This is a genomic window from Crenobacter intestini, from assembly GCF_004919095.1.
Classification (GTDB): Bacteria; Pseudomonadota; Gammaproteobacteria; order Burkholderiales; family Chromobacteriaceae; genus Craterilacuibacter; species Craterilacuibacter intestini.
In genome coordinates, this window is the sequence record NZ_STGJ01000007.1 from 1 (window position 1) to 55,831 (window position 55,831).

A 55,831-nucleotide genomic window follows, 5' to 3' on the forward strand; every position below is an offset into this window, starting at 1 on the left:
CGCCAGACGCCCCATCCGCAGACCCCCGACTCCATGAGTCGGGGGTTTTGCTTTGTGCGCGCAGCCAATACATCTGCCGCGCGCATTCTTCCGCATCGCCCCGCATGCCTGGGGTTTGGTTTCCGGGCCAACAGCGCCGGCGTCGGCACCTTTGCCGTGTGCCTTCCCGCATTCCCCACGCAGATAAACAAAAAGGGCGTGTCCATCAGGACACGCCCTTTTGGCGTTGTTGCGGCGTTCGGCTCAGGCCAACCGCGCTGCGGTCTAGTTAGGCCTTGTGCAATGGCCAGCCCGCCTCGGTTAGCTGTTACCCGTTCCCGCTCGTCTGGCAGTCGGCCAGCCGCCGGATGCTGGAGGGGGTGTGGCGCGCACCGGGTGCGCGCCTGCCATTCAAGGCTGGGCCGTCCCGATGGCCGAGCCGGTCATCCCCCAGATGCCCAGCGCAGCGAGCGCTTTCGCGTCTTCGGTGTCGCTGATGCCCTTGGCGATCAGCCGTACGCCGAGCAGGTTCGCCATCTGCAGCAGGCCGCGCACGACGGCCTGGCGGCCGCTGTCGCGGTGGATGTCGCGGGTGAGCAGGGGTTCGAGCACCAGATAGTCGAGGCCGACTTCGCCCAGCCGTGCGACCAGCCCCAGGTCGTTGCCGCTGATCTCGACCGCGACGCCGTGCTGCAGTGGCTTCATGTGGCGGCAGAGCGCGCAGAAGGCTTCCCAGTGTTCGCCCAGCATCAGTTCGTTGACTTCCAGGTTCAGCCGGCCGGCCGGGACGTCGCTGACGGCCTGCGCGAGCGCTTCGGCAAAGCCCGGCGCCGCCAGCGAGGCGGCAGTCAGGTTGACCGCGGTACGCGTCTGGCGTGCCTTGACGGCGGCGAGGCGGACGGCGGCGAGGTCGATCCGGTCGGTGATGCGCAACTGCAGCGCCTGCGACACCAGTTGCAGCGCGTTGACGCGCGGCGTCTTCCCGTCTGCCGGCAAGTACAGCATCCCCTCCAACCACAACGTCTGGCCGTCGGCCTGGCACACCGGGTAGTACTGCAGCGCGAGCCTGTCCCCAGTGCAGGCGGCGTCGATCAGCGTGCGCCAGTCCTGCTGGCTGGCGGCGACAGCATGCTGCTCGTGGCGGGCTCGCTGGCGGTGGCCGGCTGCCGCCTCGGACAGCGCGAGGTCGGCGCGGGCGAGCATGTCGGCCAGCCTGTCCTGCGGGGAGAACGAAGTGGCGCCGACATGGGCGACGTCGGCCTGGTCGGTCAGCCCCATTTGCGGGTAGGCGGACAACTGCTCCAGCAACTGTGCGGCCAGGGCGTCGGCGGCTGCGGTATCGAGCGCCGGCCCGTACAGCGCGAAGTCGGCACCGCGCAGGCGGACGGCCAGTGCACCCTTCAGCGGGCGGGCGAGCGTGGCGAGGTCATCCGCCAGCCGGCCGAGCAGACGGTCGACCGCCGGTGCGCCCAAGCGGCCGTTCAGTGCGGCAAGGTCGGTGACGCGCACCAGCAGCAACTGGCCGGCGCTGCCTTGCGCATCTGCCTGCGCCTGGGCGTGGTGGGCGCGCTCGAGCAGGGTGCGGTTGACGAGGCCGGTGGCCGGGTCGCGGTCCTGGTCGCGCTTGAGGGCAGACAATTCTTCCGCCTGTTGCACGAGGAAGGCCTGCAGCCGCTCGACCATCTGGTTCATGCTGGCGGTGACGCGAGCCAGTTCGGGGATGGCGGGGACGGGCAGGCGGACAAAGCGGCGTTCGCCCAGTGCACGCGCTTGGCCGACCACGCTGTCTAGCTGGCGGCGGATGCGGCGGATGTCGAGCGAACCCAGCAGTCCGGCTACGGCCACCACGCCGAACAGCGCGAACAGCGTCTGCCAGGCGCTCTGCCACAAGGACAGGTAGGCGTAACCGGCGTCCGAAGTGACCTGTAGCACGCCCGCCTGCTGCCAGCCTCGGGTCAGGCTGGCCTCGCCGCTACGCGGGCGGATCGGCAGCAACTGGCGGAACCAGGCCGGCACGCTCTGGGCGATGTCCCTGTTTTCCCGCTGCACCAGCACCCGACCCTGGTTGTCGCGCCAGACGATGCGGCTGAAATGGCCGAGGTCGAAGCTTGCGTTGATCAGTGTCTCGGCCGCGGCCTGGTCGGCCTCGGCCTGGGTGATCATCAGCGCGAGCGCGTTGGCGGTTTCCGTGCCCTGCGCTTCCAGTTGCTGTTCGAGGTAGGCGCGGGCGCCGAGCAGGTTGGTCGCCAGCGCGGCGCCGGTGGCCAGCACCACGATCATCACCAGCAGCAGCCACAGCCGCTGGATCAGCGACAGGGTGCGGCGGGCAGGACCGGCTGCCGCTTGCGGTAGAGGGGTGCCGGATGCGGCAGTAGCGGAATCGATCATGGGTTCAATCCATCCTTTTTCATGCGGTCGAGCAACTGCCGCCAGCGGGTGAGGCGGTCGACATTGCTGCTCTGGTTGCCGACCCATAGCGCGCCGGCGTTAAAGCTGAACACGGGGGTCAGGTCGTCCCGTTGCGAGGCGGGCAGCAGGGATCCGACCAGGTTGTCTAGAATCAGCGGCTCCGCGTTGGGCTGCGGGTAGTAGGCCAGCACCATATGCGCCTGGCTGACCCGGCTGTTGGCGTCGCCGATGCGCGCGCGTACATAGGTCAGCCGCAGCTTGTCCGGCGAGACGCCGACCAAGCGCAAGGACATGTATTTGCCGATCGTGAAGTCCTCGCAGTCGCCCGCGCCCTTGCCGAACAGCTCGAACGGCGTGGCCCAGTAGTCGCTTTCTCCCCACACGTCGCGGTCCTCGGCAAAGCGGATCTTGCGGTTGAAGAACTGGTTGACGGCCAGCAGTTGCGCGCGCTCGTCCTGCCCGGCCAGCGAGACCAGTAGCGAGCGCCATTCCCGATACAGCGAGACGGCTTGCGGGCCGTAGCGCTGCACCGCCCGTTCGCCCGGCACCTCGACGGCCACGACCAGTGCCGCTAGCACGCAGGCTGCGAGCAGGGCGGACAGTCGGGCTAGGTGTTGGGAAAAAGCCATGGCAGGCGTTGTAAATAAACAATTGATACTATGCTATACAAATCCGCCGTGCTTATGTGTACAATTTCGTCATTAAGTGACGTTGCATTTTCTTTCAAATGTCGGGTTCAAGCTGCATTGCTGCGCGGAGGAAATCATGAAGAAGTTGACGCTGGCTGTTCTGGGGGCGCTCGGGGTTGGTCTCACCCATTTCGCGGGCGCGGTGACGCTCGGTGAGGCGGTCGAGAAGACCGTGCTGAACAACCCGGAAGTGCGCTTTAGCTGGCATGAGTTCCGAGCGGCGAGCGAGGAGCAGGGCATCGGCCGCGCCGGCTACCTGCCGACGCTGGACCTCGGCTATGACTGGGGCAAGAGCAAGACCACCGAGGACGCGACACAGTCGGGCGGCCCGGAAAAGACCGTCAGCCTGACCAGCAAGGGCTGGAGCCTGAACCTGACTCAGAACCTGTTCCAGGGCCTGCAGACGCAGAACCTGGTGCGCCAGCTCGACTACGCGCAGCGTGCCAAGTACTTCCGCTTCCTCGCCGCGACCGAGGTTCAGGCGCTGGAAGCCGCCCGCGCCTATGTCGACGTGCAGCGCTACCGCCAGCTGGTCGCCTACGCGCAGGACAATTACGCGACCCACCAGGCGATCTACAACCAGCTGCAGGACAAGGTGCAGGCCGGCGTCGGCCGCCGGGTCGACCTCGAGCAGGCGGCCGGCCGCCTGGCGCTCGCCAAGTCCAACCTGGTGACCGAGCTGTCCAACCTCGGCGACGTCTCGGCGCGCTACGCGCGGCTGACCGGTGAGGAGCCTGGCTTGCAGATGAGCGAGCCGGCCTCGCTGAAGGCGCAACTGCCCAAGGATGGCGAGCTGATCTCCGCCGCGCTGAAGACCAGCCCGGGCTACCTCGCCGCGCTGGAAGAAGTGCGCGCGTCGCGTGCCGACGTCAACGTGCGCAAGGGCGCCTTCTCGCCGACACTGGATTTGCGCGCGAGCACCGCGCACGGCGACAACCTCGACGGCTCCGACGGCCGCAACAAGCGTAACGCGGTCGACCTGATCCTGAACGTCAACCTGTTCCGTGGCGGTGCCGACCGCGCGCGGCTCGGCGTGGCGGCCGAGCGCCTGAACGCTGCGCTCGACCTGCGCGACAAGGCGTGCGTGGACCTGCGCCAGACCCTGCGCATCGCGCACAACGACACCCGCAAGCTCGAAGAGCAGATGGCCTACCTGCGCCAGCACCGCCTGTCGACCGAAAAGGCACGCGACGCCTACCGTGCGCAGTTCGACATCGGCCAGCGCACCCTGCTCGACCTGCTAGACAGCGAGAACGAACTCTACGACGCCAAGCGTGCGCAGCTGAACGCCGAGCAGGACATCCTGCTCGCGCAGGCGCGGGTGCTTGCGTCGTCCGGGCGACTGCTGGAAACGCTCAAGATCAAGCCGATCGAACGCTACGACTTCGCCGACCCGGCGCGTGACGAAGAAGCGGGCGCGTGCGCGACCCAGTACGCGGCTGCGCCGGGTTACGACTTCTCGTCCATCGAGGTCAAGCCCTACCGTGCGGTCAGCGCCCAGCCGGCACCGGCTGCCGCGCCGGCCGCAGCCGTACCTGCCAAGAAAGTGAAGCCTGCCAAGCAGGCGGCACCGGCCAAGGCTGCGCCGGCCAAGCCTGCCCAGCCTGCCAAGGCCGGCTAAACCGGTTTGCCTAAGTCGACGGGTGCTGCGGCGGAGAGCCGCAGCACCCGTTTTGCATTCTGTGAGGTGATCTCGGCAATGGTGTCCAGCGGGACGCCGCGCAGGCTTGCGAGCAGCGTGGCGTAGTGCGCGACGTTGGCCGGCTCGTTCGGCACGCCCTGTGCCCACTCCGGGCGCATGTCCGGCGCGTCGGTCTCCAGCACCAGTGCATCCAGCGGCAGCGTCGCGGCGAGCTGGCGGATGCGCGTCGAGCCGCTATAGCTCATCGCGCCGCCGAACCCCAGGCAGAAACCCAGCGCGATGAACGCCTCGGCCTGCTGCACGCTGCCGTTGAAGGCGTGGGCGATACCGCCCGGCACCGGGTACTGGCGCAGGTATTTGAGCACGCGGTCCTGCGCGCGGCGCACGTGCAGCAGCACCGGCAGGTCGTGGCGGCGGGCGAGCTTCAACTGGGCGGCCAGCAGCGCCTCCTGCTGCGCCGGGTCCAGTCCCTCTTGCCAGAAGTCGAGGCCGATCTCGCCGACGGCGACCGGCCGTTCGGCCTCGAGCAAGTTGTCGAGCAGCGCCAGGTGCGCAGCGGTGTGCTGGTTGAGGTAGATCGGATGCAGGCCAAGCGCGACCGGGCAGCCGTAACGGCTGCGTAGCGCCAGCACCGCGTCGAAGTTGTCGGCGGCAACCGCCGGCACCACGATCTGCGCGACGCCCGCCGCGCGCGCGCGGCCGACGACGGCACCCTGCGTGCCATCAAATTCGGCGGCGTCCAGATGGCAGTGGGTGTCGATCAGCTCGGGCATGCTGCACAGCATAGCGCAAGCGGTCGGTCGGGTCAGGCGGCGAGCCGTGCGGGCACGCCGAGCGCGTCAAGGGTGTCGAGCACGCCGATGGCCGTATCCAGGCCGGAGCTAGAGCCGTGCGCGAGCAGCGCGGTCAGCGCGTGCCGCGCCTGTGTGGCGTCGTCGTCGGCGAGTGCGTCAAGCAAGGTGGCCAGCAGCGGGCTGAAGAGTGCCTGGCAGGCGAGGTGCAGGTAGTCGCGGCTGACCCGCGAGGTGGCGGACAACTGTGGCCGGATGACCGAAGCGGCCCGGGCAAACAGCGCGGGTGCGCGCCAGGCGAGCACGGCGAGGCTGCCGCACAGCAGGTCGTCGCCGGCCGGCGTCAGTCCGCAGCCCAGCCCGACCAGTGCGGCGGTCGTTTGTGGCAAGCGGTCCGGGTTTGTCAGCGCGCCTTGATACGCTGCGCGCGGGGCGGCCAGCCAGGGGTGGGCGGCGTGCCATTCGTGTGCGGGGCGCGAGCGGGCGGCGCGTTCGATGGCGAGGGCCAGCTGCGGCAGCAGGATGGCTAGCTGGCCGGGCGTGGCGTGGCGGGCGGGGGCCCGGAAGGTCTGCTCCGTCAGGCGGGTGGCGGGGCAGGGCAGGTGCAGGGGGCCGACGGCAAGGCCGCTGCCGTCCAGCGTGACGGGCGTGTCGGGGCTGAACCAGTCGCGGCAGTCGCTGCCGGCGGGCAGACGCAGCGTCCACGCATGCGGTTGCGGGGTGAGCCGGGCGTCGAGTAGCGGCAACAGCAGCGCATGCCCGGCAAGCTCGATATTGCAGCAACGGGCAAACACGCTGTGCACCCGGCCCGCGCCGCCGCAAGGCGGCGCGAGCGGGCCGGCCGCCTCGGCTTGCGGCCGCTCAGTCGGCGAGCGCTTCGATGACATGGTCCGCATCGCTGACCCAGCCGAAGATGCCGCCTTGCGCCTTGATCATCTCCAGCGCGACCCGGTAGAACTCCGGGAAGTAGCTGGCGACGCAGTCGGACGGAACCACGCACTCGTAGCCGCGGTCGTTCGCCTCGCGCACGGTGGTGTGCACGCAGACTTCGGCGGTCACGCCGCACACGATCAGCGTCTGGATCTCGCGGTTGCGCAGCAACAGATCGAGGTCGGTCGCGAAGAACGCGCCCTTGCCCGGCTTGTCGATCACCGGCTCGCCGTCGACCGGGTAGAGCTCGGGGATGATGTCGTGGCCGTATTCGCCGCGCACCAGGATGCGGCCCATCGGGCCCTTGTCGCCGATGCCGCATTCGAGGCCGCCGCGCAGGCGCTTGGCCGGCGGGCAGTCGCTCAGGTCGGGGCGGTGGCCTTCGCGGGTGTGGACGACGAAGAGGCCGGCCGCGCGTGCGGCGGCGAGCAGGCGCTGGCAGGGTTCGATGGTCGAGCGCAGCAGCGACACGTCGTTGCCGAGCATCTCGCCGAAGCCGCCCGGTTCTACGAAGTCGCGCTGCATGTCGATCATCACCAGCGCGGTGCGGCTGGGGTCGAATTCCAGTTCGTACGGTTCGGCCTTGATCGTCTTCAGGGTCATGCTCATCTCCATTTCTGTATTCGGGCGCCGCCTGCTGGCGGGCAATTCTGGACGGGCAGCCGGGCTCTCCGGTGCAGGACAGGCAATGGCAAAAGTTTAGCCCTGCCGGCGGCGGCGCCTGGCGAAGGAAATTGCAGCACGTCTTACTGACGCAGCAAAATTTTTGAACGCTCGGCAGAGTGTGAGTGATCGCTTATGATTGCGCCCTTAGCAGAACCGTGGGGGACGAGGATGATCATCCAGACCGAAGCGCTGCGGGTGGTGGAAACGGTCGCCCGCTACCGCAGCTTTACCGCGGCCGCCGAACGGCTGCACAAGGTGCCGTCGGCGATCAGCTACACCGTGCGCAAGCTCGAGGAGAATATCGGCACCCAGCTGTTCAACCGCGAGGGCAAGCAGGTCGAGCTGACCGTCGAGGGCCACTACTTTCTCGAGCGAGCACGCGAGATCCTGCGCGACCTGGAGACCCTGCAGTCCGACATCTCGCAGCTGCACGGCGGCGTCGAACAGCAGCTGCGCGTCGGCCTGAACAACCTGCTCAACGACGAGCCGTTGGCCGAACTCGCGGCCGACCTGCAGCAGCGCTTCCCCGCCTGCCAGCAGTCGTACCGGACCGAGGTGTACAACGGCGTGTGGGACGCGCTGCTCGACAGGCGCGTCGACCTGGCGCTGGGCGCGCCGAACGCCTTGCCGCAAGGGGCGGATCTGCGCTGCCTGCCGATGGGCGAGGTGCACTGGGACTTCGTGCTGAGCCCGCGCCATCCGCTGGCCGCGTGCGACGGCGTGCTCGGCAGCCGCGAGCTGGCCGTCTACCCTGCGATCTCGGTGATGGACACCGCGATGAGCCTGTCCAAGAAGGAAACCTGGCTGATCAAGGGGCAGAAGGTGATCTACGTGCCCGACTCGGCGAGCAAGCTGAAGATGCTGGTCGCCGGCGTTGGCGTCAGTTTCATGCCGCGCCACCTGTGTGCAGGCGCCTTGCGCCGCGGCCAGCTGGTGCGCCGCAATGTCTCCTCGCCCAAACCGCCGACGCCGATCATGGCAGCCTGGCACCGCCGGCACCGCGGCAAGGTGCTGGCGGCGCTGGTCGAGCGGCTGTCCGACCCGCAATTTACCGCGTGCTGGCTCTCCGGCAGCGAGGCTTTCTGACGCCCCGTGCAAAATTTTTGATCGAAACGCGGCGGCCGTTGCAAGTTTTTGCAGCGGCCGCCGCACTTTGACCGACATCAAGTTTTTCCGGCTTGACCCGCCGCTAGACTTGCCGCCATCGCATCCGAGCAAGGCCGTTTGAACATGAAAGCGCAGACCCAGCCAAGCCCATGCCCGACCCCGGGCGGTGCCCCCTATTCCCCGCGCTGGTGGGTGGCCGGCGACCTGAACGCGCTGTTCGGGCTCGGCACCAACAACCTGCTCAACCTGCTGGTGCTCACCGGCCTGCTGCTCGGCGTGGTCGAGGTGCCGGCCGAGCTGGTATTCGGCCGCATCCTCCCTGCGGTCGGCGTGATGCTGTGCCTGACCAACGTCTACTACGCCTACCTTGCGCGCGAGCTGGCGCACAGTACCGGCCGCAGCGACGTCACCGCCCTGCCGTCCGGCGCCAGCGTGCCGCATATGTTCATCGTGGTGATGGTGGTGATGCTGCCGGTCAAGATCTCGACCGGTGACCCTATCCTGGCCTGGCACGCTGGCGTGGCCTGGGTCTTCCTCGAAGGCCTGGTCATCCTCGCCGGCTCCTTTGTCGCGCCGGCGATCCGCCGGCTGACCCCGAGCGCCGCGCTGCTGGGCACATTGGCCGGGGTATCGATCGCCTTCATCTCGCTCAAGCCGATGATGGAAATCTTCATGAACCCGTGGATCGGCCTGCCTGCGCTGGTGATCATCCTCGGTGGCTGGTTCGCCGGCGTGCGCTTTCCGCTGGGGCTGCCCGCCGCGCTGGTCGCGGTGGTGGTCGGCGTGCTCATCGCGCTGGTCGACGGCCAGTTGCAGCTCTCCGGCATCGGCCAGGCCTTCGCGCATGTCGGCTTCCACCTGCCGATGCTGCAGCCGCTGGCCATCCTGTCCGGGCTGGAGAACGTCTGGCCGCTGTTGGTGACCGCGATTCCGTTCGGCGTCTACGACTTCATCGAGGCGATGAACAACGTCGAGAGCGCGGAGAAGGGCGGCGACAGCTACCCGCTGCGCAAGGTGCTGGTGGCGCTGGGTTGCACCAGCCTGGTCGGCACCTTGCTGGGCAGCCCGTTCGCCAACGCCGTATACATCGGCCACCCCGGCTGGAAGCAGGCGGGCGGGCGCATCGGTTACTCGCTGGCGACCGGCGTGCTGATCCTCGCCGTCTGCCTGCTGGGCGTGGTGCCGGTGCTGCTCTCGCTGATCCCGCTGCCGGCGGTGCTGCCCATCCTGCTTTATGTGAGCCTGCTGGTCGCCGCGCAGGCGTTCCAGACCAACGCCAGCCGCTACGCGCCGGCCATCGTGTTCGCGATGGTGCCGCACTTCGCCGCCTGGGGACTGACCCTGGTCGACGGCAGCCTCGACGCGGCCGGCGCGAGTGCCGCCACGCTGGGGAGCGAGCTTGCCCAGCGCGGCATCCTGTACGAGGGCATGTTCCGGCTGGGGCAGGGCGCGATCATCAGCGGCCTGCTGTTCGGTGCGGTCACCGTGTTCCTGATCGACCGCCGCTTCATGCACGCGGCCGGCTACGCGCTCTCCGGTGCCGTACTGAGTTTCTTCGGCTTCATCCACGGACCAGCCATCGGCTGGGCGGTCAGCCCGCAGCTGGCCGGCGCCTATGTGCTGGTCGCGCTGCTGTGCTGGCTGTTCCGCTACTGCCCGCAGAGCGGACCGTGCGAGGAGGCCGCGCACTGATTTCATAAACCCCACGGATGCCCGGGTGCGCCGGTGAAGGACAGGCAAAGCTTTTACCCAAATACCCATCAGGAATCCGAACATGAGTGCAACAACCCCGAACGCCGGCCACGCCGGCAACGGGCCGCGGCTGTGGAGCCGCGGCGACCTGGACGGCTTTTTCGGCCTGTTCAGCAACTCGCTGGCCAACACGCTGACCGCCGTGTTCCTGCTGTCGGTGGTGCTGGCGCTGCCGGGCGACATCGTCTGGCAGGGCATCGTACCGGGCTTCGGCGTCACGCTGGCCTTCGGCAACATCTTCCTCGCCTGGCAGGCGTGGAAACTCGGCAAGAAGGAAGGACGCGACAGCGTCACCGCGCTGCCCTACGGCCTGTCGGTGCCGCACTACTTCATCGTGACCTTCGCGATCATGATGCCCATCATCGCCAAGACCGGCGACGCCAAGCTGGCGTGGGGTATCGCGATGGCGTGGACCTTCGTGCACGGCATCGTGGTCGCGGTCGGCGCCTTCGTCGGTGACTGGCTGCGCCGCGTGACCCCGCGCGCCGCGATGCTGGGCACGCTGGCGGGCATGGCCGTGTCGTATATCGCGCTGACCCCGTCGTTCCGCGTGTACGACGCCGCCTGGCTCGGCTTGATCTGCTTCGGCATCCTGCTGTTCGGCTGGCTCGCCAACATCAAGATGCCGTTCAAGCTGCCGGCCGGCCTGCTGGCGATCTTCATCGGCACCATCCTGGGCTGGGTGACCGGCTACATGAAGGTCGAGCCGCTGATCGCCGCCACCCAGACCGTCGGCTTCAACATGCCGCTCTTGCACCTGGACGTGCTGATGCTGGGCTTCGCCAATGTCGGCCCCTACGTGGTGTCGGCGATCCCGCTGGCCGTTTACCTGTTCATGGAAACGCTGATGAACGTCGAGAGCGCGGAAGTGGCCGGCGACAAGTACAGCGCCCGCTCGATCTGCCTCGGTGCCGCAGGCGGCACGCTGGTCGGCGCGCTGTTCGGCTCGGTGGTGCCGACGCTGGTGTATATCGGTCACCCTGGCTGGAAGCAGGCCGGCGGCCGTATCGGCTACTCGTGGGCGACCGGCGTGGCGATGCTGCTGCTGTGCACCTTCGGCATGATCAACATCCTGCTCAACATCATCCCGATCGTCGCTATCCTGCCGATCCTGATGTATATCGCGATGCTGATCCTGTCGCAGGCCTTCCGCGAGACGCCGAAGGCGCACGCGCCGGCGGTTGCCATCGCGCTGATCCCGTGGCTGGCCGACTGGGTGAAGGTCACCATCGACAACACGCTGAACGCCGCCGGGACTTCGGTCGCGCAACTGGGCGCCGATAAGCTGGCCGCCAGCGGCGTGTTCTACGACGGTATGGCCGTGCTCGGCGCCAGCGCGATCCTGGTCGCCATGATGCTCGCCGCGATCGTCGCCCGCGTGATCGACCGCAACTACCTGCACGCCGCGATCTTCGGCTTCATCGCCGCCGTGATGTCCTTCTTCGGCGTGATCCATTCGACCGGCTTCGGCATTGGCATGGCCACCGGTCCTGCCATCGGTTACCTCGCGATCGGCGCCGGCTGCCTGTTGTTCCACTACACGCAAGGCAGCCAGCCCAGCCCGTCCGACGACGCGCCCTGATCTGCCCCCATCCCGGTTACACGCATTCAGGCTGCCCCCGCGCGGGGCAGCCGAGGAGCCTCCCATGTCCTTGCATCTTGCCATCCTGCGCAACCAGTACCGCGATTCGGTCGCGCTGATGCAGCTCTCCGCCGCCCTCGCCAAGCTCGAGGGCATCCGCCAGGCATCCGCTGTGATGGCGACGCCGGCCAACCTCGCCCTGCTCGAGCGCGCCGGCCTGGTCTCCGGTGCGCCCGAGGCCGCGCCCAACGACCTGTTGATCGCGCTCGAAGGTGACGAGGCCGCGTTTGACAGCGCGCTGGACACCGCGCGCCAGGCGCTGGAAGCCAAGGGCGGCGACGGCGACGGCGGCCCGCAACGGTTGCCGGCCAACTCGCTGACCATGGCGCTCGAGCGCCAGGGCGACAGCAACCTCGCGCTGATCTCGGTGCCTGGCCAGTACGCCACCGCCGAGGCCGAGAAGGCGCTGCGCGCCGGCCTCAACGTGATGCTGTTCTCCGACAACGTGTCGGGTGAGGACGAGCGTCGCCTGAAAGAACTGGCGACTTCGCTCGGCCGCATCGTGATGGGGCCGGACTGCGGCACCGCCATCATCCACGGCGTGCCGCTGGCGTTCGCCAACGTATGCCGTCCGGGGCGCATCGGCTGTGTCGGCGCCTCCGGTACCGGCCTGCAGCAGGTGACCGTACTCATCGACCGGCTGGGCGAGGGCGTCAGCCAGGCGATCGGCACCGGCGGCCACGACCTGGCCGAGGCGATCGGCGGGCTGTCGATGCTGGCCGGCATCCGCGCGCTCGGCGAGGACGATGCGACCCGCGTGATCGTGCTGGTGTCCAAGCCGCCGGCAGAAGCCGTCGCCCGCAAGGTGCTCGACGCCGCGCTCGCGACCGGCAAGCCGGTCATCGTCAACTTCCTGGGGGCCGACCCCGCACGCCTGCCGCAGCACCCGCATCTTCACTACGCGTCGACGCTGCAGAGTGCCGCGCAGATGGCGGTCGCGTGTGCCCGTGGCGACGCGGTGGCCGACAGCGCGTCGGCCTTCGACGCCGGCGTCGCGCGGGCCGCGCGCAGTCTGCTCGCGCCCCGCCAATGCATGCTGCGCGGGCTGTATTCGGGTGGCACCTTCTGCTACGAGGCGACGCTGATGCTCGGCGGCGCACTGCCCGGCCTGCGTTCGAACACGCCGGCCAAGGGCGTACCCGCGCCGGACGACGTGTGGCAGGCCAGTGGCCACTGCCTGATCGACCTGGGCGACGACGAATTCACCCGCGGCCGGCCGCACCCGATGATCGACCACCGGCTGCGCAATGAGCGCTTCCTCGCCGCGGCGGGCGACGCTTCGGTCGCGGTGATCCTGTTCGACATCGTGCTGGGTTACGGCGCGCACGAGGACCCGCTCTCGGCGATGCGCGACACCCTGCTCGAGGCACGCGCGATGGCGCGCGAGGCGGGCCGCCCGCTGCATCTGGTCGCGACCGTGTGCGGTACCGACGCCGACCCGCAAGGTTACGCGCGCCAGTGCGCGGGCTTTGCCGAACTGGGGGTGATGCTTGCCGCGAGCAACGCCGAAGCGGTCGCGCTCGCCCGCGCCATCGTCGCCGACCTGTAAAAATACGCGGGGCCGTGCCGCGCACGGCTCCGCCTTCGTGAAGGATTTGCCATGAGCAAGCTTTTCGGCGAGCAACTCGCCATCGTCAACCTGGGCCTTGCCTCGTTCGCGGATGCCGCGCGCACGCAGGGTGCCACCGTGATCCACCCCGAGTGGCAGCCGCCAGCCGCCGGCGACCGCGACACCGGCCTCGCGCTTGCGCGCCTCTTCAAGGACCCGCGCGTCGAGGTGGCCAACCGGCAGGCGTACGCGGCGTATCTCGCCAGCCAGCCGGTGTGGGTCGGCATGGGGCGCGCACAGGAGGTGGTGCCCGGCATGGGCGCGCAGATGATCCTGCATTCGGGCCCGCCGATCGCCTGGGGCGAGATGTGCGGCCCGGTGCAGGGCGCGATCGTCGGTGCCATCCTGTTCGAAGGCTGGGCGGACTGCCCGGAAGCGGCGCGCGAACTCGCCGCCAGTGGCCGGGTGGCTTTCGAGCCTTGCCAGCACCACCACGCGGTCGGCCCGATGGGCGGCATCATCAGCCCGTCGATGCCGGTGTTCGTGGTGCGCGACAGCGAGCACGGCCACCTGACGTTCTCCAACCTGAACGAAGGCCTGGGCAAGGTGCTGCGTTTTGGCGCGTACTCGGACGACGTGCTGGCCCGCCTCGCGTGGATGCGTGACGAACTCGCCCCGGTGCTGGCCGGTGCGATCGCGGCGCTGGGCGGGGTCGAGCTGAAGCCCCTGATGGCGCAGGCGCTGCATATGGGCGACGAGGTGCACAACCGCAACGCTGCGGCGACCGGCCTGCTCTTGAAGAAACTGGTGCCGGCCATCCTGCGCCTGGAGATCGACGCCGAACTGAAGGCGCGCGCGATCGAGTTCGTCTCCGCCAACGACCACTTCTTCCTCAACCTGTCGATGGCCGCGTGCAAGGCGATGCTGATGGCCGCCGAGGGCGTGCCCGGCTCCAGCATGGTCACCGGCATGGGCCGCAACGGCGTGCGTTTCGGCATCCGCCTCTCCGGCACTGGCGACACCTGGTTCACCGCGCCGGCGCCGGTGGTGCACGGCCTGTTCTTCTCCGGCTTCGGCCCGGAGGACGCCGCACCCGACCTGGGCGACAGCGTGATCACCGAGACGGCCGGCGTCGGCGGCTTCGCGATGGCGGCCAGCCCTGCCATTGTGCGCTTTGTCGGCGGTTCGGCCAGCGACGCGCTGGCGCACTCGCTGGCGATGCGCGAGATCACGCTGGGGCAGAACCCTGCGTTCACGCTGCCGTCGCTCGACTTCGCGGGCAGCGCGGCCGGTATCGACGCGCGTAAGGTGGTCGACACCGGCATCATGCCGGTGATCAACACCGGCATCGCGCACAAGGAGGCGGGGGTCGGCCAGGTCGGCGCCGGCATCACCCACGCGCCGGCGGAGTGCTTCCATCAGGCGCTACGCGCGCTGGCGGAGACGCTGGCCGACTAAGCTTGGTGGCACACAGCAGGAGCAACCTGCTGCGTGCCAAGGCCTGGCTGGCGCTCAGGGCACCGGCTGCGGCGCGGGGAAGGCCCACTCCCCCGACTGGATCGTTTCGCGCGGCCGGTACAGGCGCACGGTGTAGTTCCAGCCGTCCATCACGTACAGGAAGTTGTCCTTGCCAGCCGGGTCGGTGCCGAAATTCAGGGTGACCGAGCCGTCCAGGTTGGGCTTGGCGGTCAGGCTGTTGAGGCTGTAAGAATTGAAGGGGTTCTGCTCGAAGTAGCCGTCCTTGTTGTAGATGCTGATCGACCAGAAGGCGTCGACCGGCACATCACGTACGGTGAGCCGGTAGTTGCCGGCCTTTCGGGGCGCGTTGCGGGTGAGGTAGACCGCCTCGTAGGTTGGCAGCCCGCCCCAACCGAATGCGGTGCCCAGCAGGTGGCGGGTCTCGCTTACCTCGCTTTTCTTGCCGAAGGTCCGTTTGGAGTCCGGCAGCCCTTCGCTCAGCTTGAGCAGCGGCTGGTAAGTCGCTTCATAGCTGGCCTTGTCGTAGTTGGGCGGCGGGTAGGGGCGGGCGGATGCCGCCGAGATCTTCAGCTGATCCTGCAGTGCGTTGGCGGCCTGTACGTCGGCCGGGTCGTTCGGGTTGACCAGGGTGCGCACCGCCACGATGACGTAGGGGGAGCCAAACTCGGCCGGCGTCAGAGGGTAGCTGCCGGCCTTGTGCTAGATCCGGTTGATGTAGTGGTCTTCGTTGATCACCATCACCGAGCGGTAGCGCTGGCCGGCTTCGGGCAGGGTTAGCGTCGCCCCCTTGCTGATGTCGACCAGCGCGAAGCTGTACAACGTGTCGCGGTTCATGCGGATGACGTTCTGCTGGTCGATCGGTGTGGGGGTACGGTTGTGGTGCCAGCGGTTGACGCCGCCGGTAATTTTCAGCATCCGGTCGATCTGGAAAGCCGTTTCAGCTCGCGTGAAGTTGTCGATATTGACCGTGACGGGCTGGTTCGGGGAGGGTGGCTGCGGTGCCGCGATGCACAGGCTGCCGGCTGCGGCGAAGCCGCAGGCCAGCAAGGCGGCGGCCAGCCGCCGTGTGAGAACGGGTTGCTGCATGGGATTGTCCTTTTCGGATGCGGGCGTCGGGCCGGGATGAGCAGCCCTTTGGCAGAAGATGCGGCTTCTGCCAAAGGGCTGCTTCCCCGTCTTCGGCTTGGGCCTCTCAGGGCACCGGCTGGGGTTCGGGGAAGGTCCACTCACCTGATTGGATCGTTTCGCGCGGCCGGTACAGGCGAACGACGTAGTTCCAGCCGTCCATCACGTACAGGAAGTTGTCCTTGCCGGTCGGGTCGGTGCCGAAGTTCAGGGTGACCGAACCGTCCGGATTGGGCTTGGCGGTCAGGCTGTTGAGGTTGTACGAATTGAAGGAGTTCTTTTCGAAGAAGCCGTCCTTGTTGTAGATGCTGATCGACCAGAAGGCGTCGACCGGTACGTCGCGCACGGTGAGCCGGTAGTTGCCGGCCTTCTTGTTTTCGCCGCGGTTGATGTAGAACGCTTCGTAGGTCGGCAGCCCGCCCCAGCCGGACGCGGTGCCGAGCAGGTGCCGCGTTTCGCTCACCTCGCTTTTCTTGCCGAAGATCCGCTTGGAGTCCGGCAGCCCTTCGCTCAGCTTGAGCAGCGGCTGGTAAGTCGCTTCATAGCTGGCCTTGTCGTAATTGGGCGTCGGGTAGGGGCGGGCGGACGCCGCCGAGATCTTCAGCCCGTCCTGCAGCGCGTTGGCCGCCTGTACGTCGGCCGCCTCGTTCGGGTTAACCAGGGTACGCACCACCACATAGACGTAGGGCGTGCCGAATTCGGCGGGTGTCAGCCGGTAGCTGCCGGCCTTGTGATAGATCCGGTTGATGTAGTGATCTTCGTTGATCACCATCACCGAGCGGTAACGCTGGCCGGCTTCGGGCAGCGTCAGCGTCGCCCCCTTGCTGATGTCAACGATCGCAAAACTGTACAGCGTGTCGCGGTTCATGCGGATGATGTTCTGCTTGTCGATCGGCGTCGGCTGCCGGTTGTGTTGCCAGCGGTTGACGCCGCCGGCCATCTTCTGCACCCGCTCGAACTGGTACGCCGTTTCTGCCCGCGCGTAGTTGTCGATATTGACTTTGACGGGTGGCGTTGCGGCCTGCAGGGTCGCTGAGGCAGCAAAGCCGCAGGCCAGCAAGGCGGCGGCAAGCAGGTGCCGGGAAGGCAGGTATCGGGGCATGGCGGCATTCCGGTTTCGTGGAAAAACTGGCTGGGTGGCGTGTGCAGTCGAGCGCTCACCCGGCAGGATTGGCGGCGGTGTGTGTCAGAAGGAGAAGGCGGCACCCAGCAGCCAGCCTTGCTGGCGGACGTCGTAATAGAAACCGTCCTTGTCGTACTTCACGTCGAACAGGCGGTAGCCCAGCCCGGTCGAGAATTGCCGGTTCCATTGGTAGCCCAGCAGCGCGGAGGTATCGTAGAAGTGATCCGACCCGCCGCCGGCAAGCCCGCCTGCGGCCAGCGTGCCCGACACGAAGAAGTTGGATGTGCCAAACTGCGTGGTTCCCCGTACGCCGAGCAGGGGGTCGAGCCAGGACTCCCGGTGATGGATATTGCGGCCGGCCAGCACACCACGCCCCCCATCAAAATCGAGCGTGGTGTCGACCTTCCAGTAGCGCACGCCGGCCAGTAGCTCTGCGTTGGCCTGCCCCGTATCGTAAAAACGGTAGCTGTAACCGGCCGAGGTGACCCAGCTCTTCGACGTAGCGTCCAATCCCAGGTTGACCGGCGGGCCGAGCAGGGCCTTGTCCGCGCTTACGTTGACATAGAGGAAGTCGACAAAGCCACCGTGCAGGCCGCGGCGCGCCTCGAACAGCCCCATGAAGGCCGCTTCGGTGGAGTTAAGCGCATCGCTGGGCGACACCTCCATCGGTACGCGCGGCGCGCCAGGGATGGTCGATACATCGCCTTTGAGCCCGGCAAACCAGGCGTAGGGGGTGACCCTGAATTCCCATGGCGTTTCGGCCTGCGCGGCGGCCGGCAGCAGCGCGGCAAGCAGCAGGGCGGAACGGACAGCGTGGCGGGGTGAGCTCATTTGCACGCGCTCCGGCATCGATTAATGATAAATACGTTACCAATATCGACGACGGGTAGCGGGCTTTCAAGTCGGCGTCCTGGCGCTCAGGCTTGCTGCAGGTGCTCGGCACAAAGTTGCCGCACGGTCGGCGCGAACTTGTCGGTCTGGGCAAGGGGCAGCCAGGCGATTTCGCTGATCTCGGCACAGGCCCTGGGTTCACCCGGCCAGTTGCCGGCAAAGCAGACGAGCTCGACCTCGCCCGGCTGGCCGTAGGCCGGCCCGATGACTGTGTAGAGGTAGCGGATCGAATCCGTCTCCAGCCGGATGCCGAGTTCTTCCAGGAGTTCGCGCTGCAGCGCGGCGGCCGGCGTCTCGCCAGGCTCGATCTTGCCGCCGGGCAGGTACCAGTGCGGGTTGTCGCGTACACGGACCAGCAGCAGGGTGTCGTCGCGCCGGTCAACCAGACAGGCGCATTTGAGGGGCGCGGGCAGGGCGGGCATGGAGATGGCGTCTTGTCGAAATGGCCGGCCATGGTATGCCAAAAGGGTTTTCGTGGCGACTGCAAACAGAGCTGACGGGACAGGCCGGCAGGCATTCCATGGACGTGGCTCCCGGGGGTCGTGCAGGGCGGCTGGGCCGTGGCGGGGCGATGGCCAGCGAAGATGCGGGCGTCCTTGCGGCAAGGCAGCATGGACAAACGCTGGCTGGCTGCTAGGCTCAAATTGCGTTTCTCCTAGGTTTGCGCCGTGACGAGCCCCCGCCCGCACGGCGCTTTTCTTTTGGGGCGTCGGCTTGGGTGCTGGCCGGCGTGGGACCGGTTCCGTGCTCTCCAGGCCTTACCAGCCTGGCGAGGCCTGACCCTGCCGCGGCAACGCCGCGAACAGGAGGGAAAAGCCGATTTGATCCCAGTGGATGCGCCGGCTGCAGGCCCGGTAGTTGTCGAACTGCTCGGCCGAGGCGGCGGCCAGGGTGGGCAGCAGGGCCAAGGGGTAGTGAAGTGCGGCAGCATTTTCCAGCGTGATCGTCACCAGCCCGCCGGCCCGCACGACCGAGACGATCTGCGCCATGGTGCTTTCTTCTCTTGTCGGCATGGTTTTTCTTCCTGTCGTTTCAACCCGAAATCGTTGTCCGAAACTATCCGCGCAGACTTACGGCGCTGCCCGGCTGCTGGCCAGCACGCCGCCCATCAACAGCATCATGCCCGGCAGCGCAGCGTGCGCCGGTGCCTCGCCGAATAGTGCGAGCGCCATCAGCGCGGCGAGCAAAGGCGCGAGCGCCCCGGCGGCTGCGACGCGCAGGCTGCCCAGGCGTTCCAGCGCGAAGCCGTAGCACAGCGTGGCGACCAGGCCGACCAGTACGCCCTGTACCAGCAGGGGCGGCAGCAGGGGCGGCAGCAGGGTGGCCGGCGAAAGTTCGGCCAGCTGCCACGGCGGCGAGAGGACGAGCCAGGGCAGCAGCAACAGCAGCGAACCGGCGGCGACCAGCGCCGCGGCGTCGAGCACGGCCAGGCCGCTCGCCCGCAACGCGACGGTGTACAGCGCCCACGCCAGGCTGCACGCGAGCAGGCGCCACAGTGTGGGGGCGGTCAGCGCCGGATTGCCGATGGCGATCCACGCGGTACCGGCGACGATCAGCGCGAGCGCCGGCCACTGGCCGCGGGACGGCCAGCGGCGCAGCCACAACGCGCCCACCAGCGCGACCATCAGCGGCAAGGTGCCCAGGATCAGCACGCTGGCGGTATCGGTGGACGCTTCGCGCAGCGCGATGCTGGCGAGCAGGAAGAAACCCAGCCCGCCACCGGCGACGATCAGCAGTGCCCGCCAGGGGCCGACCCGCGCCAAGTCCCGCCGGTTCAGCCAGAGCCTGGGCAGCAGCAGCAAGCCGGCGGGCGCGAAGCGCAGCGTGGCCAGCGTCGCGGGCTCCAGTGCCAGGCGGCCGCCGCTGCGCAGCGAGACGTAGAAGCCGGCCCAGATGCAGACCAACAGCAGCAGCGCCGCGTGGCCGGCCTTGGGGTGACGGGTGATGTCCATCGCAGGCTCCGGAGTGTGCAGGCGTACAGTGTGCCGGCAAACCCGCGCCGATTTCTGGCAAAATCCGGCGTGAATGATGGCTTATGCGCGCTAAATCAGCGCATATGGGAGTATGGCTAGTGATTTCACGCGGGGGAGAAGATGGACAGGACTGACCTGAAGCTGCTGGCGGCCCTGCAGCGCGACGGACGCGCCAGCGTCGCCGAACTGGCCGAGCAGGTTTCGCTGTCGGCGACGCCTTGCGCGCGGCGGCTGCGGCGGCTGGAAGAGGACGGGGTGATCGACAGCTACGCGGTGCGGCTGAACCGCGCGCGTCTGGGGCTGGCGACCACGGTGTTTGTCAGCGTGCGGCTGATGCACCACCGCAGTGACGCGACGGCGCATTTCGAAGAGGCGGTGCTGCTGCTGGACAAGGTGCTGGCCTGCCACGTGGTGTCGGGCAGCCACGACTACCTGCTCGAAGTCGCCTGCGGCGGCCTGAGCGATTACGAGGCCATCGTGCGCAGCCTGCAGGCGCTCGACATGGTGCAGGACATCACCAGCCACTTCGCGATCCGAACGGTCAAGCGCGACGGCGCGCTGCCACTGGACGCCCTGCTGGCCGGCGCAGGCTAGGGCGGCCGGCTGCGACGCACGCGGCAGGCTGGGGCATGTACGGACAGCGTTGCAAGCTTGGCTGCCGGTCTCGTCAAAAGGGAACTTCCAGAAACCTCCCTAGCTGCGCTCCGGTATAAAACAAGGCTCCAACTTTCAGGGCATTACAAACGTGCTAGCTTCGCGCTGTATGCCTACCATTGTCTTGAAGTTGAAGACGAGGGGCGTTGTGCCTGTACTTGATTGCTGCGCACGAACAGTCATCGGAAGCAAAACAACATCCCCTGGTGGTAATGTGACGTTCGAAGGACCGAGCAGACGGTATTCAGGTTGTTGCTCTAGCAAGATGTCGATGGACTGCGGGTGTGACGTCAGATTTCTTAGCTTAAGCGTATAAGCATTTTCAATCTCCCCATCAGATGTTTCCCTGTACAGTGCTCCTCTGTCACGCAAAACGTCAGCGTGTAGTGGTGGGCGGGAAGTAATTGTCCACAGTCCGAGCAAGAGCAAGCCTGCCAACAATAAGGCATAGATCATAATTCTCGGGCGTTGGCTGAATCGAAGATTAGGTCGAATCCCGGTCAACTCTTGCTCTGACATGAAGCGAATCAATCCGACTGGTGCTTTGATTTTACGCATTACCATATTGCAAGCATCTATACACAAGCCGCAATTTATGCATTCATATTGCAACCCATCTCGAATATCAATGCCGGCAGGGCAAACTTGAACGCAAATTCTGCAGTCGATGCACTGAGTAGCGTCTTTATTCTGCAGGCTAAGGCGTTTCCGTGGTTCACCGCGTTGATTGTCGTAACTGACGTTACGTGTGGTGAGATCGACCATCACGCCTTGGAAGCGGGAGTAGGGGCACATGTGCTGACACACTGCGTTCCGTGCAAGACCCGCTTGCACATACATAAAAACGGCATAGAAAATAAACCAAAACATGCTCCACATACCAAGGGATCCGTTGAGCAAGTTTTGCGGTACATCTCGGATCGGGGTGAAGTAGCCGATAAACGTAATTCCACTCCAGAGCGAGATTATTCCCCATATGATGTGTTTGAATATTTTCCGTTGTAACTTGGCGAAGGATGGTGGACGTTGAGTGTTCTTGCGTCGTGTCCGGTAGTCTCCTTCTATCCGGGACTCGATCCAGCTAAATATGCTTGAGTAAACCGTTTGCGGGCAGACAAAGCCACAAAATACCCTGCCAACCAAGGCAGTGACTAAAAACAGGGATATGGCTGAAAAAATCAGCAGGATAGCTACTAGGAATGCATCTTGTGGCCATAAAACAAGGTCAAAAAAATAAATCTTCTGGTTTGAAATATCGAACAAGACTGCTTGTCTGCTATGACCATCAACTGCTTTCCATTGTATCCAGCAGGCGCCATAAAACACCAATTGTGTCAACCATACGCAAAGCCAGCGCAGAGTATTTAATCTGCCTGACACAGTTCTTGCATGGATGGGAAATGTTGAATGATGGAAGGTGATTTTAGACTGTGGCGTCGGACTGGTGTGGTGCTCCATGGTGCCTCCTTCCAATATGGCTTTGGAATGCGGTTATATCGCAATAGATTTTTTGCAAGTTAACCACGCAGTTATCCACAGGGGCAGATGCAGCTTGCTGTATTATTGATAGATGCAGATTGATATTTTTAATCAATTACTGTTCTTCAAAAGTATTTCTTTATGATCGAGCCTAGTTTTTCTATCGCGGGTAACCACGCAGCTGGGTTGGCGTGTCCAAAATTGATCCGCAGGTGTTGGTTGAATCCTCGTTTGGCTGAGAATATCGGTCCAGGCGCCACGCTAATGCCGTGTTGCAGCGCTTGTTGGTGTATTGCGAGCGCATCAACATTAGGGGGCAGTTCTAGCCACATGAAGTAGCCACCTTGTGGGCGGGTTAGCCGTGTTTGAGCCGGGAAGTACTGCGAGATTGCGTTTGCCATCTCCATCTGCTGTCGTACCAGAGTACGGCGCAACTTGCGTAGATGCTTTTCGAAACCGCCTAGGCGTAGATAATCAGCGAGCGCCACCTGTATCGGTACAGGCGTTGCTAAGCTACACGAGAGCTTCTGGCGCTGAACGCGATGGGTGTAACGTCCAGCAGCAACCCAACCTAATCGGTAGCCTGGTGCTAGGCATTTGGACAGGGACGATACGTGCATCACTAGGTCGCTGCCTTTCAAAGCCTTGCTGCTCAGTGGGGGGCGTTGCCCGAAGTAAAGCTCGCCATAAACATCGTCTTCGATTAGAGGTACATCGTGACGACGGAGCAGCGCAAGCAGGGCTTGTTTTTTATCATCTGACATCAGGCTGCCAGTCGGATTTGCGAAGTTCAACATGAATAGACACGCTTTGACTGGATGGTGAGTCAGCGCGTGTTCCAATGCATTAATGTCGATTCCCTCACGCGGGTGACTAGGAATCTCTATCACTTGCAAACCCAGCCGCTCACTTGCTTGTAGGCCAGCGTAGAAGGTTGGTGATTCGATGGCGATTAGGTCACCGGGGCTGGTAACAGCTTGCAGGCATAAATTGAGGCCTTCCATTGCACCATTGGTGATAACAATTTCTTGCGGTGAGACCATTGCGCCATGGGAAAAGTAGCGTAGGGAGATTTGTCGTCGCAGTTCAAGATTGCCTGGGGGGAGGTCGCTTATTGTTTGCTCCGGTCGAAATGTTCGAGCTGCGTGAGCTAGACAACGGCCTAACCTATCTAGCGGAAACAGGTGCGGGCTGGGAAATCCGGAGCCCAACGGAACTGCCACACCATCGCGCACGCTCTCAAGTATCTGGAAAATAAAGTCGCTGACTTGCAATGGCGATGACTCTTCGCTTGAGCAAATCATATCTGGCTCTAGTAATAGAGGGCGTTGGCGTGCACGGACAAAAAATCCTGAGCGCGGGCGCACATCAATCAGGCCTTGCTGCTCCAGTAAAGCGTAGGCATTGGTGACTGTGACCGGGCTGACTTCATGTTGAAGGCATGCCTGCCTAATCGACGGCAAGCGTGAGCCTGCTCGTAAAACGCCATCGTTGATTTGCTGCTGGATCTGTCCGGCCAACTTTTGGTAAAGAGTCATTAGGCTGGGCTACAAGCAAAAGGTGAAAAACTTGGGCAGATCGTGTGAAAATCAGAGATCCGTCTACGTCGGTTTATTATGAGAAATAATACAATGCAAATGTGTAGTATGCGATCGCATACTACTCGTATTTGCAGATTTTTTTTAGGTACATCTTAATCGACCGAGAAAAGGATTAGCTGGCATTCGCCAGCCAAGGTCTTCCACGGGTGCAGGCCTTGCTCTTACTTTTTGAATCCGCCAACAAATATACCAACAGAAGTCGCGGATTGCTTTGGACTTGATCGGACTCGATAGGCAACAAAAAACCCCGGAAACCTTTGTTTCTCGGGGTTTTTAGGACTTCGTCGGAGGCCTTTGTACTGCTGACTGGTGCCCGGGGTCGGACTCGAACCGACACGCCTTGCGGCGGGGGATTTTGAGTCCCCTGCGTCTACCGATTTCGCCACCCGGGCGGCATCAGACGATGTGGCGGTATTCTACCGGCCGTCCGTGCAAATGTAAATCGAGATTTATCAAGCAGCCTCAGTCGTTGCCGCGGCTTTTCAGGGCCAGCTCGTACAGCTTCTTGCGCGGCAGCCCGGTGTACTCGGCCAGCAGGCCGGCGGCCTGCTTGACGGGCATCGCGGCGGCCATGCCTTCGAGCAGCGAGAGCGTCGCCGCGTCGATCTCCTCGGCGGGGGCGGGCGGCGCGGCGTCGATGATCAGCACGCATTCGCCGCGCTGCTGGTTGCTGTCGGCGCGCACCCGCTCGGCCAGTTCGCCGGCGGGCAGGCGCAGGAAGGTCTCGAAGGTCTTGGTCAGCTCGCGGGCGAGCACCAGCGGACGGTTTTCGCCGTACACGGCGACCATGTCCTCCAGGCAGTCGAGCAGGCGGTGCGGTGCCTCGTAGCAGACCACCGCGTAGTCGGCCTCGCGCCAGGCTTCGAGCTGGGCGCGGCGCTGGCCGCTCTTGGGCGGCAAGAAGCCGGCGAACAGGAAGCGGCCGGTGTCGAGGCCGGCGGCGGACAGCGCGCTGACCACGGCGGACGGGCCCGGCAGCGGGCAGACGCGGTAGCCGGCGGCCCAAACGGTGGCGGCGAGGCGCGCGCCGGGGTCGGAGATGCCGGGGGTGCCGGCGTCGGACACCTGCACGATCTTCTGCCCTTCTCCCAGCCAGCCGACCACGCGTTCGGCCACCGCCGCCTCGTTGTGTTCGCGCAGGCTGACGAGCTTCTTGTGCAGGCCGTACGCGGAGAGCAGCGCGCCGCTAACGCGGGTGTCCTCGGCCAGCACGATGTCGCATGCGGACAGTGCGGCGTACGCGCGCAGGGTCAGGTCGGCCAGATTTCCAATGGGGGTGGCGACCACATATAATGTTCCACTTTGAACAGTCTCGCGGGCGGAATCAATCAAGTGATCAAGCGTCGTATGCAAAATCTTGCTCCGTGGCTGCTGGGTGCAGGGTTGTGGATGGCCGCCAGTGTAGCGTCTGCGACCGGTGCGGACTACATCCTCAGGCAGAATGCGCTTGCCGCGCCGCAGGCGTCCGTCCCCGTCACGGCGCCGCTCGCGCAGGATACGGCCTCGGCGCCGGCTGGCGGCAGCGCCGCGACGCAGGCGTCTCCCTGGCCATCACTCGAGGGGCGCAAGGTGCGCATCGGCCTGTTGCTGCCGCAGGCCTCTCCCTTGCTGGGTGAGGCGGCTTCCGTGGTGCGCGCGGGCTTTGCCGCGGCGCTCGCGAGCGAGGCGCGCGGCGACGTCGGCGTGACCGAATACGCGTTTGCCGACCGCACCGGGCTCGAGCAGGCGTACCGCGCGCTCGTCGCGCATGGGGTCAACGTGGTGGTCGGCCCGATGACGCGCGGCGAGATCGGCCAGCTTGCGCCGCTTACCGGCAGCGTGCCGGTGCTCGCGCTCAATACCACCGAGGGCCTGGCACCGCGTCCCAAATTTTACAGCCTGTCGCTGTCGGTCGAGGCCGAGGCGCGGCAGGTCGCGTCGCTGATGAAGGAAGACGGCGTGCAGCGCCCGCTCTTGGTGTTCGGCGCGGATACCCTGTCGCAGCGCCTGCGCGATGCCTTTCTGGAAACCTGGACGGCGCGTCGCGGGACGGCACCCGCTGTACTGGCGTTCGACACGGCCAGCGGCGCCGCGCTGGACGCGGCGCTGTCCGGCGCCGACGCGGTGTTTTTCGCACTGCCCGCGCGCGAGTCGGCGCAGCTGAAGATGATCCTGCCGTCCGACCGCCCGGCCTACGCGACGTCGCTCGTCAACGTGCGCGAGAGCTTGCCGGCACTTTCCGGCGTGCGCTTTGTCGATATGCCGTGGCTCTTGATGCCCGAGCACCCGTTGGTGCGCCAGTATCCGCGCCCGGCGCAGGCGCTGACGGTGCCGACCGAGCGCCTGTACGCGCTGGGCGTCGACGCCTACCGGCTCGCGCAGAGGCTTGCCGGCACGCCGCCGGCGCCCGGCGCCCGTGTCGACGGGGTGACCGGCGAGCTGCGCCTGCAGCGCGACCTGCAGTTCCAGCGGACGTTGCCCAGATGGGTGAAGATCGACAGCGCGCAGCCTTGAGCGGCGCCGACGCCGAAGACCGCGCGCTTGCGCTGTTGCGCTCGGCCGGCTTGCAGCTGGTGACGCGCAACTGGCGCTGCCCTGGGGGCGAGCTCGACCTGGTGATGCGCGACGGCGCAAGCTGGGTGTTTGTCGAGGTGAGGCTGCGCGCCTCGCGCCGTTTCGGCGGTGCGCTGGAAAGCATAGACGCGCGCAAGCGCACGCGGCTGGTCAGGGCCGCGACCCGTTATCTACAGCAGTACCGCGTCGACGCGCCTTGCCGCTTCGACGCGGTGGTATTCGAGGGCGCCGACGCGCCGCCCTTATGGATCAAGGACATCATCGCGTGAACGCGCGACCACCGAGGAAGGATAGGCCATGGACCTGATTGCCCGCGTCAACGGACACTTTATCGAGAGCATCGCGACCAAACAGTCGGCGATGGAAGCGCTGGCCCCCGGCGTCGCGCTGGCGGCGGAGGTGATGGTTGCCTGCCTGATGAACGAGGGCAAGATCCTCGCCTGCGGCAACGGCGGTTCGGCCGCCGACGCGCAGCACTTTGCCGCCGAGATGGTCGGCCGCTTCGAGAAGGAGCGCCCGGGTCTCGCCGCGATCTCGCTGGCGACCGATACCTCGGCGCTGACCGCGATCGGCAACGACTACGACTTTGACCTGATCTTCTCCAAGCAGGTGCGTGCGCTCGGCCAGCAAGGCGACGTGCTGCTGGCGATCTCCACATCCGGCAACTCGGCCAACGTGATCGAGGCGATCGCCGCCGCGCACGAGCGCGGCATGCGGGTGATCGCGTTCACCGGCAAGGACGGCGGCAAGATAGGCGAGATCCTGTCCGCCGACGACGTGCACCTGAACGTGCCGGCGACGCGCACCGCGCGCATCCAGGAAGTGCACCTGCTGCTGATCCACGCGATGTGCGACGCGATCGACTACATGCTGCTGGGGGGCGAATGATGAAGCTATGGAAGAGCCTGGTGGTGGCAGGGGTGTGCGCGGCGACGCTGTCTGGCTGTGTCGGCCTGGTTGCCGGCGGCGCGGTGGGGGCGACGCTGGTCGCGACTGACCGCCGCACCAGCGGCGCGTACGCCGACGACCGGGTGATCGAGACGCGCTCGGCCGCGAAGATCGCCGAGCGCCTGCCCTCGGCGCATGTGAACGTCACCAGCTTTAACCGTGCGGTACTGCTGACCGGCGAAGTGCCGTCGGCCGAGGCGCGCGCGCAGGCCGAGCAACTGGTGCGCGGCCAGCCGGGCGTGCAGAAGACCTGGAACTATCTGGTGGTCGCGCCGGCGAGCCCGCTGTCCGCGCGCAGCAGCGACACCTGGATCACCAGCAAGGTGCGCGCGCGCATGCTCGACGGCCAGGGCTTCTCGCCGAACGCGGTCAAGGTCGTCACCGAACGCGGCGTGGTCTACCTGCTTGGCCTGGTGACGCCGGCCGAGGGGGACGCCGCCGCCCGCGTCGCCAGCGAGACGGCGGGGGTGGCGCAGGTGATTACGGTGTTCGAGCCGATTAGCGAGATCCGCGCGCAGTAAGCCGCGCCGCATTCGCCGTAGCCAACAGCCCGGAGAACCCGGGCTGTCTTTGTTTTCAGCGGGCGACCAGCACGTCGGCGCACAGCACGTGCAGGTCTTCGTCGATCTCGATCGCCATCGACAGCGTCACGCAGTTGCGGGTGTCGGTCATCGACAGATAGGGCTCGCTCATATAGAGCACGCCGGGCTGGTCGATCGCGTGTTGGAAGTAGCCGCGGCGCGACCACACCGCGCCGGTGGTGTCGGCGAGCGGCGCGAACTTGGGCTGGCCGGTGTCGCTGCTGCCGCGGGCGTTCAGGTTGCGGCCGATCTGGCGGCCGCTGCTGTCGAGCAGGAAGCAGCGGATCACGTCGGGTAGCGCGAGCATCGGCCGCGCGGCGTCGGTGAAGGCGGTGCCCTGCATCAGCGCGATCGCGCTTTGCACGAAGGCCTGGCGCGCGAGCTCGATCTGCCGGCGCGAGAGCTTGCGCTTCATCAGTTCGCGCACCATCAGTTCGTCCCAGCGCGCGTCGACGCGCGGGGTGATCGCCTCGTCCCCATCTGGCACCGGCGCGGGGCGGGCGATGTAGTAACCCTGCACCAGGTCGCAGCCCGACTCGAGCGCGACCAGCACGTCGGTCTCGGTTTCCACCCCTTCGATCACCACCAGTGCACCGATTTCGTGCATAAGGTGCACCAGTTTGGTAAGCAGGTTGCGCGTGCGCGGCTGTTCGGTCGAGCGGCGCAGCAGGTTGCGGTCGAACTTCACGAAGTCGGGTTCGAGCAGGCAGACCCGGTCAAGGTTGGAGTGGCCGACGCCGAAGTCGTCGACCGCGATCAAGAAGCCCTGTTTGCGCAGGCGGCGGGCGTTGTCGATCAGCGCGTCGTCGGCTTCCAGCGCGTGTTCGAGCACTTCGAGTACCACCTTGGACGGCGAGAGGCCGCTCTCCAGCATGCGTGCGGCCAGCGCGTCGGCGTGGTCGCGGCTGGCGAGCGTCGCCGGGTCGACATTGAGGAACAGCCAGCGGTCCGCGCAGGCCTCCTGCGCCGCGTGGCGGCAGTGGGTGGCAGCGACGTCGAGGTCGAAGCGGTGGCGGTCGCCGGTGTGGCGGGCGTAAGCGTCCAGCGGCGAGATCAGCGCGTCGCCTTCGCGCGCGCGCAACAGGGCCTCGACGCCGACGGTGCGGCGGTGGGCGAGACTGTAGATCGGTTGCTGGTGGCTTTCCAGGGTCAGTTCGGGCACGGCAGGCTTTCCAGTGGCAGTCGCGTGTGACTTAGCAAGACGCGTTCCAGTGTACCCGTCGCACGCAGATAGGCAAACGGCATGAAAAAACGGGCGCCGTGGCGCCCGTCGGGGAAATGCCTGGGATACCGCTCAGTCCTGCTGGATGCCGGCGAGCAGCCAGCGCGGGCTGTTGCCTTCCTTCACGTAGTGCCAGGTCTCGCTGAACGGCTGCGCGGGCGCGCCGACTTCTTCGCTGACCGTGCCGGTGAAACGCACGCTGGCGATATGGCGTCCGCCTTCGGTTGCCGCGTCGACCACCTGGCAGTCAAGCTGCGGGAAGTCCGCCAGCGTGTGGTTGGCCAGGATCTCGGCGCGGATCTCGGCGAACATCTCCGGCGTCATGTACTTGCTGATCTCGTCGACGTTGTCCGCCGAGTTGAGGCTTTGCAGGTGCATGAAGGTCGCCTTGGCCTGACGCAGGAAGTGCGCGGTCTCGGTGCCGTCCGGCAGGCGCTGGGCGCCGAAGGCCGGTGCGCTGGCTGCAGCGGCGGCGCCGCCGGCGAGGCCGGAGCCGATCTTCGGGATGCCGCCGAACTGGGCCGGAGCCGGCGCGGGCGCCGGTTGCGGGGCCGCGTACGGGCCTGCCGGTTGCGGCACGCGCATGGCAGGGGCGGCCGGGTGCGCGGCGCGGCGGCGGAACAGCATCATGCCGCCGACGAATAGCAGGCCGAGCATGGCCAGCGTGCCCCAAGGCATGCCCGAGCCGCTCTCGCTGGCGCCGGACGACGAGTCGCTCATCGCCGAGCCGAGCATGTAGCCGGCGGCGGCGCCGGCCGCACCGGCGGCGACGGCGGTGCCCAGCCCCGGGCCCTTGCGCGGCTGCTGGGCAGGCGCCATCGGCTGCGCTGGCTGCATCGGTGCCGGCTGTTGATAACTCTGGCTCGGGGTCGAGCGCTTCATGCCGAAACTCTTGCTCTTGCCGAGCTTGGCCGCTTCGGCAAAGGGCGCCGCGAGCAGCGTTGCCAGCGAGAACGCGAGAACGGCTGTCTTCGCGCGAGTAACCATGTGTGTATCTCCTGTGAGGGGGTTGGGCTGTGACCGGCCCGTGTCAGACAAAGTTCGGTCAGAGCGCGACTATTTCAAGCACTTCGGCGCAGCCGTCGGCCACCCGGAAGCGCACGTCGCAGTCGTAGAGGCGTACGCCGTACACGCGGTCCGGATCCTGCTGGTAAGCCGGGCGCGGGTCCTGCGCCAGCACTTCCTCGGCCAGCTGCTCCAGATCCTTCGCGTGTCCGGCGAGGGCGAGCTGCTGCAGCGCCTTGGGCTGCCAGCGCACGGCCAGCCGGGGCGGCGGTCCGTCGACGAAGCCGGCGCGCGCGTCGCTGACCGCCTCGACGAAGGGGATGTAGGGCTTGATGTCGAGCACCGGCGTGCCGTCGACCAGGTCGGCGCCGGAAACATGCAGGCGCACGCCGTTCTCGGTGTCGACCGCGTGCAGGCGCACCAGCGACAGCCCCAGCGGGTTGGGGCGGTGGGTGGCGCGGCTGGCGAACACGCCGACCTTGCGGTTGCCGCCCAGCCGCGGCGGGCGCACCAAGGGCTGCCAGCCGCGTTCGGCGGTCTGGTGGAACACGAACTGCAGCCACAGGTGGGAGAAGGCGTCGAGCCCGCGCACCGCGTCGGGCTGGTCGAAGGGAGGCAGCAACTCGACGGTCTGCCGCGCCGACGGCGCGAGGGACGGCTGGCGCGGCACGCCGAATTTGTCGCGGAACGGCGAGCGAACCAGCGCGACCGGGGTGAAGGTGTAGTCCATCGGCCGATTGTAGTGGCCGCGGCCCGCCCTGCCAAAGCCGGCTTCAGCCGCCGAAATGGCGCAGGTGGCGGCCGGCGAGCCGCTCAAGCGGCAACAGCACAAAGAAGTCGGCGCAGTTGAAGTCGGCGTCCCACGCCGGCTCGCCGCACACCCACGCGCCGGCGCGCAGGTAGCCGCGCAGCAGCGGCGGCATCGGCTGCAGGGCCGGCGGGGTGTGGATGTCGGCCAGCGGCAGCGCGAGGCGCGGGGTCACCCGCCACTCGGCCGGCGACAGGTGGGCCGTCTCGACGCGGCGGTGGACGCTGGCCGCCAGGTGGCCGCCGTCGGCGAGGCCGACGCTGGCGCAGCCGGCCAGGTAGCGTGCGCCATGCCGGCGTGCGTAGTCGGCGAGCGCCCCCCACAGCAGCGCGATCACCGCACCGCCGCGGTAGTCGGCGTGCACGCACGAGCGGCCGACCTCGAGCAGCGCGGGCTTGAGCGCGGCAAGCCGCGACAGGTCGAATTCGTGCTCGCTGTACAGCCTGGGCAGGCGGGCCGCCTGCTGCGGGGGAAGCAGGCGGTAGGTGCCGACGACGAGGCCGTTGTGACGGTCCTCGACGATCAGGTGGTCGCAGCAGGCGTCGTATTCGTCGCGGTCCAGCCCCTCGTGCGCCGAGGGCAGCGCTGCGCCAAGCTCTTCGGCGAACACCGCGTAACGCAGGGCCTGCGCGCGGCGGACGTCGTCGGGGCTGCTGGCAAGGCGTACGCCAAGACGGGTGGCGGGCGTGGCTCGTTGGGCGAGTTGCAGCATCGGTCGGCTCCTGAGGGGGGGATGCCTTGATGCTGCGTGCACAAGTTGACGGCGCGTTTGCAGGACAATGATGTTTTTATGAAGTCGGTACGAGGCCTGTCCGCCATACCCCTGTCAAATCAATGTCTTAGCCCGTGGCGGTGTTTTGGCGTACAATGCCCGGCTTTGCTGGATTTCTGGGTTGAGCATGATCTATCCGACGACTTTCGACGTGATTGTGGTGGGCGGCGGCCACGCCGGTACCGAGGCCGCGCTGGCGGCGGCGCGCATGGGGCAGCAGACGCTGCTCCTGACGCACAATATCGAGACGCTGGGGCAGATGAGCTGCAACCCGTCGATCGGCGGCATCGGCAAGGGCCATCTGGTCAAGGAAGTCGACGCGCTGGGCGGCGCGATGGCGCTGGCGACCGATATCGGCGGCATCCAGTTCCGCACGCTGAACGCGTCGAAGGGGCCGGCGGTGCGCGCGACGCGCGCGCAGGCCGACCGCATCCTCTATAAGGCGGCGATCCGCGACATGCTGGAGAACCAGCCCAACCTCACGCTGTTCCAGCAACCGGTCGACGACCTGCTGCTGGAGGGCGACCGCGTCGCCGGCGCGGTCACCGCGATCGGCGTGGTGTTCCGCGCGCGCACCGTGGTGCTGACCGTCGGTACCTTCCTGTCGGGCAAGATCCACGTCGGCCTGGAAAACTATACCGGTGGGCGCGCCGGCGACGCTGCGGCGACCGTGCTCGGGGCGCGTCTGCGCGAACTCTCGCTGCCGGTCGGCCGCCTGAAGACCGGCACGCCGCCGCGCATCGACGGGCGCTCGATCGACTTTTCCGTGCTCGAAGTGCAGCCGGGCGACACGCCCGAGCCGGTGTTCTCGTTCCGCGGCAACCGCACGATGCACCCGAGGCAGTTGCCTTGCTGGGTCACCCACACCAACTTGCGCACCCACGAAATCATCCGCTCCGGCTTCGACCGCAGCCCGATGTTCACCGGCAAGATCGAGGGCGTAGGCCCGCGCTACTGCCCGTCGATCGAGGACAAGATCAACCGCTTCGCCGACAAGGACAGCCACCAGATCTTCCTCGAGCCGGAAGGGCTGACCACGCACGAGATCTACCCGAACGGGGTGTCGACCTCGCTGCCGTTCGACATCCAGCTGGCCGCGCTGCGCTCGATGAAGGGGCTGGAGAACGTGCACATCCTGCGCCCCGGCTACGCGATCGAGTACGACTACTTCGACCCGCGCGGCCTGAAGTCGACCTTCGAGAGCAAGGCGATCGCCGGCCTGTTCTTCGCCGGGCAGATCAACGGCACCACCGGCTACGAGGAGGCCGCCGCGCAGGGCCTGCTCGCCGGCCTGAACGCTGCGCTTTACAGCCGTGACCAAGAGGGCTGGTGCCCGCGCCGCGACGAGGCGTACCTCGGCGTGATGGCCGACGACCTGGTGACCAAGGGCGTGGCCGAGCCCTACCGCATGTTCACCAGCCGCGCCGAATACCGGCTGCAGTTGCGCGAGGACAACGCCGACCTGCGCCTGACCGAGACGGGGCGCAAGCTCGGCCTGGTCGGCGACGCGCAATGGGACGCGTATTGCCGCAAGCGCGACGCGGTCGAGGCGGAAAAACAACGCCTGGCGGCGACCTATATCCACCCGGCCAGGCTGCCGGCCGGCGAGGCCGAGCGGGTGACCGGTCAGGCGCTGGCCCGCGAATACAGCCTGCTCGAACTGTTGCGCCGCCCCGGCGTCGACTACGCGGCGCTGATGACGCTGGAGGGCGCGGGCGAGGGCCTGCCGGCGGGCGAAGTTGCCGAGCAGGTTGAAATTCAGGTCAAATACCAGGGCTATATCGACCGCCAGAACGAAGAGCTGGCGCGCCAGGACAGGCTGGACGACATCCGGCTGCCGGAGGGTCTGGACTTCACGCAGGTGTCCGGCCTGTCCAAGGAAGTGCAACAGAAACTGACGCAGCAGCAGCCCGAGACGCTGGGCCAGGCTTCGCGCATCCAGGGGGTGACGCCGGCCGCAGTGGCGCTGCTGATGGTCTACCTCAAACGCGGCCTGGGCCAGACGAAGAAAGACGCATGACACATTCCGAAGAACTGCGGCGCGGGGTCGCCGCGCTGGGCCTGGCGCTGGACGAAGCGCAGCTTGACAAGCTGGCCGGCTACCTGGCCCTGCTCGGCAAGTGGAACCACACCTACAACCTGACCGCGGTGCGCGACGAAGCGCGCATGGTCAGCCATCACCTGCTCGACAGCCTGACGCTGGTGCCTTACCTCGAGGGGCATCACCGCCTGCTCGACGTCGGCTCGGGCGGCGGCATGCCGGGCATCCCGGCGGCGATCGCGCGCCCCGACCTGTCGGTGGTGCTGCTCGACGCCAACAGCAAGAAGACGAGCTTCCTGCGCCAGGCGGCGATCGAACTGGGCCTCACCAACGTCGAGGTGGTGACCAGCCGCGTCGAGGCGTACCAGCCGGAACAGAAGTTCGACCTGATCACCAGCCGTGCGTTTTCCGAGCTGGCCGACTTCGTGCGCCTGACGCCGCACCTGTTGGCCGACGGCGGCCAGTGGCTGGCGATGAAGGGTGTCTGGCCGTACGAGGAGATCGCCCAGTTGCCCGCCGGTGTCGAGGTGGTCGAGGTGCTGCCGCTGGCGGTGCCCGGCCTCGAGGCCGAGCGGCATCTGGTCAGGATCGCGCAGCGATGAGCGCGCGCGTCATCGCCATCGCCAACCAGAAGGGCGGCGTCGGCAAGACCACCACTGCAGTCAACCTGGCCACCGGGCTCGCCCAGCTCGGGCGGCGGGTGCTGCTGGTCGACCTCGACCCGCAGGCCAACGCGACCATGGGCAGCGGCATCCAGAAGAGCGGCCTCAAGCACACGGTCTACCAGGTGCTGCTCGGCGACGAGGAACTCGCCGAGGTGCGCCAGCGCTCGCACGAGGGCGGCTACGACGTGCTGCCGGCGACGCGCGACCTGGGCGGTGCCGAGGTCGAGCTGGTGCAGGAGCTGGCGCGCGAGGCGCGGCTGAAGAACGCGATCGCGCAGGTCGAGGACGAGTACGACTACGTGCTGATCGACAGCCCGCCGTCGCTGACCCTGCTCACGCTGAACGGGCTGGTCGCCGCGCAGGGCGTGCTGATCCCGATGGTGTGCGAGTACTACGCGCTCGAAGGCCTGTCCGACCTGGTGACCACGCTGCGCAAGGTGCGCACCGCGGTCAACCCGAAGATCGAGATCCTTGGCCTGGTGCGCACCATGTTCGACGCGCGCAGCAACCTGTCGCAGCAGGTGTCCGCCCAGCTGGCGGCGCACTTCGGCGACAAGGTGTTCAACACGGTGATCCCGCGCAATGTCCGTCTGGCCGAGGCGCCCAGCCACGGGCTGCCCGGCGTCGTCTACGACCCCTCTTCGCGCGGTGCGCAGGCCTACCAGGCGCTGGCGGCCGAGCTGGTCGCCCGTCTCGAAGGCGCGGCCGCCACGGAAGTACGCTGATATGAAAAAACTGAAAGGACTGGGGCGCGGCCTGGACGCACTGCTGGCCAACGCCGACCCGGCCGATGACCGTCTGCTGACGCTGCCGGTGACCAGCATCCGTCCCGGACGCTACCAGCCGCGCGCCCATATGGACGAGACCGCCCTCGATGAGCTGGCGGCGTCGATCCGCGTGCAGGGCGTGATCCAGCCGGTGGTGGTGCGCGAGCTTGGCCTCGGCGACTACGAGCTGATCGCCGGCGAGCGGCGCTGGCGCGCCAGCCAGCGCGCGGGGCTTGCCGAGATCCCGGCCGTCGTGCGCAGCGTGCCCGACGAGGCGGCAATGGCGATGGCGCTGATCGAGAACATCCAGCGCCAGGAGCTCGACCCGATCGAGGAGGCCAGGGGCCTCGCCCGCCTGATCAAGGAATTCGGGCTGACCCACGACGCGGCCGCGAACGCGGTCGGCCGCTCGCGCAGCGCGGTGTCCAACCTGCTCAGGCTGCTGCAGTTGCCGGAATCGGTGCAGCACCTGCTGCACGTGCGGCAGCTGGAGATGGGCCACGCCCGCGCGCTGCTCGCGCTGCCGGCGCCGGCGCAGGTGGAGTTCGCCCAGCTCTCCGTCGCCAACGGCTGGTCGGTGCGCGAAGTCGAGCGCCGCATCCAGCAACTGGCGGACACCGTGGCGCCTGCCGCGCCGCAGCGCAAGGGCGCTGACCCCGACGTCGCCAGGCTGTGCGAGACGCTGTCCGAGCGCCTCGGCGCCAAGGTCGCGATCCGTCCGGGCAAGGGCGGTTGCGGCAAGATGACTATCGAGTACTCGTCGCTCGACGAGCTGGACGGGATCATCGGCCGCCTGCAGCGCGGCGAGTAAGCCCCCCGCCCACCGCGCCTCGCCTGCCGGCAGGCGCGGTTTCTTTTCAGGCCTTGCCGCTTAACCAGGCCAGCACCTCGGCCGCCCTGGGCGCGAGGTAGCGGCTGGCCAGGCGCACCACCGTCAGCGGGCGGCTGAGCCTGGGCGGCAGCGAGAGCCTGAGCAGTTCGCCATCATCCACCCGCTCCCGCACCGCCAGCGCCGAAACCAGCGCGCAGCCCAGCCCGGCGCCGACCGCGTGCACGATCGCCTCGCTGGTGTTGAAGGTCAGTGTGGCCGGCGTCTCGCCCAGCAGCGGCAGCACGAGCTGCTCGAACTGCACCCGGCTGCTGGAGCCCGGCTCGCGGATGATCCAGCGCTGCTTGCCCAGCGCCGCCCAGCCTGCGTCCTCCCCCTGTGGCCACGTCCAGTCGCGTGGCGCGACCACCCATAATTCGTCCTCCTGCCACGGGGTGGCTGTCAGCCCCTGATCCAGCACCTCGCCCTCGATCAGCGCCAGGTCGAGCTCGTAGCGTTGCAGCTGGGCGCATAGCGTCTGGCTGTTGTGGATCTCGGCTTCGACGTGTACGTCCGGAAAGCGGGTCATCAGCTCGGCGACCAGCCGCGGCAGCAGGTAGTTGCCGATGGTGTCGCTGGCGCCTAGGCGCAGCCGAGTCGGCAGCGCGTCCGCCCGGGCAAACTGCTGCTCGATCTGCAGCGCGCGGGTCAGCAATTCGTCCGCCAGCGGCAGCAGCGTCTCGCCGCAAGCGTTCAGGCGCAGCCGGTAGCCGCTGCGGTCGAACAGCGTGGCGCCCAGTTGGCGCTCCAGCTCCTGCAGGGACTGGCTGAGTGCCGCGCGGCTCAAGCCCTGCTCTTCGGCGGCGGGCGCGAGCGAGCCCAGGCGAGCGACGGCGAGGAAGGCCTGCAATTGGCGCAGGGTCAGGTGAGTTGTCAATTTAATCTTTACGCTATGTAAAAAACATCCATATTTTATTTATTTTTGGCCGGTCGTACAGTGTGTGCATCGAACAGCGCGCGGCAGGCATCCGACGGATGTCCCGCTTTTCAAGGAGCTCAGCATGCATACGACGCTGCATCAACCGGTTTCTCTGGCGGACAACACCCGTTGGCACGACTGCCTGTGTGCCATCCCGACGCCGATGGGCGGCCTGGCGCTGGGCATCGCCAGCCTGGGCTGGTGCTGGGAGAACTTCATGCCCGCCGGTGGGCTGTTCCAGCTGGCCGGTGCCGGCATTGCCAGCGTGCTGTTGCTGTCGCTGCTCCTCAAGTTTATCCACGCGCCGCAACTGCTGCGCCAGGACCTGGCACACCCGGTGGTCGGCAGTGTGGTACCGACCATGGCGATGGCGCTGATGGTCGTCTCCAAGGCGATTTCGCTGTTCTCGCTGCCGCTGGCGCTGACGGTCTGGTTGTCGGCCATCGCGCTGCATCTGGTGTTCCTGGCGAGTTTCGTCTGGCACCGTGCCCGCGACTTCAGTCTGCACCATATGGTACCCAGCTGGTTCGTGCCGCCGGTCGGCATCATCGTCGCCGCGGTCAGCTTCCCGGGCGGTTCGCTGTTGTGGCTAGCGCAGGCGCTGATCGCCTTTGGCCTCGGCTGCTACCTGTTGATGCTGCCGGTGATGATCTACCGACTGGTGTTTGCCAGCGAAGTGCCCGACCAGGCCAAGCCCACGCTGGCCATCCTGGCCGCGCCGGCCAGCCTGGGCCTCGCCGGTTACCTGACCGTGGTGCATCAACCTTCGTTCCTGCTGGTGGGGCTGCTCGCCGGGATCGCGGTGCTGATGACCAGCGTGATCTATCTCTTCTTCCTGCGCCTGCTGCGCCTGCCGTTTTCGCCCGCCTACGCGGCCTTTACCTTCCCGCTGGTGATCGGCGCGACTGCACTCTACAAGCTGGCTGTCCAGTTGGGTGCGTGGGGGCTGGGTGCCGAGTATGTGGCGCAGGTGCACGCGCTGGCCGATTTCGAATTGCTGGTCGCCGCGCTGGTGGTGGGTTTTGTCAGCTGGAAGTACCTGCGTCATTACCTGATCTCGCATCTGGTGCGGCACTGAGCGGGCGGGTCGGGTGGCAGTCGTAAAACTGGCTGCTATAAAGCAATTAGTAAATAACTGAATGCAAATATTGAGTCGTCTACGGCGTGTTGGAGGAGAAGTTTTCCTTGGCCGCACGTCGGGAAACGGATGACTCGCTGGTGGGGCTTGGTCGCTCGCCTTTGGCGGGTGCAACTGGAAGTTTTATCTCAAGGAGCGTCAAAATGGCTTTCAACCTGAAAAACCGTCATTTTCTGAAAGAGCTGGACTTCACCCAACGCGAGCTGAAATACCTGCTCGACCTGGCGCGCGACCTGAAGCGTGCCAAGTACGCCGGTAACGAAGTGCAGCGTCTGGTCGGCAAGAACGTCGCGCTGATCTTCGAGAAGACTTCGACCCGCACCCGCTGCTCGTTCGAAGTGGCTGCCCATGACCAGGGCGCGCATGTCACCTACATCGACCCGACCAGCTCGCAACTGGGCCACAAGGAGAGCATCGCCGACACCGCCCGTGTGCTCAGCCGCTTCTACGACGGCATCGAGTTCCGCGGTTTCGCGCAGGAAGACGTCGAGGAACTGGCCAAGTACTCGAGCGTGCCGGTCTTCAACGGCCTGACCGACGCCTGGCACCCGACGCAGATGCTGTGCGACGTGATGACCATGACCGAGAACTGCGACAAGCCGATGGCCCAGATCGCCTACGCTTACGTCGGTGACGCCCACAACAATATGGGCCACTCGCTGATGGTGATCGGCTGCCTGATGGGCATGGACGTGCGCATCGCCGGGCCGAAGGGGCTGGAGCCGGACGCAGACCTCGTCAAGCAATGCCAGGCAATCGCCAAGCAGACCGGCGCGCGCCTGATGGTGACCAACGATCCGAAAGCCGCGGTCAAGGGTGCCGACTTCATCCACACCGACGTATGGGTGTCGATGGGCGAGCCGATGGAACGCTGGGGCGAGCGTATCGCGCTGCTCAAGCCGTTCCGCGTCGACGCAGCGCTGATGGCTGCCTCCGGCAACCCGCACATCAAGCTGATGCACTGCCTGCCGGCGTTCCACAACTCGAACACCAAGGTCGGCAAGCAGATCGCCGCGCAGTACCCGGAATTCGCCAACGGCATCGAAGTGACCGACGACGTGTTCGAAAGCCCGGCCAGCCTGGCCTTCGAACAGGCGGAAAACCGCATGCACACCATCAAGGCGATCATGGTTGCCACCATGGGTAGCTGATCTTCCCGCTTGAAGCGTCGCCCGTGGACATGGGCGACAGACGGGCGTCCCGCATCCGGTGCGGGACGCCTCTTTGCCTTCCCGAAGGGGTTGGGCGGCTTGGCAGAAGAGGGTGCTTGGGCTGCCTGCTTGATGCACACCCGTAGCAAGGAGGGCAGGGCAGGCTCAGGCCGCAAGAAGGCGTCGCGGTGGGCATGCTCGTGCGCGGACAGGCTGTTGCGCCTGTGATGACTGTCGAATATCAGGAGCATGTTGGGCGGAGCGGTACAGGTCGCAGAGGGTAGCGCCGACGCGGCAAGATCGGGCATGCTGCGGCGCGTCTATATAAGCCGTCATTTGTTGACGTCATTTTGATGCGGTGCCTATAATCGTGCGATTTTTCAGACGATGTGCACTATGGTCAGGCCGGAAATAAAGCGCGTCGTGTGGTTGCAGTGCAAGCTGACGGCGGTGGCCGTCGCCGTGGCGGCGGTATGGTCGTCCGGTGATTTTCCCGCCATGGTTTCCGCCCTGATGGGCGGGTTGACGGCAATCTTGCCGGCATTGCTCTACATCCGGGTCGCGTACGCCGTAGGTCGTGCGTCCCCTGCAGTACTGATGAAGGCGCACTACAAGGCTGAAGCGGCTAAGTTCTCGCTCACCCTATTGATATTTGTAGTCGTCCTTCTGTTTTTCAAGGATTTATCGGTGGCGGCCTACTTCTCCAGCTACGCGCTGGCGGTGCTCGCCTACTGGTTTGGGCTTCTAATCAAAACCGAGAAATAGCGATGGCAGGCAACGCAACTGATTACATCAAGCACCACCTGACGTTCTGGAAGTCTTCGCACGAGGGTTTCTGGTCGTTCCATATCGATACCTTCACCGTCTCGCTGATTCTGGGTTTCATCTTCGTCGGCGTGTTCGCGATGGTCGCGCGCAACGCGAAGCTGGAAAACCCGGGGCGCCTGCAACTGTTTGTCGAGGCCATCATCGAGATGGTCAACACCCAGGTGAAGGAAATCTTCCACGCAGAGAGCAAGGTGCTGGCCCCGCTGGCGCTGACCATCTTCTGCTGGGTGTTCCTGATGAACTTCATGGACCTGCTGCCGGTGGACCTGATCCCGATGGCCGCGCAGTGGATCGGCTACACCTTCTTCGGCGCCGACCCGCACCATGTCTACTTCCGTGTCGTGCCGTCCGCCGACGTCAACGCGACCTTCGCGATGTCGATCTCGGTGATGTTCTGCATCATCGGCTTCTCGATCAAGGCCAAGGGCCTGGGCGGCTGGGGCAAGGAGCTGCTGACCGCGCCGTTCCACGCGCACAGCCCGGTGCTGGTCGCCATCCTCGCTCCGGTGAACTTCGCGTTCCAGATGGTCGAGCTGGTCGCCAAGCCGATTTCGCTGTCGCTTCGTTTGTTCGGCAACATGTACGCCGGCGAACTGATCTTCATCCTGATCGCACTGCTGCCGTGGGGCGCGCAGTGGATCCTCGGCGCGCCGTGGGCGATCTTCCACATCCTGGTGATCACCCTGCAGGCCTTCGTGTTCATGATGCTGACCATCGTGTACATGAGCCTCGCGGTCGAGAAGCACTAAACCGATTTTTCAAACCGTTTCACCAACCATCCTTGTATTAGCTTCAGGAGATATCCAAATGGAAAAACTTGCTCTGATTTCCCAGATCCAGTCGATGACCGTTCTGGCCGCTGCTCTGATCATCGGTCTGGGTGCCATCGGCACCGCTCTGGGCTTCGCCATCCTCGGCGGCAAGTTCCTCGAGTCCTCCGCTCGCCAGCCGGAAATGATCCCGGTTCTGCAGACCAAGCTGTTCATCATCGCCGGTCTGCTTGACGCGATCTCCATGATCGGCGTGGGTGTTGCGATGCTGTACACCTTCAACAACCCGTTCCTGGCTGCTGCTCTGGCCGCCCTGGGCGCTTAATCCCTGATTCGGGATTGTTGGTTGTTGTAAGTCACTCATCTGGAGGAAAACAAGCGTGGAATTCAACGCAACACTACTGGGTCAGGCGATCACCTTCGCCATCCTGGTGTGGTTCACCATGAAGTTTGTTTGGCCTCCGCTTACCAACATGATGGATGAGCGTGCCAAGCGCATCGCAGATGGCTTGGCTGCCGCCGAACGTGGCAAGCAGGATCTCGAGGCTGCCGAGCAGCGCGTTGCGGACGAAATCCGCAAGGCGAAGCAGCAGTCGACCGAGATCATGCTGGCTGCCGAAAAACGTGCCAACCAGATCGTGGAAGAAGCCAAGGACGCAGCGCGCATTGAAGGCGCGAAGCTCGTGGCCGACGCCAAAGCCGAAATCGAGCAGGAAACCCTGCGCGCGAAGGAGACCCTGCGCGAGCAGGTAGCCGTCCTCGCCGTCGCTGGCGCGGAGAAGATCCTGCGCCGCGAGATCGATTCGGCCAAGAACGCCGATCTGCTGGCCTCCATCAAAGCGGAGTTGTAATCAGCTCATGGCAGAACTTACTACCGTAGCAAGGCCCTATGCCGAAGCGGTATACAGCCTCGCCAGTGAACAGAAGTCCACGGACCGTTGGTCCGAGGCGCTGTCCTGGCTGGCTGCCATGGTGAAAACCCCGGGCGTCGCCGATACGCTGACCGACCCGAAACATACCGCTCAAGAGGTTGAGGCGCTGCTGCTGGACGTGCTGGGTGAGCGCGGCTCCGAGGAAGTGAAGAACTTCCTCGCTGCCCTCATCGAGAACGGACGCCTGCTGTTGCTGCCGGAAATTGCCAATCAGTTTGAACTCCTGAAGGCCGAAGCCGAGGGGGTACTCGAGGCCGTGGCCGAGAGCGCCTTCCCGCTGGACGACGCGCAGAAGTCCGAACTCACCCAGACGCTTTCCAGGAAGTACGGCAAGACCGTACGCCTTGACGTGCGTGTGGACCCCGACCTGATCGGCGGTGTCCGGGTGTTGATCGGCGATGACGTCATCGACGCTTCCGTTCGCGGCAAACTGCACGCAATGGCGGCAAGCCTCAAGAATTAGGAGAGATCATGCAGTTGAACCCCTCTGAAATCAGCGATCTGATCAAGGCCAAGATCCAGAACCTGGCTGAAGGCGCTGAAGCCCGTACCATGGGTACGGTGATTTCCGTGACCGACGGTATCGTTCGCATCCATGGCCTGAAGGACGTGATGCAGGGCGAAATGCTCGAATTCCCGGGCAACACCTTCGGCCTCGCCATGAACCTGGAGCGCGACTCGGTCGGCGCCGTGGTGCTGGGCGAGTACGAGCACATCTCCGAAGGCGACGAAGTCAAGTGCACCGGTCGCATTCTGGAAGTGCCGGTCGGTCCGGAACTGGTCGGCCGCGTGGTCGACGCGCTGGGCCGTCCGATCGACGGCAAGGGCCCGATCGCTGCCCAGCAGTTCTCGCCGATCGAAAAGATCGCCCCGGGCGTGATCGCACGTCAGTCGGTGTCGCAGCCGATGCAGACCGGCCTGAAGTCGATCGACTCCATGGTGCCGATCGGTCGTGGCCAGCGTGAGCTGATCATTGGCGACCGCCAGACCGGTAAGACCGCCGTCGCCCTCGACGCCATCGTCAACCAGAAGGGCACCGGCGTCATCTGTATCTACGTCGCCATCGGCCAGAAGGCTTCGTCGATCGCCAACGTGGTGCGCAAGCTCGAAGAGCACGGCGCGATGGGGCACACCATCATCGTCGCGGCGACCGCTTCCGAAGCGGCTGCGCTGCAGTACATCGCACCGTACTCCGGCTGCGCGATGGGCGAATACTTCCGCGACCGCGGCGAAGACTCGCTGATCGTGTACGACGACCTGTCCAAGCAGGCTGTCGCCTACCGCCAGATATCGCTGCTGCTGCGCCGCCCGCCGGGCCGCGAAGCCTACCCGGGCGACGTGTTCTACCTGCACTCCCGTCTCCTGGAGCGGGCATCGCGCATCAACGAAGACGAAGTGGCCAAGCTGACCGATGGCAAGGTGACCGGCAAGACCGGTTCGCTGACCGCGCTGCCGATCATCGAGACCCAGGCCGGCGACGTATCCGCGTTCGTTCCGACCAACGTGATCTCGATTACCGACGGCCAGATCTTCCTGGAAACCGACCTGTTCAACTCGGGCATCCGTCCGGCCATCAACGCCGGTATCTCGGTGTCCCGCGTCGGCGGTGCCGCGCAGACCAAGGTGATCAAGAAGCTCGGCGGTGGTATCCGTCTGGCGCTGGCCCAGTACCGTGAACTGGCTGCGTTCGCGCAGTTCGCGTCCGACCTCGACGAAGCGACCCGCAAGCAGCTGGCGCACGGTGAAGTCGTGACCGAGCTGATGAAGCAGAAACAGTTCTCCACCCTGTCGGTCGCCGAAATGGCGCTGACCCTGTGGGCGGTGAACAAGGGCTGCTACGAGGACGTCCCGGTGAAGAAGGCATTGGCCTTCGAAGCGAGCTTCCTGGCTTACGTGCGCGCCAACCATGCCGAACTGCTGAAGGAAGTCGACGCCAAGGGCGACCTGTCGGGCGACAACGAGCAGATACTGGTCAAGGCGATGGAATCGTTCAAGGCCGGCTACAGCTTTAACTGAGCCTTTCGCTAACGCTGTTTAAAGAAAGGTTCAGATATGGCAGTCGGCAAAGAGATTCTCACCAAGATCCGAAGCGTGCAGAACACGCAGAAGATCACCCGCGCGATGCAGATGGTGTCGACCTCGAAGATGCGCAAATCGCAGGAACGCATGCGTGCTGCGCGTCCTTATGCCGAAAAGGTGCGTGCGGTGATGGCGCACCTTGCCCAGGCCAATACTGACCTGGAGCACCCCCTGCTTGCGAAGCGCGATCAGGTTCGTCGCGCTGGCATTATCCTGATCACCTCGGACAAGGGTCTGTGCGGCGGCTTGAACGTGAACACGCTCAAGCGCTTCTACGCCAAGGTGAAGGAACTGAACGAGGCGGGCGCAGAAGTTGACGTCTGCGCACTCGGTCAGAAGGGCCTCGCGGCCTGCCAGCGTGCGCGCCAGAACGTGGTGTCGAGCGCGGTCCAGCTGGGCGATACGCCCCGCATGGAAAAACTGATCGGTCCGCTGACGGTGCTGTTCAAGAAGTACGCCGAGGGCGAACTGGACGCTATCTACCTCATCTACCCGCGCTTCATCAACACGATGAAGCAGGAGCCGGCGCTAGAGCAGTTGTTGCCGCTGACGCCGGAACTGATGGTGGTCGACCACTCGCACTCGTGGGATTACCTGTACGAGCCGAGCGCGGTCGACGTGATGGAGTTCCTGGTGCGCCGCTACATCGAGTCGGTGGTCTACCAGGCTGCGACCGAGACTTCGGCGTCCGAGCAGGCCGCGCGGATGGTGGCGATGAAGGCAGCGACCGACAACGCCGGTAACGCGATCAAGCAGCTGCGCCTTGTGTACAACAAGTCGCGCCAGGCTGCGATCACGACCGAGTTGTCGGAAATCGTCGCCGGTGCCGCCGCCGTCTAAGTGGCGCGTCCGTAAAAGTTTACTGAGTTTAGGAACGATAATGAGCCAAGGCAAAATCGTACAAATCATTGGCGCGGTGATCGACGCGGAGTTTCCGCGCGACGCCATGCCAAAGGTTTATGATGCCCTCAAGCTGGTCGACGTTGACCTGACGCTCGAAGTCCAGCAGCAGCTGGGCGACGGCGTGGTCCGTTGTATCGCCATGGGCAGCTCGGATGGTCTGAAGCGCGGCATGGCAGTGGCCAACACCGGCGCACCGATCTCGGTGCCGGTCGGCAAGGCAACCCTGGGCCGCATCATGGACGTGCTGGGCAACCCGGTGGACGAAGCCGGTGCGGTCGGTACCGACGCGCGTCGCGCCATCCACCAGAGCGCCCCGAAGTTCGACGAACTGTCGGCCGCCACCGAGCTGCTGGAAACCGGCATCAAGGTGATCGACCTGCTGTGCCCGTTCGCCAAGGGCGGTAAGGTCGGCCTGTTCGGCGGTGCCGGTGTCGGCAAGACCGTGAACATGATGGAGCTGATCAACAACATCGCCAAGGCGCACTCGGGTCTGTCCGTGTTCGCCGGCGTGGGTGAGCGTACCCGTGAGGGCAACGACTTCTACCACGAGATGAAGGACTCCAACGTCCTCGACAAGGTGGCGATGGTGTACGGCCAGATGAACGAGCCGCCGGGCAACCGCCTGCGCGTCGCGCTGACCGGCCTGACCATGGCCGAGCACTTCCGCGACGAGAAGGACGAGAACGGCAAGGGCCGTGACGTGCTGTTCTTCGTGGACAACATCTACCGTTACACCCTGGCCGGTACCGAAGTGTCCGCGCTGCTGGGCCGTATGCCGTCCGCAGTGGGTTACCAGCCGACGCTGGCCGAGGAAATGGGCCGTCTGCAGGAACGCATCACCTCCACCCGTACCGGCTCGATCACCTCGATCCAGGCCGTGTACGTACCGGCGGATGACTTGACCGACCCGTCCCCGGCGACCACCTTCGCGCACCTTGACGCGACCGTCGTGCTTTCGCGTGACATCGCTTCGCTGGGTATCTACCCGGCGGTGGACCCGCTCGACTCGACTTCCCGCCAGCTGGACCCGCTGGTCGTCGGCGACGAGCACTACACCGTGGCGCGCGGCGTGCAGACTACGCTGCAGAAGTACAAGGAACTGCGCGACATCATCGCGATCCTGGGCATGGACGAACTGTCTGAAGAAGACAAGCTCGTCGTGTACCGCGCGCGTAAGATCCAGCGTTTCCTGTCGCAGCCGTTCCACGTGGCCGAGGTGTTTACCGGTTCTCCGGGCAAGTACGTGCCGCTCAAGGAAACCATCAAGGGCTTCAAGGCCATTCTCTCGGGTGAATACGACCATCTGCCGGAACAAGCGTTCTATATGGTAGGTGGCATCGAAGAAGCCGCAGAAAAAGCCAAGACCCTTAACTGATAAGGAGACGGCTTATGGCACTGATGCAGGTGGAAGTGGTCAGCTCGGAAGCGCTGATCTACTCGGGCGAGGCGGAGTTCCTGGTGGCTCCGGCCGCCGAGGGCGAAGTCGGTATCTACCCGCGCCACGTACCGCTGCTGACGCGTATCAAGCCGGGTGTGCTGCGCCTGACGGCGCCGGGCAGCAAGGAAGAAGTGCTGGTTGCGGTGTCCGGCGGCATGATGGAAGTGCAGCCGACGCTGGTGACCGTGCTGGCCGACACCGCAATCCGCGGTGCCGACCTTGACGAGGCGCGTGCGAACGAGGCGAAGCGGGTGGCCGAAGAGGCGATCCGCAAGTCCGGCGACGACCGCGACACGGCGAAGGCACAGGCGGCTCTGGCCGTCGCCATCGCCGAGCTCAAGGCGCTCGACTACCTGAAGCGGCGTACCCGCTAAGGTTGCGCACCTGAATGGTGTATATTCGGGGCTGCCACGCAAGTGGCAGCCTTTTCTCGTTTTTACGGATTCTGTTTACCTCATGAACCCTCTGAGCGTCGTCATCCTCGCTGCCGGCAAGGGCAAGCGCATGTATTCCCGTCTCCCAAAGGTGCTGCACAAGATCGGTGGATCGCCGATGCTCGCGCGGGTGATCGCCACCGCGCGCACGCTGTCGCCGTCGCGCCTGGTCGTCGTCTACGGCCACGGCGGCGAGAGGGTGCGCGAGACGGTGCGTGACGCGGACCTCGCCTGGGCGCTGCAGGCCGAGCAGCTGGGTACCGGCCACGCGCTGAAGATGGCGCTGCCCGAACTGCCCGACAGCGGCCACACGCTGGTGCTGTACGGCGACGTGCCACTGACCCTGAGCGGGACGCTCTCCGAGCTGGTCGCGCTGGCCGGTGACGAGGTGGCCTTGCTCACCGACGAGCTGGCCAACCCGTCCGGCTACGGCCGCATCGTGCGCGGCGCCGACGGCGCGATCGAGGCGATCGTCGAAGACAAGGACTGCTCCGAGGCCCAGCGTTCGATCCGCGAAATCAACACCGGCATGCTGGTGCTGCCGACCGCGCGCCTTGCCGCTTGGCTGGATGAACTGAAGAACGCCAACGCGCAGGGCGAGTACTACCTGACCGACGTGATCGCGCTGGCGCGCCGCGACGGCGTGCGCGTGCACGGCATGAAGGTCGCCGACAGCTGGCAGGCCGCCGGCGTCAACAACAAGGTGCAGCTGGCCGAGCTCGAGCGCGTGCTGCAGCGCACGCAGGCCGAGGCGCTGCTCACCAACGGCGTCACGCTGGCCGACCCGGCACGCATCGACATCCGCGGCACGCTTACGCACGGCCAGGACGTGCAGATCGACGTCGGCTGCGTGTTCGAAGGCGTGGTCGAGCTGGGCGAGGGCGTCGAAGTCGGCGCCTACTGCGTGTTGAAAAACGTGAAGGTCGCCGCCGGCACCCGCATCGCGCCTTACTCGCACCTGGAAGACGCGGTGGTCGGCGAAGCCTGCCGCATCGGCCCGTACGCGCGCTTGCGCCCGGGTGCTGAGCTCGCCGCGCACGTGCATATCGGCAACTTCGTCGAGGTGAAGAAGAGCAAGGTCGGCGAGGGCTCCAAGGTCAACCACCTCACGTATATCGGCGATGCCGAGATCGGCGCGCGCGTCAACGTCGGCGCGGGTTCGGTCACCTGCAACTACGACGGCGTGAACAAGTTCCGCACGGTGATCGCCGACGACGTGTTCGTCGGCTCCGGCACCATGATGGTGGCGCCGGTGACGCTGGAGGCGGGCGCGACCATCGGAGCGGGCTCGGTGATCAGCAAGGACGCGCCGGCCGGCGCGCTGACGCTCTCCCGCGTACGGCAAACCACCATCGCCGGCTGGCGCCGCCCGCAGAAGAAGGACTGAGCCAGCGCCTTCCGCCTCAACGCCCTGCCGCCCAGCAGGGCGTTTTGCATTGGGCGGCGGCCGCGCCTTGCCGCAGGCATGTTGCACTGCTATAGTCCGACAACTTTCGAAACGAAAGATAAAGGTGACCAAACGAAACACCCAGCAGCGCCGGCACGCGATCGTCGCGCTGGTGCAGGAGCAGGGCGAAGTCAGCGTCGACGCGCTGACCCGCCGCTTCGACACCTCGGAAGTGACCATCCGCAAGGATCTCGCGCTGTTGGAGACCGGCGGCCTGCTGCTGCGCCGCTACGGCGGCGCGGTCGCGCTGCCGGCCGAGATGGTCGGTACCGACGGTGCCGGCGTTTCGGAACGAAAGCTCGCCATCGCGCGCGCCGCCGCGGCGCGCATCCGCGACCATAACCGCATCATCGTCGACAGCGGCACCACCACCCGCGCGATGATCCCGCTGTTGGGGCAGAAGCGGGGGCTGGTGGTGATGACCAACGCGCTGAACGTCGCCGCGGCCTTGCGCGAACTGGAAAACGAGCCGACGCTGTTGATGACCGGCGGCACCTGGGACCCGCATTCGGAGTCTTTCCAGGGGCAGATCGCCGAACAGGTGCTGCGCTCGTATGATTTCGACCAGCTGTTCATCGGCGCCGACGGCGTTGACTTGGAGCGCGGCACCACCACCTTCAACGAGCTGGTCGGGCTATCCAGGGTGATGGCCGGCGTCGCGCGCGAAGTGGTGGTGATGGTCGAGTCGGACAAGATCGGCCGGCGCATTCCTAACCTGGAATTGCCCTGGACGAGCATTCATACGCTGGTGACCGACGACGCGCTGCCGCCGTCGGCCCGTGAATCGATCCGTGCGCACGGGGTCACGCTGGTCGTGGCCGGCGCGGACGGCAACTAGTCAGGAGAGAAGCCTATGTGTGGGATCGTGGGGGCGATTGCCCGTCGCAATGTGGTGCCGGTACTGGTCGACGGCCTCAAGCGCCTCGAATACCGCGGTTACGACTCGGCGGGCGTCGCCGTGCTCGCCGGCGACGAGATCCGCCGCGTGCGCCGCGTCGGCCGCGTCGCCGAGATGGAGAACGCCGCGCACACCGAACAGCTGGACGGCACGCTCGGCATCGGCCACACCCGCTGGGCGACGCACGGCGGCGTGACCGAGCCGAACGCGCACCCGCATGTGTCGAACGGGCTGATCGCCGTCGTGCACAACGGCATCATCGAGAACCACGAGGCCAAGCGCGCCGAACTGAAGGCTGCTGGCTACGTGTTCACCTCGCAGACCGACACCGAAGTGATCGCGCACCTGGTCGAACACCACTACCGCGCGGGCCACGACCTGTACGCGGCGGTGAAGAAGGCGGTGCGCGAGCTGACCGGCGCCTACGCGATCGGCGTGATTGCGCGCGACCGCCCCGACGAGCTGGTGTGCGCGCGCATGGGCTGCCCGCTGCTGGTCGGCCTGGGCGACGGCGAGAACTTCATCGCCTCCGACGTCTCGGCGGTGATCGCGGCGACCCGCCGTGTGGTGTTTCTGGAAGAGGGCGACGTTGGCCTGCTCACCCGTGACGACGTGACCATCACCGATCAGGGCGGCGTCGTGGTCGAGCGTCCGGTGCATGTATCCGACGTGTCGCTGGCGTCGCTCGAACTCGGGCCCTACAGCCACTTCATGCAGAAGGAAATCCACGAGCAGCCCAAGGCGATCGCCGACACGCTGGAGGCGCTGGTCGACGCCGGCTTCCAGATGCACCTGTTCGGCCACAAGGCCGGCGAGATCCTGCCGCATGTACGCGGGGTGAAGATACTCGCCTGCGGCACCAGCTACTACGCCGGCCTGACCGCGCGCTACTGGATCGAGGCGATGTCGGGGCTGCCGTGCGACGTCGAGATCGCCAGCGAGTACCGCTACCGCGCCGCCTGCGCCGACCCCGAGCACCTGGTGGTCACCATCTCGCAGTCCGGCGAGACGCTGGACACCATGGAGGCGCTCAAATACGCGCGCGAACTCGGGCACCGTTGGGCGCTGTCGATCTGCAACGTGCGCGAGAGCGCGATCCCGCGCGCGTCCGACCTGGTGTTTTTCACCCGTGCCGGCGCCGAGATCGGCGTCGCCTCGACCAAGGCGTTCACCACCCAGCTGGTCGCGCTGTTTGCGCTCTCCGTACTGCTGGGCAAGCAGCGCGGGCGCATCGGCGCGGCCGATGAGGCGCGACTGATCGACGAATTGCGCCACCTGCCTGGCTCGATCCAGCACGCGCTGAACCTGGAACCGCAGATCAAGGCGTGGAGCGAGCGCTTCGCCGCCAAGAACGACGCACTGTTCCTCGGCCGTGGCCTGCACTACCCGATCGCGCTGGAAGGCGCGCTCAAGCTCAAGGAAATCTCCTACATCCACGCCGAGGCGTACCCGGCGGGCGAGCTCAAGCACGGCCCGCTGGCGCTGGTCGACGAGAAGATGCCGGTGGTGGTGATCGCGCCGAACGACAGCCTGCTGGAGAAGGTGAAGTCGAACATGCAGGAAGTCGCCGCTCGCGGTGGCGAGCTGTTCGTGTTCGCCGACCTCGACAGCCACTTCGAGGAAAGCGACGGCGTGCACGTGATCCGCACGCCGCGCCACGTAGGCGTGCTCTCGCCCATCGTCCACGCAATCCCGGTGCAGCTGTTGGCCTATCATGTCGCGCTCGCGCGCGGCACCGACGTCGACAAGCCGCGCAACCTCGCCAAGAGCGTGACCGTCGAGTAAGCCGTTGCGGGCCACAGGTATGGCGCCGTGACAACGCGCCGCCGCCTGGGGGCTTCGGCTGGCGGATGAGGGAAGGGCCTGCCTGTCGGCAGGCCCTTTTCGTTCAGGGAACCGGCTGGCCTTCGGCCAGTTCGTAGAGCTCGAACCAGGTTTGCCTGTCCAGTGCCACCTGCAGCGCCTCACCGAGGGTGTGGATGCGTTCGACGCGGTTGCTGCCGGTGACAGGCAGGATGCCCGCCGGGTGATGCAGCAGCCAGGCGAGGGCGACGGCGGAAGGGCTGACGTCGTGAAGGGCGGCGAGTTCCGCCAGCTTGGGCGCAAGGCGCGCGGCGGCTGTGCCCGCCTGCCTTGCCTCGCCGTACAGGCGGCCGCCGCCCAGCGCAGACCACGCCATGACCGGCATGCGGTGTTGCTGGGCGTGGGCAAGCTGGCCGTTGCAAAGCGGCGCGGTGTGCAGCAGGCTCAGTTCGATCTGGTTAGTCTGTAGCCGGTGGTGCATGCGGGACTGCAATAGGTCCACGTCCCACGGCATGAAGTTGGAGACGCCCACCCCGCGCACCTTGCCCGCATCGATCAGCGCGTCCAGACAGCGCCCCAGCGCGTCCGCGTCGCATAGCGGGTTCGGCCGGTGGATCAGCAGCAGGTCGAGTACCGGCACGTCCAGATGCTTGAGCGAGCGCTCCACGCTGGCCGTCACATGCGCGCTCGAGGTGTCGTAGTATTTGACGCGGGTGGTAGGCCATTGCCCGGACTTGAGCATGATGTCGGTCTTGGTGACGACCTGAATTTGCTCGCGCAGCGCCGGCCGTGCCCTGATCGCCTCGCCGAACAGCGCCTCGCAGCGATAGTCGCCGTAGATGTCGGCGTGGTCGAAGGTGGTGATGCCCTGGCTCAGGCAGGCGTCGATCAGCGCGAGGACGCCGTCAGGCGTGTGGTCGGGCGCTTCGTTGAGCCGCCAGCAGCCATAGACGATGCGGCTAACATTCAGGTCGTTGGCAAGGGTGATGCGTTGCATGGACTCTCTCTAAAAAAAGTGGGGCACCCGTGGGCGCCCCGAATTCGTTTGACGGCGCTCGACCGTTTACTGGCTCTCTTCACACAGGCGCTGCATGGCGGAGGGGGCCGTCTGCGGCGCGTCGCTCAGGGTGTGGCGCTCGAGCAGCCAGGCCGGTAGCGCGACGCCCAGCATGCCGCCGACGATATTGCCGAGTGTCGCAGGGACCATGTTATGCACGATGTCGGCGAATGGCAGCGCGTCCGGCGCGTGCGCCCATACCAGACTGAACAGCGCCATATTGGCGATGCAGTGCTCGAAACCCGAGAAGAAGAACACGAACACCAGCAGCATGATCAGCATGATCTTGGCAGCCTCGTTTTCCAGCTTCATCGGCAGCCAGACCGCTAGGCAGATGATCCAGTTGCACAGCACGGCCTTCCAGAAAATCTTCATGGCCGGTGCCCCGGTCTTGACGGCGACGAGCTGGCTCGCCACGTGACTGTCCGGGTAGTCGCCAAGGCCGCCGGCCTGCATCCAGACGAGGGTGAACAGCAGGATGCCCGCCAGGTTGCCAAGGTAGACGCAGCCCCAGCTCAGCGCCGCTTCCGCCGTGCTCGCGCGTCCGCTGAGGCGCGCCAGCGTCAGGTACATCACGTTGCTGGTGAACAGTTCGCTCTTGGAGACGATGATGGCGACCAGCGCGGTGCCGAAGAAGGCGGAATAGGCGACGGCGTAGTAGGGCGAGCTGCTTTGCAGCAGCAGTTGCGCGAGGCGCATGCTCGCCGACAGGACGACGGCGATCAGCGTGCCTGCTAGCATGGCCGACAGGAAGTAGCGGGCGGGGGCTTCGAGCAGGGTGTCACGCTTGGCGCGGGTCTGCCCGATCAGGTAGTCGAATGAGTAGCTGTTGCTCATGGCTTTCACAGGGAGGAGGGCTGGCGCGTGCGGGCGTCTGCCGTTGCCCGGTACGTGGCGGGCACCGCCGGCGCGCTGCATGAAAAAGGGCCCGGCACTTGGCTCCGGGCCCTTGCGGACGGCTTATTGGGCGGCCTGGATCGCGGTCAGGGCGATGGTGTAGACGATGTCGTCGACCAGCGCGCCACGCGAGAGGTCATTCACCGGCTTGCGCAGGCCTTGCAGCATCGGGCCGACCGACACCACGCCTGCCGAGCGTTGCACCGCCTTGTAGGTGGTATTGCCGGTGTTGAGGTCGGGGAACACGAACACGTTGGCGCGGCCGGCAACCGGGCTGTCCGGCGCCTTCTGGCGGCCCACGCTCTCTACCGACGCTGCGTCGTACTGCATCGGGCCGTCGATCAACAGGCCGGGGCGCTTCTCGCGGGCGATGCGTGTGGCCTCGCGCACTTTTTCCACGTCGTCGCCGGCTCCGGAGGAGCCGGTCGAGTACGAGATCATCGCGACACGCGGCTGCAGGCCGAAGGCGAGGGCGGAGTCGGCGGACTGGATCGCGATGTCGGCCAGTTGCTCGGCGCTCGGGTCCGGGTTGATCGCGCAGTCTCCGTAGACCAGCACCTGGTCGGGCATCAGCATGAAGAACACGCTGGAGACGATGGACGCGCCCGGCGCGGTCTTGATCAGCTGCAGCGCCGGACGCACGGTATTGGCGGTGGTGTGCACGGCGCCGGAGACCAGGCCGTCGACTTCACCCAGCGCCAGCATCATGGTGCCCATCACCACCGTGTCTTCCAGCAGTTTCTCGGCCTGCGGCGCGGTCAGCCCCTTGGCCTTGCGCAACTCGACCATCGGGCCGACGTAGCGGTGCAGCGCCTGTTCCGGGTCGATGATCTCGAGCTCGGCCGGCAGGGTCAGCCCCTGGGCATCGGCGACTTCGCGGATGCGTTCCGGGTTGCCCAGCAGCACGCAGCGGGCGATACCCTTTTGCTGGCAGACCACCGCGGCCTTCAGCGTGCGCGGCTCGTCCCCTTCGGGCAGCACGATGCGCTTGCCCGCGGCGCGCGCCTGGCCGATCAGCAGGTGGCGGAACGCCGGTGGCGGCATGCGCAGTTCACGCGGCTCGCCGATCTTCTGCTTGAGGGCGCTGGTGTCGATGCGCTCGGCGGCGAATTCGATCACCTGCTCCATGCGTTCGGCGTCTTCGCGCGATACGTAGCTTGGCAGGCGGGCCAGCAGCGCGCTGGTCTCGAAGGTGTCGCGGGGCGTGGTCAGCACCGGCAGGCCGGCGAGTTTGGCCGGTTGCACCAGCGGCGCGATACGCGGCGAGATGCCTTCGCCGCAGGTCAAGAGCAGACCGGCCAGCGGGACGCCGCGCAGGGTGGCCAACGCGGTGGCCAGCACCACGTCGGAGCGGTCGCCTGGGGTGACCACCAGCGCGCCCGGGCGCAGGCGGTCAGCCATGTTTTCGACTGCGCGGGCCGCCACCACGATCTCGTGCACCCGCATGCGGTTGGCGTTGCCCAGGTGTTCGATGCGCAAATCGAGCGGGGCGGTCAGGTCGAGCAGGCGCGGCGCATTCAGCGCCGCCTCGAACGGCACGCACGCGATCACCGGCAGCTTACCGCGACTGCGCAACAGGTCTTCGGCCAACAGCTTGCCTTCGGCGCCCGCCGGCAGCTTGTTGACGATGACGGCGGCGGCTTCGGACAGGCCGGCATCCAGATAGGGGCGCTGTGCCAGCTCGATGCCTTCCACCAGTTCGCGCGCGGTGCGCCGCGCGGCCGAAGCGACCAGTACCAGGTCCGCGGTCAGGCTGCGCGCGAGCTCGATGTTCAACTGCGGCGCGATGGTCTGCTCGCTGGTGGTCAGCAGACCTTCGACGATGACGACGTCGAACTGCGAGCGTACCGCCGCGACCCGCTGCACCACTTCTTCCATCAGCTCTTCGCCACGGCCAGCGCGCAATAGCTTTTCGGCCTCGTCAAAGGGGATGGCCGGCGGTACGTCGATACCGCACAGCGTCTGCGCGAAATGGACGGACAGGTCGGGCGTGCCCAGCGACTTGGATGCCTGGCTGATCGGCTTGGCGAAGCCGACCCGGATGCCGTCGCGCTCGAGGGCGCGCACCAGGCCCAAGCCCATCGACGACAGGCCGATGTCGGTGCCGACGGGGGCGAGGAACAGGATCTTGCTTTGCAAGGGGATATTCATGTCGGTCTCCGTCTTGCCGCGGCGGCGTCGCCCGGCAAGACCATCGGATTCAACGTTAGGCGGCCAGCGCGCCCAGGCCGGCAAGGCCGGCCAGGCGGGCGGTATCGAGGGCGATCATGCCTTCTTCGTCGGTTGCTACCACCGCGACGGCGGGGCCTTGGCCCGCGTCGATGCGGCCGGCCTGGCCGCGCACGCACTGCTGGTTGGCCGAGCTATCCAGCGTGACGCCGAGCGCCTTCAGGTGTGCGCAGGTCATCTGGCGCAGCAGGGAGGAGTTCTCGCCGATGCCGCCGGTAAAGGCGATCGCGTCGACACGGTCCAGCGACATGGCCAGGCCGCCGATGTGGCGGGCCAGACGGTGCGCGAACACCTCGAGCGCGATCTTGGCGCCCTCGTGCCCTTCTGCGGCCGCTTCTTCCAGCGTGCGGCAGTCGTTGGAGAGCCCGGACAGGCCAAGCAGGCCCGACTGCTTGTTGAGCAGGGTGTCGACACCGGCGAGGTCGAGGCCGAGCCGTTCGGCGATGTACGCGATGCTGCCCGGGTCGATGTCGCCGGAGCGGGTGCCCATCACCAGTCCTTCCAGCGGCGTCATGCCCATGGTGGTGTCGACGCTGACGCCGTTCTTCACCGCGGTGGCCGACGCGCCGTTGCCCAGGTGTGCGATCACGATGCCGTGCTCGGCCGGCAGGTTCAGCATGCTGGCGGTTTCGGCGGCGACAAAGCGGTGGCTGGTGCCGTGCATGCCGTAGCGGCGGACGCCGTGTTCGCGGTAGAGCGTCATCGGCAGCGCGTACAGGTAGGCCGCTCGCGGCATGCTCTGGTGGAAGGCGGTGTCGAACACGGCGACCTGCGGCAGTGCCGGCAGTGCCTGGCGGGCGACGCGGATACCCAGCAGGTTGGCCGGGTTGTGCAGCGGTGCGAGCTGGATGCACGCTTCGATGGCGGTTTCCACTTCGTCGTCGATCAGCACCGAGCCGTTGAAGCGTTCGCCGCCGTGAACCACGCGGTGGCCGACGGCCGCGACGCGGTCAAGCAGGCCTTGCTTGCGCACGTGGCCGATCACGCTTTCCAGCGCCGCGTCGTGCGCGCCGCCCTCAAGCGAGCACCTTTCCTTGCCGGCCGCGCTCTTGAAGGTGATGCAGGCGTCGGCTGTGCCCAGGCACTCGGCGAGGCCGGACAGCAGCGGGGCGCCGCCGGCAACCGGCTGCAGGGCGAATTTGAGCGACGAGCTGCCGCAGTTGATCACCAGGATGAGGGAGTCGGTCATGTCGGATC

Annotated in this window: 53 protein-coding genes and 1 tRNA gene; 29 read left to right on the plus strand and 25 right to left on the minus strand. The window is 66.1% G+C overall.

Annotated features, from left to right (window positions below):
- Positions 1 to 390: 390 nt before the first annotated feature.
- Positions 391 to 2,367 (minus strand): bifunctional diguanylate cyclase/phosphodiesterase, encoded by a 1,977-nt coding sequence (locus E5K04_RS07215; protein WP_168929177.1) that lies wholly within the window; start codon positions 2,365 to 2,367, stop codon positions 391 to 393.
- Entirely contained in the window at positions 2,364 to 3,017 is a 654-nt protein-coding gene (locus tag E5K04_RS07220) for a transglutaminase-like cysteine peptidase (protein WP_136552470.1), read from the minus strand. Before E5K04_RS07220 ends, E5K04_RS07215 begins: the two co-directional genes overlap by 4 nt.
- Positions 3,018 to 3,153: 136 nt before the next feature.
- Between E5K04_RS07220 and E5K04_RS07225 the strand changes: the two genes are divergently transcribed.
- Positions 3,154 to 4,698: a TolC family outer membrane protein gene (locus tag E5K04_RS07225; protein WP_136552472.1), complete on the plus strand. Its 1,545-nt coding sequence runs from the start codon at positions 3,154 to 3,156 to the stop codon at positions 4,696 to 4,698.
- Here E5K04_RS07225 and E5K04_RS07230 read toward each other — a convergent pair.
- From E5K04_RS07230 to E5K04_RS07240, 3 genes are read right to left on the minus strand one after another with little or no spacing between them, the layout of a single operon-like run.
- Positions 4,695 to 5,492, minus strand: a complete 798-nt coding sequence (locus E5K04_RS07230; RefSeq protein WP_235844304.1) for a TatD family hydrolase — start codon at positions 5,490 to 5,492, stop codon at positions 4,695 to 4,697. The genes E5K04_RS07225 and E5K04_RS07230 overlap by 4 nt on opposite strands.
- A gap of 32 nt (positions 5,493 to 5,524) precedes the next feature.
- Entirely contained in the window at positions 5,525 to 6,397 is an 873-nt protein-coding gene (locus E5K04_RS07235; RefSeq protein ID WP_168929178.1) for an oxamate carbamoyltransferase subunit AllH family protein, read from the minus strand.
- A complete protein-coding gene (locus E5K04_RS07240; RefSeq protein WP_136552479.1) occupies positions 6,372 to 7,043 on the minus strand; it encodes a cysteine hydrolase family protein in 672 nt (223 codons plus the stop codon). The genes E5K04_RS07235 and E5K04_RS07240 overlap by 26 nt, the downstream gene beginning before the upstream one ends.
- A gap of 231 nt (positions 7,044 to 7,274) precedes the next feature.
- Between E5K04_RS07240 and E5K04_RS07245 the strand changes: the two genes are divergently transcribed.
- The 5 genes from E5K04_RS07245 (at position 7,275) to E5K04_RS07265 (ending at position 14,614) form a co-directional block, all read left to right on the plus strand.
- Positions 7,275 to 8,192: a LysR substrate-binding domain-containing protein gene (locus E5K04_RS07245; protein WP_168929179.1), complete on the plus strand. Its 918-nt coding sequence runs from the start codon at positions 7,275 to 7,277 to the stop codon at positions 8,190 to 8,192.
- A 144-nt stretch (positions 8,193 to 8,336) separates the two neighbouring features.
- The gene (locus E5K04_RS07250; RefSeq protein WP_136552484.1) at positions 8,337 to 9,905 is read left to right on the plus strand and encodes a regulator; all 1,569 of its coding nucleotides are present in this window, start codon (positions 8,337 to 8,339) and stop codon (positions 9,903 to 9,905) included.
- Between the two features lie 82 nt (positions 9,906 to 9,987).
- The gene (locus E5K04_RS07255) at positions 9,988 to 11,547 is read left to right on the plus strand and encodes a xanthine permease (RefSeq protein WP_136552487.1); all 1,560 of its coding nucleotides are present in this window, start codon (positions 9,988 to 9,990) and stop codon (positions 11,545 to 11,547) included.
- 64 nt (positions 11,548 to 11,611) lie between these two features.
- Positions 11,612 to 13,156 (plus strand): acyl-CoA synthetase FdrA, encoded by a 1,545-nt coding sequence (gene fdrA / locus E5K04_RS07260; RefSeq protein WP_136552489.1) that lies wholly within the window; start codon positions 11,612 to 11,614, stop codon positions 13,154 to 13,156.
- Between the two features lie 51 nt (positions 13,157 to 13,207).
- Positions 13,208 to 14,614, plus strand: a complete 1,407-nt coding sequence (locus E5K04_RS07265; protein WP_136552492.1) for a YlbE family protein — start codon at positions 13,208 to 13,210, stop codon at positions 14,612 to 14,614.
- A 54-nt stretch (positions 14,615 to 14,668) separates the two neighbouring features.
- Here the strand turns inward: E5K04_RS07265 and E5K04_RS16740 are convergent, their stop codons facing one another.
- From E5K04_RS16740 to E5K04_RS07295, 7 genes are all read right to left on the minus strand, one after another.
- Positions 14,669 to 15,277: a DUF1214 domain-containing protein gene (locus E5K04_RS16740; RefSeq protein WP_205700315.1), complete on the minus strand. Its 609-nt coding sequence runs from the start codon at positions 15,275 to 15,277 to the stop codon at positions 14,669 to 14,671.
- Positions 15,278 to 15,334: 57 nt separating this feature from the next.
- A complete protein-coding gene (locus E5K04_RS16745) occupies positions 15,335 to 15,721 on the minus strand; it encodes a DUF1254 domain-containing protein (RefSeq protein WP_205700316.1) in 387 nt (128 codons plus the stop codon).
- 106 nt (positions 15,722 to 15,827) lie between these two features.
- Positions 15,828 to 16,862 carry a DUF1214 domain-containing protein gene (locus tag E5K04_RS07275; RefSeq protein WP_136552494.1) on the minus strand — a complete coding sequence of 345 codons (1,035 nt, stop codon included), beginning with the start codon at positions 16,860 to 16,862 and terminating at the stop codon, positions 15,828 to 15,830.
- An 84-nt stretch (positions 16,863 to 16,946) separates the two neighbouring features.
- Entirely contained in the window at positions 16,947 to 17,714 is a 768-nt protein-coding gene (locus E5K04_RS07280) for a hypothetical protein (RefSeq protein WP_136552496.1), read from the minus strand.
- Positions 17,715 to 17,800: 86 nt separating this feature from the next.
- On the minus strand, positions 17,801 to 18,196 hold the full coding sequence (locus E5K04_RS07285; RefSeq protein WP_136552498.1) for an NUDIX hydrolase: 396 nt from the start codon (positions 18,194 to 18,196) through the stop codon (positions 17,801 to 17,803).
- A 336-nt stretch (positions 18,197 to 18,532) separates the two neighbouring features.
- A complete protein-coding gene (locus tag E5K04_RS07290; protein WP_136552500.1) occupies positions 18,533 to 18,763 on the minus strand; it encodes a hypothetical protein in 231 nt (76 codons plus the stop codon).
- 81 nt (positions 18,764 to 18,844) lie between these two features.
- Positions 18,845 to 19,726, minus strand: a complete 882-nt coding sequence (locus E5K04_RS07295) for a DMT family transporter (RefSeq protein ID WP_136552502.1) — start codon at positions 19,724 to 19,726, stop codon at positions 18,845 to 18,847.
- A gap of 141 nt (positions 19,727 to 19,867) precedes the next feature.
- Between E5K04_RS07295 and E5K04_RS07300 the strand changes: the two genes are divergently transcribed.
- Positions 19,868 to 20,341, plus strand: coding sequence for an Lrp/AsnC family transcriptional regulator (locus tag E5K04_RS07300; protein ID WP_136552504.1), 474 nt, complete (start codon positions 19,868 to 19,870; stop codon positions 20,339 to 20,341).
- 135 nt (positions 20,342 to 20,476) lie between these two features.
- Here E5K04_RS07300 and ccoG read toward each other — a convergent pair whose 3' ends face one another.
- From ccoG to rsmI, 4 genes are all read right to left on the minus strand, one after another.
- A complete protein-coding gene (ccoG, locus tag E5K04_RS07305; protein WP_136552506.1) occupies positions 20,477 to 21,859 on the minus strand; it encodes a cytochrome c oxidase accessory protein CcoG in 1,383 nt (460 codons plus the stop codon).
- A 146-nt stretch (positions 21,860 to 22,005) separates the two neighbouring features.
- Complete coding sequence (locus E5K04_RS07310) at positions 22,006 to 23,418, minus strand: aminotransferase-like domain-containing protein (RefSeq protein WP_136552508.1); 1,413 nt, start codon at positions 23,416 to 23,418, stop codon at positions 22,006 to 22,008.
- Between the two features lie 370 nt (positions 23,419 to 23,788).
- A tRNA-Leu gene (locus E5K04_RS07315) sits at positions 23,789 to 23,873 on the minus strand.
- Between the two features lie 70 nt (positions 23,874 to 23,943).
- The gene (rsmI, locus tag E5K04_RS07320; protein WP_136552510.1) at positions 23,944 to 24,768 is read right to left on the minus strand and encodes a 16S rRNA (cytidine(1402)-2'-O)-methyltransferase; all 825 of its coding nucleotides are present in this window, start codon (positions 24,766 to 24,768) and stop codon (positions 23,944 to 23,946) included.
- A 60-nt stretch (positions 24,769 to 24,828) separates the two neighbouring features.
- On the opposite strand from rsmI, the gene E5K04_RS07325 reads away from it, so the two are divergent.
- Genes E5K04_RS07325 through E5K04_RS07340 form a run of 4 tightly spaced genes read left to right on the plus strand, consistent with a single transcriptional unit; the run spans position 24,829 to position 27,503 of the window.
- Positions 24,829 to 25,974 (plus strand): penicillin-binding protein activator, encoded by a 1,146-nt coding sequence (locus tag E5K04_RS07325; protein WP_136552512.1) that lies wholly within the window; start codon positions 24,829 to 24,831, stop codon positions 25,972 to 25,974.
- Positions 25,944 to 26,303 (plus strand): YraN family protein, encoded by a 360-nt coding sequence (locus E5K04_RS07330; RefSeq protein ID WP_136552514.1) that lies wholly within the window; start codon positions 25,944 to 25,946, stop codon positions 26,301 to 26,303. Before E5K04_RS07325 ends, E5K04_RS07330 begins: the two co-directional genes overlap by 31 nt.
- 28 nt (positions 26,304 to 26,331) lie before the next feature.
- On the plus strand, positions 26,332 to 26,922 hold the full coding sequence (locus E5K04_RS07335) for a phosphoheptose isomerase (RefSeq protein ID WP_136552516.1): 591 nt from the start codon (positions 26,332 to 26,334) through the stop codon (positions 26,920 to 26,922).
- A complete protein-coding gene (locus E5K04_RS07340) occupies positions 26,919 to 27,503 on the plus strand; it encodes a BON domain-containing protein (RefSeq protein ID WP_136552519.1) in 585 nt (194 codons plus the stop codon). Before E5K04_RS07335 ends, E5K04_RS07340 begins: the two co-directional genes overlap by 4 nt.
- A 55-nt stretch (positions 27,504 to 27,558) precedes the next feature.
- On the opposite strand, the gene E5K04_RS07345 is transcribed toward E5K04_RS07340, so the two are convergent.
- The 4 genes from E5K04_RS07345 to E5K04_RS07360 form a co-directional block, all read right to left on the minus strand.
- Positions 27,559 to 28,725, minus strand: coding sequence for a sensor domain-containing phosphodiesterase (locus E5K04_RS07345; RefSeq protein WP_136552522.1), 1,167 nt, complete (start codon positions 28,723 to 28,725; stop codon positions 27,559 to 27,561).
- A gap of 132 nt (positions 28,726 to 28,857) precedes the next feature.
- On the minus strand, positions 28,858 to 29,772 hold the full coding sequence (locus E5K04_RS07350; protein WP_136552524.1) for a Tim44 domain-containing protein: 915 nt from the start codon (positions 29,770 to 29,772) through the stop codon (positions 28,858 to 28,860).
- Positions 29,773 to 29,830: 58 nt separating this feature from the next.
- A complete protein-coding gene (tsaA, locus tag E5K04_RS07355; RefSeq protein WP_136552526.1) occupies positions 29,831 to 30,520 on the minus strand; it encodes a tRNA (N6-threonylcarbamoyladenosine(37)-N6)-methyltransferase TrmO in 690 nt (229 codons plus the stop codon).
- 43 nt (positions 30,521 to 30,563) lie between these two features.
- Positions 30,564 to 31,310 (minus strand): GNAT family N-acetyltransferase, encoded by a 747-nt coding sequence (locus tag E5K04_RS07360; RefSeq protein ID WP_136552528.1) that lies wholly within the window; start codon positions 31,308 to 31,310, stop codon positions 30,564 to 30,566.
- A 187-nt stretch (positions 31,311 to 31,497) separates the two neighbouring features.
- On the opposite strand from E5K04_RS07360, the gene mnmG reads away from it, so the two are divergent.
- The 4 genes from mnmG to E5K04_RS07380 are packed head-to-tail and all read left to right on the plus strand — an operon-like array spanning position 31,498 to position 35,654.
- Positions 31,498 to 33,390 (plus strand): tRNA uridine-5-carboxymethylaminomethyl(34) synthesis enzyme MnmG, encoded by a 1,893-nt coding sequence (mnmG, locus tag E5K04_RS07365; RefSeq protein ID WP_136552530.1) that lies wholly within the window; start codon positions 31,498 to 31,500, stop codon positions 33,388 to 33,390.
- A complete protein-coding gene (rsmG, locus tag E5K04_RS07370; RefSeq protein ID WP_136552532.1) occupies positions 33,387 to 34,013 on the plus strand; it encodes a 16S rRNA (guanine(527)-N(7))-methyltransferase RsmG in 627 nt (208 codons plus the stop codon). Before mnmG ends, rsmG begins: the two co-directional genes overlap by 4 nt.
- The gene (locus tag E5K04_RS07375; RefSeq protein ID WP_136552534.1) at positions 34,010 to 34,801 is read left to right on the plus strand and encodes a ParA family protein; all 792 of its coding nucleotides are present in this window, start codon (positions 34,010 to 34,012) and stop codon (positions 34,799 to 34,801) included. The genes rsmG and E5K04_RS07375 overlap by 4 nt, the downstream gene beginning before the upstream one ends.
- A gap of 1 nt (position 34,802) precedes the next feature.
- Positions 34,803 to 35,654 (plus strand): ParB/RepB/Spo0J family partition protein, encoded by an 852-nt coding sequence (locus E5K04_RS07380; RefSeq protein WP_136552536.1) that lies wholly within the window; start codon positions 34,803 to 34,805, stop codon positions 35,652 to 35,654.
- Between the two features lie 46 nt (positions 35,655 to 35,700).
- On the opposite strand, the gene E5K04_RS07385 is transcribed toward E5K04_RS07380, so the two are convergent.
- Entirely contained in the window at positions 35,701 to 36,588 is an 888-nt protein-coding gene (locus E5K04_RS07385) for a LysR substrate-binding domain-containing protein (protein WP_136552538.1), read from the minus strand.
- A gap of 124 nt (positions 36,589 to 36,712) precedes the next feature.
- Between E5K04_RS07385 and E5K04_RS07390 the strand changes: the two genes are divergently transcribed.
- From E5K04_RS07390 to glmS, 14 genes are all read left to right on the plus strand, one after another.
- Positions 36,713 to 37,708 (plus strand): TDT family transporter, encoded by a 996-nt coding sequence (locus E5K04_RS07390; RefSeq protein WP_205700317.1) that lies wholly within the window; start codon positions 36,713 to 36,715, stop codon positions 37,706 to 37,708.
- Between the two features lie 203 nt (positions 37,709 to 37,911).
- Positions 37,912 to 38,919 (plus strand): ornithine carbamoyltransferase, encoded by a 1,008-nt coding sequence (locus tag E5K04_RS07395; RefSeq protein WP_136552540.1) that lies wholly within the window; start codon positions 37,912 to 37,914, stop codon positions 38,917 to 38,919.
- 396 nt (positions 38,920 to 39,315) lie between these two features.
- Positions 39,316 to 39,684, plus strand: a complete 369-nt coding sequence (locus E5K04_RS07400; protein WP_136552542.1) for an ATP synthase subunit I — start codon at positions 39,316 to 39,318, stop codon at positions 39,682 to 39,684.
- Between the two features lie 2 nt (positions 39,685 to 39,686).
- Complete coding sequence (atpB, locus tag E5K04_RS07405) at positions 39,687 to 40,496, plus strand: F0F1 ATP synthase subunit A (RefSeq protein ID WP_136552544.1); 810 nt, start codon at positions 39,687 to 39,689, stop codon at positions 40,494 to 40,496.
- Positions 40,497 to 40,554: 58 nt separating this feature from the next.
- Positions 40,555 to 40,842, plus strand: a complete 288-nt coding sequence (gene atpE / locus E5K04_RS07410) for a F0F1 ATP synthase subunit C (protein WP_136552546.1) — start codon at positions 40,555 to 40,557, stop codon at positions 40,840 to 40,842.
- Between the two features lie 55 nt (positions 40,843 to 40,897).
- Positions 40,898 to 41,368: a F0F1 ATP synthase subunit B gene (locus E5K04_RS07415; RefSeq protein ID WP_136552548.1), complete on the plus strand. Its 471-nt coding sequence runs from the start codon at positions 40,898 to 40,900 to the stop codon at positions 41,366 to 41,368.
- 7 nt (positions 41,369 to 41,375) lie between these two features.
- Positions 41,376 to 41,912 carry a F0F1 ATP synthase subunit delta gene (locus E5K04_RS07420; protein WP_136552550.1) on the plus strand — a complete coding sequence of 179 codons (537 nt, stop codon included), beginning with the start codon at positions 41,376 to 41,378 and terminating at the stop codon, positions 41,910 to 41,912.
- A gap of 8 nt (positions 41,913 to 41,920) precedes the next feature.
- On the plus strand, positions 41,921 to 43,465 hold the full coding sequence (gene atpA / locus E5K04_RS07425; protein ID WP_136552552.1) for a F0F1 ATP synthase subunit alpha: 1,545 nt from the start codon (positions 41,921 to 41,923) through the stop codon (positions 43,463 to 43,465).
- Between the two features lie 36 nt (positions 43,466 to 43,501).
- Entirely contained in the window at positions 43,502 to 44,368 is an 867-nt protein-coding gene (gene atpG, locus E5K04_RS07430) for a F0F1 ATP synthase subunit gamma (RefSeq protein ID WP_136552554.1), read from the plus strand.
- 40 nt (positions 44,369 to 44,408) lie between these two features.
- On the plus strand, positions 44,409 to 45,806 hold the full coding sequence (gene atpD / locus E5K04_RS07435; protein ID WP_136552556.1) for a F0F1 ATP synthase subunit beta: 1,398 nt from the start codon (positions 44,409 to 44,411) through the stop codon (positions 45,804 to 45,806).
- Between the two features lie 14 nt (positions 45,807 to 45,820).
- Positions 45,821 to 46,243, plus strand: coding sequence for a F0F1 ATP synthase subunit epsilon (locus E5K04_RS07440; protein WP_136552558.1), 423 nt, complete (start codon positions 45,821 to 45,823; stop codon positions 46,241 to 46,243).
- Between the two features lie 82 nt (positions 46,244 to 46,325).
- Positions 46,326 to 47,690 carry a bifunctional UDP-N-acetylglucosamine diphosphorylase/glucosamine-1-phosphate N-acetyltransferase GlmU gene (gene glmU, locus E5K04_RS07445; RefSeq protein WP_136552560.1) on the plus strand — a complete coding sequence of 455 codons (1,365 nt, stop codon included), beginning with the start codon at positions 46,326 to 46,328 and terminating at the stop codon, positions 47,688 to 47,690.
- Between the two features lie 124 nt (positions 47,691 to 47,814).
- Positions 47,815 to 48,588 (plus strand): DeoR/GlpR family DNA-binding transcription regulator, encoded by a 774-nt coding sequence (locus E5K04_RS07450; RefSeq protein ID WP_136552562.1) that lies wholly within the window; start codon positions 47,815 to 47,817, stop codon positions 48,586 to 48,588.
- A 15-nt stretch (positions 48,589 to 48,603) separates the two neighbouring features.
- Positions 48,604 to 50,433, plus strand: a complete 1,830-nt coding sequence (gene glmS / locus E5K04_RS07455) for a glutamine--fructose-6-phosphate transaminase (isomerizing) (protein ID WP_136552564.1) — start codon at positions 48,604 to 48,606, stop codon at positions 50,431 to 50,433.
- A 103-nt stretch (positions 50,434 to 50,536) separates the two neighbouring features.
- Here the strand turns inward: glmS and E5K04_RS07460 are convergent, their stop codons facing one another.
- The 4 genes from E5K04_RS07460 to E5K04_RS07475 all read right to left on the minus strand — a co-directional run bounded on the left by E5K04_RS07460 (position 50,537) and on the right by E5K04_RS07475 (position 55,823).
- Entirely contained in the window at positions 50,537 to 51,448 is a 912-nt protein-coding gene (locus E5K04_RS07460) for an aldo/keto reductase (RefSeq protein WP_136552567.1), read from the minus strand.
- A gap of 66 nt (positions 51,449 to 51,514) precedes the next feature.
- Entirely contained in the window at positions 51,515 to 52,345 is an 831-nt protein-coding gene (locus E5K04_RS07465) for a formate/nitrite transporter family protein (RefSeq protein ID WP_168929180.1), read from the minus strand.
- Between the two features lie 123 nt (positions 52,346 to 52,468).
- Positions 52,469 to 54,556, minus strand: a complete 2,088-nt coding sequence (gene pta, locus E5K04_RS07470) for a phosphate acetyltransferase (protein WP_136552571.1) — start codon at positions 54,554 to 54,556, stop codon at positions 52,469 to 52,471.
- Positions 54,557 to 54,611: 55 nt separating this feature from the next.
- Positions 54,612 to 55,823, minus strand: a complete 1,212-nt coding sequence (locus tag E5K04_RS07475; protein WP_136552572.1) for an acetate kinase — start codon at positions 55,821 to 55,823, stop codon at positions 54,612 to 54,614.
- Positions 55,824 to 55,831: the final 8 nt, after the last annotated feature.

Coding starts and splice junctions, on each gene's coding strand:
- E5K04_RS07215 (WP_168929177.1), bottom strand. CDS start 2,367: ATGATCGATTCCGCTACTGCCGCATCCGGCACCCCTCTACCGCAAGCG.
- E5K04_RS07220 (WP_136552470.1), bottom strand. CDS start 3,017: ATGGCTTTTTCCCAACACCTAGCCCGACTGTCCGCCCTGCTCGCAGCC.
- E5K04_RS07225 (WP_136552472.1), top strand. CDS start 3,154: ATGAAGAAGTTGACGCTGGCTGTTCTGGGGGCGCTCGGGGTTGGTCTC.
- E5K04_RS07230 (WP_235844304.1), bottom strand. CDS start 5,492: ATGCCCGAGCTGATCGACACCCACTGCCATCTGGACGCCGCCGAATTT.
- E5K04_RS07235 (WP_168929178.1), bottom strand. CDS start 6,397: ATGTCATCGAAGCGCTCGCCGACTGAGCGGCCGCAAGCCGAGGCGGCC.
- E5K04_RS07240 (WP_136552479.1), bottom strand. CDS start 7,043: ATGACCCTGAAGACGATCAAGGCCGAACCGTACGAACTGGAATTCGAC.
- E5K04_RS07245 (WP_168929179.1), top strand. CDS start 7,275: ATGATCATCCAGACCGAAGCGCTGCGGGTGGTGGAAACGGTCGCCCGC.
- E5K04_RS07250 (WP_136552484.1), top strand. CDS start 8,337: ATGAAAGCGCAGACCCAGCCAAGCCCATGCCCGACCCCGGGCGGTGCC.
- E5K04_RS07255 (WP_136552487.1), top strand. CDS start 9,988: ATGAGTGCAACAACCCCGAACGCCGGCCACGCCGGCAACGGGCCGCGG.
- fdrA (WP_136552489.1), top strand. CDS start 11,612: ATGTCCTTGCATCTTGCCATCCTGCGCAACCAGTACCGCGATTCGGTC.
- E5K04_RS07265 (WP_136552492.1), top strand. CDS start 13,208: ATGAGCAAGCTTTTCGGCGAGCAACTCGCCATCGTCAACCTGGGCCTT.
- E5K04_RS16745 (WP_205700316.1), bottom strand. CDS start 15,721: ATGCAGCAACCCGTTCTCACACGGCGGCTGGCCGCCGCCTTGCTGGCC.
- E5K04_RS07275 (WP_136552494.1), bottom strand. CDS start 16,862: ATGCCCCGATACCTGCCTTCCCGGCACCTGCTTGCCGCCGCCTTGCTG.
- E5K04_RS07280 (WP_136552496.1), bottom strand. CDS start 17,714: ATGAGCTCACCCCGCCACGCTGTCCGTTCCGCCCTGCTGCTTGCCGCG.
- E5K04_RS07285 (WP_136552498.1), bottom strand. CDS start 18,196: ATGCCCGCCCTGCCCGCGCCCCTCAAATGCGCCTGTCTGGTTGACCGG.
- E5K04_RS07290 (WP_136552500.1), bottom strand. CDS start 18,763: ATGGCGCAGATCGTCTCGGTCGTGCGGGCCGGCGGGCTGGTGACGATC.
- E5K04_RS07295 (WP_136552502.1), bottom strand. CDS start 19,726: ATGGACATCACCCGTCACCCCAAGGCCGGCCACGCGGCGCTGCTGCTG.
- E5K04_RS07300 (WP_136552504.1), top strand. CDS start 19,868: ATGGACAGGACTGACCTGAAGCTGCTGGCGGCCCTGCAGCGCGACGGA.
- ccoG (WP_136552506.1), bottom strand. CDS start 21,859: ATGGAGCACCACACCAGTCCGACGCCACAGTCTAAAATCACCTTCCAT.
- E5K04_RS07310 (WP_136552508.1), bottom strand. CDS start 23,418: ATGACTCTTTACCAAAAGTTGGCCGGACAGATCCAGCAGCAAATCAAC.
- E5K04_RS07325 (WP_136552512.1), top strand. CDS start 24,829: ATGCAAAATCTTGCTCCGTGGCTGCTGGGTGCAGGGTTGTGGATGGCC.
- E5K04_RS07330 (WP_136552514.1), top strand. CDS start 25,944: ATGGGTGAAGATCGACAGCGCGCAGCCTTGAGCGGCGCCGACGCCGAA.
- E5K04_RS07335 (WP_136552516.1), top strand. CDS start 26,332: ATGGACCTGATTGCCCGCGTCAACGGACACTTTATCGAGAGCATCGCG.
- E5K04_RS07340 (WP_136552519.1), top strand. CDS start 26,919: ATGATGAAGCTATGGAAGAGCCTGGTGGTGGCAGGGGTGTGCGCGGCG.
- E5K04_RS07350 (WP_136552524.1), bottom strand. CDS start 29,772: ATGGTTACTCGCGCGAAGACAGCCGTTCTCGCGTTCTCGCTGGCAACG.
- tsaA (WP_136552526.1), bottom strand. CDS start 30,520: ATGGACTACACCTTCACCCCGGTCGCGCTGGTTCGCTCGCCGTTCCGC.
- E5K04_RS07360 (WP_136552528.1), bottom strand. CDS start 31,310: ATGCTGCAACTCGCCCAACGAGCCACGCCCGCCACCCGTCTTGGCGTA.
- mnmG (WP_136552530.1), top strand. CDS start 31,498: ATGATCTATCCGACGACTTTCGACGTGATTGTGGTGGGCGGCGGCCAC.
- rsmG (WP_136552532.1), top strand. CDS start 33,387: ATGACACATTCCGAAGAACTGCGGCGCGGGGTCGCCGCGCTGGGCCTG.
- E5K04_RS07375 (WP_136552534.1), top strand. CDS start 34,010: ATGAGCGCGCGCGTCATCGCCATCGCCAACCAGAAGGGCGGCGTCGGC.
- E5K04_RS07380 (WP_136552536.1), top strand. CDS start 34,803: ATGAAAAAACTGAAAGGACTGGGGCGCGGCCTGGACGCACTGCTGGCC.
- E5K04_RS07390 (WP_205700317.1), top strand. CDS start 36,713: ATGCATACGACGCTGCATCAACCGGTTTCTCTGGCGGACAACACCCGT.
- E5K04_RS07395 (WP_136552540.1), top strand. CDS start 37,912: ATGGCTTTCAACCTGAAAAACCGTCATTTTCTGAAAGAGCTGGACTTC.
- E5K04_RS07400 (WP_136552542.1), top strand. CDS start 39,316: ATGGTCAGGCCGGAAATAAAGCGCGTCGTGTGGTTGCAGTGCAAGCTG.
- atpB (WP_136552544.1), top strand. CDS start 39,687: ATGGCAGGCAACGCAACTGATTACATCAAGCACCACCTGACGTTCTGG.
- atpE (WP_136552546.1), top strand. CDS start 40,555: ATGGAAAAACTTGCTCTGATTTCCCAGATCCAGTCGATGACCGTTCTG.
- E5K04_RS07420 (WP_136552550.1), top strand. CDS start 41,376: ATGGCAGAACTTACTACCGTAGCAAGGCCCTATGCCGAAGCGGTATAC.
- atpA (WP_136552552.1), top strand. CDS start 41,921: ATGCAGTTGAACCCCTCTGAAATCAGCGATCTGATCAAGGCCAAGATC.
- atpG (WP_136552554.1), top strand. CDS start 43,502: ATGGCAGTCGGCAAAGAGATTCTCACCAAGATCCGAAGCGTGCAGAAC.
- atpD (WP_136552556.1), top strand. CDS start 44,409: ATGAGCCAAGGCAAAATCGTACAAATCATTGGCGCGGTGATCGACGCG.
- E5K04_RS07440 (WP_136552558.1), top strand. CDS start 45,821: ATGGCACTGATGCAGGTGGAAGTGGTCAGCTCGGAAGCGCTGATCTAC.
- glmU (WP_136552560.1), top strand. CDS start 46,326: ATGAACCCTCTGAGCGTCGTCATCCTCGCTGCCGGCAAGGGCAAGCGC.
- glmS (WP_136552564.1), top strand. CDS start 48,604: ATGTGTGGGATCGTGGGGGCGATTGCCCGTCGCAATGTGGTGCCGGTA.
- E5K04_RS07460 (WP_136552567.1), bottom strand. CDS start 51,448: ATGCAACGCATCACCCTTGCCAACGACCTGAATGTTAGCCGCATCGTC.
- E5K04_RS07465 (WP_168929180.1), bottom strand. CDS start 52,345: ATGAGCAACAGCTACTCATTCGACTACCTGATCGGGCAGACCCGCGCC.
- pta (WP_136552571.1), bottom strand. CDS start 54,556: ATGAATATCCCCTTGCAAAGCAAGATCCTGTTCCTCGCCCCCGTCGGC.
- E5K04_RS07475 (WP_136552572.1), bottom strand. CDS start 55,823: ATGACCGACTCCCTCATCCTGGTGATCAACTGCGGCAGCTCGTCGCTC.